At 74.5% G+C, this 57,671-nt stretch carries 47 protein-coding genes and 3 tRNA genes; 33 read left to right on the forward strand and 17 right to left on the reverse strand.

The genetic code is table 11. The features are described from left to right. Positions 1-456 precede the first annotated feature (456 nt). Positions 457-4,074, reverse strand: coding sequence for an ATP-binding protein (locus tag LV78_RS41190; RefSeq protein WP_308208782.1), 3,618 nt, complete (start codon positions 4,072-4,074; stop codon positions 457-459). A gap of 963 nt (positions 4,075-5,037) precedes the next feature. On the opposite strand from LV78_RS41190, the gene LV78_RS32365 reads away from it, so the two are divergent. From LV78_RS32365 to LV78_RS32380, 4 genes are all read left to right on the forward strand, one after another. Then, positions 5,038-5,472 (forward strand): universal stress protein, encoded by a 435-nt coding sequence (locus LV78_RS32365; protein WP_253849823.1) that lies wholly within the window; start codon positions 5,038-5,040, stop codon positions 5,470-5,472. Between the two features lie 245 nt (positions 5,473-5,717). Continuing rightward, positions 5,718-6,185 (forward strand): hypothetical protein, encoded by a 468-nt coding sequence (locus LV78_RS32370; RefSeq protein ID WP_253849824.1) that lies wholly within the window; start codon positions 5,718-5,720, stop codon positions 6,183-6,185. A gap of 59 nt (positions 6,186-6,244) precedes the next feature. Continuing rightward, positions 6,245-7,369 carry an NADH:flavin oxidoreductase gene (locus tag LV78_RS32375; protein WP_253849825.1) on the forward strand — a complete coding sequence of 375 codons (1,125 nt, stop codon included), beginning with the start codon at positions 6,245-6,247 and terminating at the stop codon, positions 7,367-7,369. 303 nt (positions 7,370-7,672) lie between these two features. Continuing rightward, positions 7,673-7,912 (forward strand): hypothetical protein, encoded by a 240-nt coding sequence (locus LV78_RS32380; protein WP_253849826.1) that lies wholly within the window; start codon positions 7,673-7,675, stop codon positions 7,910-7,912. Between the two features lie 358 nt (positions 7,913-8,270). On the opposite strand, the gene LV78_RS32385 is transcribed toward LV78_RS32380, so the two are convergent. Then, on the reverse strand, positions 8,271-8,675 hold the full coding sequence (locus tag LV78_RS32385; RefSeq protein ID WP_253849827.1) for a hypothetical protein: 405 nt from the start codon (positions 8,673-8,675) through the stop codon (positions 8,271-8,273). Positions 8,676-8,788: 113 nt separating this feature from the next. Beyond that, entirely contained in the window at positions 8,789-9,433 is a 645-nt protein-coding gene (locus tag LV78_RS32390) for a DUF6292 family protein (protein ID WP_253849828.1), read from the reverse strand. A 449-nt stretch (positions 9,434-9,882) separates the two neighbouring features. Here LV78_RS32390 and ligA point away from each other — a divergent pair, with 449 nt between their 5' ends. Continuing rightward, positions 9,883-11,883 carry an NAD-dependent DNA ligase LigA gene (gene ligA / locus LV78_RS32395; RefSeq protein ID WP_253849829.1) on the forward strand — a complete coding sequence of 667 codons (2,001 nt, stop codon included), beginning with the start codon at positions 9,883-9,885 and terminating at the stop codon, positions 11,881-11,883. 83 nt (positions 11,884-11,966) lie between these two features. On the opposite strand, the gene LV78_RS32400 is transcribed toward ligA, so the two are convergent. Next, positions 11,967-14,846, reverse strand: coding sequence for a S8 family serine peptidase (locus tag LV78_RS32400; RefSeq protein WP_253849830.1), 2,880 nt, complete (start codon positions 14,844-14,846; stop codon positions 11,967-11,969). Positions 14,847-15,201: 355 nt separating this feature from the next. On the opposite strand from LV78_RS32400, the gene LV78_RS41850 reads away from it, so the two are divergent. After that, positions 15,202-18,453 carry a DUF4132 domain-containing protein gene (locus tag LV78_RS41850; protein ID WP_308208783.1) on the forward strand — a complete coding sequence of 1,084 codons (3,252 nt, stop codon included), beginning with the start codon at positions 15,202-15,204 and terminating at the stop codon, positions 18,451-18,453. 358 nt (positions 18,454-18,811) lie between these two features. Here the strand turns inward: LV78_RS41850 and LV78_RS32410 are convergent, their stop codons facing one another. Next, on the reverse strand, positions 18,812-19,987 hold the full coding sequence (locus LV78_RS32410) for a MalY/PatB family protein (RefSeq protein WP_253849831.1): 1,176 nt from the start codon (positions 19,985-19,987) through the stop codon (positions 18,812-18,814). A 161-nt stretch (positions 19,988-20,148) separates the two neighbouring features. On the opposite strand from LV78_RS32410, the gene LV78_RS32415 reads away from it, so the two are divergent. From LV78_RS32415 to LV78_RS32445, 7 genes are all read left to right on the forward strand, one after another. Continuing rightward, positions 20,149-21,651, forward strand: a complete 1,503-nt coding sequence (locus LV78_RS32415; RefSeq protein ID WP_308208784.1) for an alpha/beta fold hydrolase — start codon at positions 20,149-20,151, stop codon at positions 21,649-21,651. 31 nt (positions 21,652-21,682) lie between these two features. Next, on the forward strand, positions 21,683-22,879 hold the full coding sequence (locus LV78_RS41855) for a sensor histidine kinase (RefSeq protein ID WP_253849832.1): 1,197 nt from the start codon (positions 21,683-21,685) through the stop codon (positions 22,877-22,879). Next, the gene (locus LV78_RS32425; RefSeq protein ID WP_253849833.1) at positions 22,876-23,547 is read left to right on the forward strand and encodes a response regulator; all 672 of its coding nucleotides are present in this window, start codon (positions 22,876-22,878) and stop codon (positions 23,545-23,547) included. The genes LV78_RS41855 and LV78_RS32425 overlap by 4 nt, the downstream gene beginning before the upstream one ends. A gap of 155 nt (positions 23,548-23,702) precedes the next feature. After that, positions 23,703-25,322 carry an alpha/beta hydrolase gene (locus LV78_RS32430; protein WP_253849834.1) on the forward strand — a complete coding sequence of 540 codons (1,620 nt, stop codon included), beginning with the start codon at positions 23,703-23,705 and terminating at the stop codon, positions 25,320-25,322. 151 nt (positions 25,323-25,473) lie between these two features. Beyond that, positions 25,474-26,331 carry a hypothetical protein gene (locus LV78_RS32435; RefSeq protein WP_253849835.1) on the forward strand — a complete coding sequence of 286 codons (858 nt, stop codon included), beginning with the start codon at positions 25,474-25,476 and terminating at the stop codon, positions 26,329-26,331. Positions 26,332-26,628: 297 nt separating this feature from the next. Next, the gene (locus LV78_RS32440) at positions 26,629-27,366 is read left to right on the forward strand and encodes a sugar phosphate isomerase/epimerase family protein (protein WP_253849836.1); all 738 of its coding nucleotides are present in this window, start codon (positions 26,629-26,631) and stop codon (positions 27,364-27,366) included. Next, on the forward strand, positions 27,363-28,463 hold the full coding sequence (locus LV78_RS32445) for a Gfo/Idh/MocA family protein (RefSeq protein ID WP_253849837.1): 1,101 nt from the start codon (positions 27,363-27,365) through the stop codon (positions 28,461-28,463). Before LV78_RS32440 ends, LV78_RS32445 begins: the two co-directional genes overlap by 4 nt. A gap of 53 nt (positions 28,464-28,516) precedes the next feature. Here LV78_RS32445 and LV78_RS32450 read toward each other — a convergent pair whose 3' ends face one another. The 5 genes from LV78_RS32450 to LV78_RS32470 all read right to left on the reverse strand — a co-directional run bounded on the left by LV78_RS32450 (position 28,517) and on the right by LV78_RS32470 (position 33,113). Further along, positions 28,517-29,116, reverse strand: coding sequence for a TetR/AcrR family transcriptional regulator (locus LV78_RS32450; protein WP_308208785.1), 600 nt, complete (start codon positions 29,114-29,116; stop codon positions 28,517-28,519). A gap of 140 nt (positions 29,117-29,256) precedes the next feature. Then, on the reverse strand, positions 29,257-29,694 hold the full coding sequence (locus LV78_RS32455; protein ID WP_253849839.1) for a hypothetical protein: 438 nt from the start codon (positions 29,692-29,694) through the stop codon (positions 29,257-29,259). Positions 29,695-29,807: 113 nt separating this feature from the next. Continuing rightward, a complete protein-coding gene (locus tag LV78_RS32460; protein WP_253849840.1) occupies positions 29,808-30,296 on the reverse strand; it encodes an NUDIX hydrolase in 489 nt (162 codons plus the stop codon). 400 nt (positions 30,297-30,696) lie between these two features. Next, positions 30,697-31,287, reverse strand: a complete 591-nt coding sequence (locus LV78_RS32465; RefSeq protein ID WP_253849841.1) for a TetR/AcrR family transcriptional regulator — start codon at positions 31,285-31,287, stop codon at positions 30,697-30,699. Then, positions 31,284-33,113: a glycoside hydrolase family 3 protein gene (locus LV78_RS32470; protein ID WP_253849842.1), complete on the reverse strand. Its 1,830-nt coding sequence runs from the start codon at positions 33,111-33,113 to the stop codon at positions 31,284-31,286. The genes LV78_RS32465 and LV78_RS32470 overlap by 4 nt, the downstream gene beginning before the upstream one ends. Positions 33,114-33,278: 165 nt before the next feature. Between LV78_RS32470 and LV78_RS32475 the strand changes: the two genes are divergently transcribed. The 4 genes from LV78_RS32475 (at position 33,279) to LV78_RS32490 (ending at position 37,024) form a co-directional block, all read left to right on the forward strand. Further along, complete coding sequence (locus tag LV78_RS32475) at positions 33,279-34,544, forward strand: MFS transporter (RefSeq protein WP_253849843.1); 1,266 nt, start codon at positions 33,279-33,281, stop codon at positions 34,542-34,544. A 126-nt stretch (positions 34,545-34,670) separates the two neighbouring features. Then, a complete protein-coding gene (locus LV78_RS32480) occupies positions 34,671-35,486 on the forward strand; it encodes a helix-turn-helix domain-containing protein (RefSeq protein ID WP_253849844.1) in 816 nt (271 codons plus the stop codon). Between the two features lie 88 nt (positions 35,487-35,574). After that, complete coding sequence (locus LV78_RS32485; RefSeq protein ID WP_253849845.1) at positions 35,575-36,360, forward strand: DUF1684 domain-containing protein; 786 nt, start codon at positions 35,575-35,577, stop codon at positions 36,358-36,360. 124 nt (positions 36,361-36,484) lie between these two features. Beyond that, positions 36,485-37,024 (forward strand): hypothetical protein, encoded by a 540-nt coding sequence (locus tag LV78_RS32490; protein ID WP_253849846.1) that lies wholly within the window; start codon positions 36,485-36,487, stop codon positions 37,022-37,024. A 37-nt stretch (positions 37,025-37,061) separates the two neighbouring features. On the opposite strand, the gene LV78_RS32495 is transcribed toward LV78_RS32490, so the two are convergent. Next, positions 37,062-37,364, reverse strand: a complete 303-nt coding sequence (locus LV78_RS32495) for a hypothetical protein (RefSeq protein WP_253849847.1) — start codon at positions 37,362-37,364, stop codon at positions 37,062-37,064. 225 nt (positions 37,365-37,589) lie between these two features. Between LV78_RS32495 and LV78_RS32500 the strand changes: the two genes are divergently transcribed. From LV78_RS32500 to yicI, 4 genes are read left to right on the forward strand one after another with little or no spacing between them, the layout of a single operon-like run. After that, complete coding sequence (locus LV78_RS32500) at positions 37,590-38,867, forward strand: ABC transporter substrate-binding protein (protein WP_253849848.1); 1,278 nt, start codon at positions 37,590-37,592, stop codon at positions 38,865-38,867. Between the two features lie 17 nt (positions 38,868-38,884). Further along, on the forward strand, positions 38,885-39,781 hold the full coding sequence (locus LV78_RS32505) for a carbohydrate ABC transporter permease (RefSeq protein ID WP_253849849.1): 897 nt from the start codon (positions 38,885-38,887) through the stop codon (positions 39,779-39,781). Continuing rightward, the gene (locus tag LV78_RS32510; protein WP_253849850.1) at positions 39,781-40,593 is read left to right on the forward strand and encodes a carbohydrate ABC transporter permease; all 813 of its coding nucleotides are present in this window, start codon (positions 39,781-39,783) and stop codon (positions 40,591-40,593) included. The genes LV78_RS32505 and LV78_RS32510 overlap by 1 nt, the downstream gene beginning before the upstream one ends. Further along, entirely contained in the window at positions 40,590-42,839 is a 2,250-nt protein-coding gene (yicI, locus tag LV78_RS32515) for an alpha-xylosidase (protein ID WP_253849851.1), read from the forward strand. Before LV78_RS32510 ends, yicI begins: the two co-directional genes overlap by 4 nt. A gap of 52 nt (positions 42,840-42,891) precedes the next feature. Here the strand turns inward: yicI and LV78_RS32520 are convergent, their stop codons facing one another. Beyond that, positions 42,892-43,863 carry an ArsR/SmtB family transcription factor gene (locus LV78_RS32520; protein WP_253849852.1) on the reverse strand — a complete coding sequence of 324 codons (972 nt, stop codon included), beginning with the start codon at positions 43,861-43,863 and terminating at the stop codon, positions 42,892-42,894. Positions 43,864-44,008: 145 nt separating this feature from the next. After that, positions 44,009-44,995, reverse strand: a complete 987-nt coding sequence (locus LV78_RS32525; RefSeq protein WP_253849853.1) for a LacI family DNA-binding transcriptional regulator — start codon at positions 44,993-44,995, stop codon at positions 44,009-44,011. A 188-nt stretch (positions 44,996-45,183) separates the two neighbouring features. Here LV78_RS32525 and LV78_RS32530 point away from each other — a divergent pair, with 188 nt between their 5' ends. The 10 genes from LV78_RS32530 (at position 45,184) to LV78_RS32575 (ending at position 52,753) form a co-directional block, all read left to right on the forward strand. After that, the gene (locus LV78_RS32530; protein WP_253849854.1) at positions 45,184-45,330 is read left to right on the forward strand and encodes a hypothetical protein; all 147 of its coding nucleotides are present in this window, start codon (positions 45,184-45,186) and stop codon (positions 45,328-45,330) included. Positions 45,331-45,787: 457 nt separating this feature from the next. Further along, positions 45,788-45,858: transfer RNA gene (locus LV78_RS32535), tRNA-Thr, on the forward strand. Positions 45,859-45,863: 5 nt separating this feature from the next. After that, a tRNA-Leu gene (locus LV78_RS32540) sits at positions 45,864-45,937 on the forward strand. 52 nt (positions 45,938-45,989) lie between these two features. Then, positions 45,990-46,062 (forward strand) — tRNA-Leu (locus LV78_RS32545). Positions 46,063-46,104: 42 nt separating this feature from the next. After that, complete coding sequence (locus tag LV78_RS32550) at positions 46,105-48,270, forward strand: TerD family protein (RefSeq protein WP_253849855.1); 2,166 nt, start codon at positions 46,105-46,107, stop codon at positions 48,268-48,270. A gap of 272 nt (positions 48,271-48,542) precedes the next feature. Further along, on the forward strand, positions 48,543-49,259 hold the full coding sequence (locus LV78_RS32555) for a DUF8548 family protein (RefSeq protein ID WP_253849856.1): 717 nt from the start codon (positions 48,543-48,545) through the stop codon (positions 49,257-49,259). 503 nt (positions 49,260-49,762) lie between these two features. Next, positions 49,763-50,329 (forward strand): helix-turn-helix domain-containing protein, encoded by a 567-nt coding sequence (locus LV78_RS32560; RefSeq protein ID WP_253849857.1) that lies wholly within the window; start codon positions 49,763-49,765, stop codon positions 50,327-50,329. Between the two features lie 113 nt (positions 50,330-50,442). Beyond that, complete coding sequence (locus LV78_RS32565) at positions 50,443-51,321, forward strand: class I SAM-dependent methyltransferase (RefSeq protein ID WP_253849858.1); 879 nt, start codon at positions 50,443-50,445, stop codon at positions 51,319-51,321. 58 nt (positions 51,322-51,379) lie between these two features. Then, on the forward strand, positions 51,380-52,093 hold the full coding sequence (locus tag LV78_RS32570) for a hypothetical protein (RefSeq protein ID WP_253849859.1): 714 nt from the start codon (positions 51,380-51,382) through the stop codon (positions 52,091-52,093). A 6-nt stretch (positions 52,094-52,099) separates the two neighbouring features. Continuing rightward, complete coding sequence (locus LV78_RS32575; protein WP_253849860.1) at positions 52,100-52,753, forward strand: hypothetical protein; 654 nt, start codon at positions 52,100-52,102, stop codon at positions 52,751-52,753. A 412-nt stretch (positions 52,754-53,165) separates the two neighbouring features. On the opposite strand, the gene LV78_RS32580 is transcribed toward LV78_RS32575, so the two are convergent. Genes LV78_RS32580 through LV78_RS32590 form a run of 3 tightly spaced genes read right to left on the reverse strand, consistent with a single transcriptional unit; the run spans position 53,166 to position 55,300 of the window. Further along, complete coding sequence (locus LV78_RS32580; protein WP_253849861.1) at positions 53,166-54,167, reverse strand: alpha/beta fold hydrolase; 1,002 nt, start codon at positions 54,165-54,167, stop codon at positions 53,166-53,168. Positions 54,168-54,198: 31 nt separating this feature from the next. Next, positions 54,199-54,666, reverse strand: coding sequence for a DinB family protein (locus tag LV78_RS32585; protein WP_253849862.1), 468 nt, complete (start codon positions 54,664-54,666; stop codon positions 54,199-54,201). A 22-nt stretch (positions 54,667-54,688) separates the two neighbouring features. Continuing rightward, positions 54,689-55,300 carry a class I SAM-dependent methyltransferase gene (locus tag LV78_RS32590; protein ID WP_253849863.1) on the reverse strand — a complete coding sequence of 204 codons (612 nt, stop codon included), beginning with the start codon at positions 55,298-55,300 and terminating at the stop codon, positions 54,689-54,691. Positions 55,301-55,386: 86 nt separating this feature from the next. Here LV78_RS32590 and LV78_RS32595 point away from each other — a divergent pair, with 86 nt between their 5' ends. Beyond that, positions 55,387-55,989, forward strand: a complete 603-nt coding sequence (locus LV78_RS32595; protein ID WP_253849864.1) for a helix-turn-helix domain-containing protein — start codon at positions 55,387-55,389, stop codon at positions 55,987-55,989. Positions 55,990-56,024: 35 nt separating this feature from the next. Here LV78_RS32595 and LV78_RS32600 read toward each other — a convergent pair whose 3' ends face one another. After that, positions 56,025-56,843 carry an SDR family oxidoreductase gene (locus LV78_RS32600; protein ID WP_253849865.1) on the reverse strand — a complete coding sequence of 273 codons (819 nt, stop codon included), beginning with the start codon at positions 56,841-56,843 and terminating at the stop codon, positions 56,025-56,027. A gap of 66 nt (positions 56,844-56,909) precedes the next feature. Between LV78_RS32600 and LV78_RS32605 the strand changes: the two genes are divergently transcribed. Next, complete coding sequence (locus tag LV78_RS32605; protein WP_253849866.1) at positions 56,910-57,533, forward strand: TetR/AcrR family transcriptional regulator; 624 nt, start codon at positions 56,910-56,912, stop codon at positions 57,531-57,533. Positions 57,534-57,671: the final 138 nt, after the last annotated feature.

Here is a 57,671-nt window from a genome sequence, read left to right on the forward strand (position 1 = left end):
GTTCCCGGCGAGGCCGCCTGTCCGCCGCGTCGGCCCGCTGCTCCGGCCGGACCTGTCCCGGTGTCCTGCCCAGCGCACCCGGTTGCAGCCTTGGCCGCTTCAGGCCTGCACGCCTGCCCGCCATGCCCAGCTGTTGCTCCGGCCGTTCCCGGCGAGGCCGCCTGTCCGCCGCACCCGAACGCCACCCCGCCCGGACCCGCCCCGGTGTCCCATCCGTCCCGCCCGGCCGCTCCCGACCGGGCCGTCCACCCAGCGCGCCGAGTCACCGCCCCTCCCGCGCCCGGCCCGCTCACCCGCCCGCCGCCCCCGACCACACCCACCTCGGGCCCGCCCGAGCACGCCCCGTCCCCGCCTAGCCCGCCAACCCCGCCACTCCGCCCGGCCGCACCCCGGCCGCACCCGGTCAACCCCGGAGCCACCACCCGGAAGACCCGCGCCCGCATCCACCCTCCAGCCTCATCGCGTTCCCCGCGCCAACCGCCCGAACCGCGCCCGAGCCCGCCGCGCGTCCGCCTCCGCGCCGAACCCCCGGTACACCTCGACCGCCTCCGCGAGCCGCACCTCGTCGCCGAGCAGGACCGCCGCGTCCTCCAGCGCCCCCGCAAGGTCAACGGTCCGACCCGCCGCCCGGTAACGCCCCGCCGCCACCAACACCTCGGACGGGTCAGCGCCCAGCAGCCCCCGGCAGTGCGCCGCCGCCACCTCCGCGCCCTCGTCCAGGCACACCCGCAGCGCCCGCTCCGCCACGTCCCGCGCCCCCTCCACCAGCGCCGACCGGGTCAGCAGCGGCATCCAGCGGTGCCGCGCCAGCAGCCCGCGCGGGCGCAGCAGCGGCACCAGCGCGGGAACCGGCGCGCTCCCGGCCAGCGCCCGCGCGACCGCCAGGAAGTCCGCCTGCTCGTAGTGCGCGGGCACCACCGGCGCAGGCGCCCCGTCCCACCGCACCGGCAACCCCCGCCGCACCCGCACCAGCGCCGCGATCCCCCGCCCCAGCAGCACCCGCCCCCGCTCGCGCGACCCGGACCGCGCCACCCCGTCCTCGGCCCGCTCCAGCGCCCGGTCCCACCGCCCCGTCCAGTAGTCCTGCTCGGCCGCCCGCACCAGCACCACGCCGCGCGCCAGCACCCCCGGCTCGTCGGCCCGACCGGCGCGCAGCGCGGCGTCCGCGTCGGCGAACCGGTCCAGCGCCCGCAGCGCCTCGGCCCGGTCCGCGACCAGCTCGTGCCACAGCCCGGCCAGCACCGCGTCGCCCGCCACCACCGCCGCGCCCTCCTCGGCGCGGGCGAGCGCCCCCGCGTGGTCGCGCCGCGCCATCGCCACCTGCCACAGCGCGCGCAGCGCCAACCCGTCCGCCATCCGGTCGCCGGGCGGCACGGCCAGCGCGTGCGCCTCGGCCGACACCACGTCGTCCAACCCCTCCCGGTGCACGAGCGCCAGCAGCGCCCGCATCCTGGCCCGCCACACCGGCGTGCCCGCCGGGTCCGCGATCGCCTCCGCGAGCATCCGGGACGCCTCGCCCGGCTCGCCGTCGTCGAGCTGCAACCGGGCCAGCAGCCAGCGCATCTCCCCGATCCGGTCGGCGTCCCTGGAGCGGGCCAGCACGTACCGGACCTCCGCGTCGGGCCGCTCGCCGAGCAGGAACAGCAGCCGCGCCAGCTCGGCCAGCAACCGCTCCCGGTGCGCGGGTTCCAGCGCGGGCTGCCGCGCCACCGACCGCAGCAGCTCCACGGCCGCCCCGGGCTCCGCCGCCGCCAGCGCGCCGGAGCGCGCCGTCAGCCAGTCCACCACCCAGTCGTCGGCCAGCTCGGGGGCCGCCGCGATCTGCCCGGCCACCACCGCGACCGCCGCGCCCGCCTCGGCCAGCGCCCGCGCGGCCTCCCGGTGCAGCGCCGACCGCACCGCCTCCGGCACCCCCAGGTACAGCACCTGCCGCACCAGCGGGTGCCGGAACGCCAGCAGCTCCCCGCCGTCCACCAGCACCCCGGACTCGGTGGCCTCGGACAGCGGCCCGAGCAGCCCGGACGCGGCGGTGCCCAGCGCGGTCGCCACGTCCGCCACCGCGAACCGGTCGCCGAGCAGCGCGGCCCTGCGCAGCACCTCGGTGGTGTCGTCGGACAGGAACGACAGCCGCCGGTTCAGCGCCGCCACCAGCGACGGCGACGCGGTCCGCCCGGCCCCGTCCACGTCGGCGGTCCCGTCGCGCCGCTCCAGCGCGCCTTCGCGCACCAGCGCGTCGGCCAGCTCGCGCACGTACAGCGGGTTGCCGCCCGCGCACCCGGCCAGCCGCAGCAGCTCCGGTCCCGGCGCGGCCCCGACCTGCTCGGCCAGCAGCCCGGCGACCTCGGGCTCGGACAGCGGCCCGAGCGCCAGCACCAGCCCGCCCCGGTCGGCGGCGGCCCGGCGTACCCGGTCGACGTCACCGCGCCGGGGCACCGGGCGGGCTGCGGCGACCAGCAGCAGCGGCAGCTCCCCGGTCAGCCCCAGCAGCCGCCGCCACACCGCGACGCTGGCCTCGTCGGCCCACTGCGCGTCGTCCACCACCAGCACCGCGGGCCCGGCCGCGCACAGCTCGGCGACGAACCCGGTGAGCCGCTCCGCGGCGGCGGCCACCGGGTCGCCCAGCCAGGAGGCCGGGTCGTCCAGGGCGGCGGCGAGCGCGACCCGGCGCGGATCGGCAGAGCAGGGCGACACGTCCAGGCAGTCCAGCACCACCCGCAGCGGGAACCGCCCGCCCAGCTCGTCCCCGCGCGCCCAGCCGAGCTGCACGTCGCGGCCGTCCAGGGCGACGTCGAGCAGGGCGGACTTGCCGATCCCCGGCTCACCCTCGACCCACACCGCCCCGCCCCGCCCGGCCACCACCTCGGCGACGGCGGCCCGCAGCGCGGCCAGCTCCCGCGCGCGCCCGGTGAAACCGGCGGGGGTGGGCGGGGGAGCGGACAGCGCGGGTCCGGACCGCCCGGTCACGTGCTCGCCGAGCCCGGTCACGTCCGCGTTCACCCGGCCGGGAGACCCGTCGCCCGCGTGCCCTGCGCCCGCGTGCCCTGCGCCGGGGCGCCCGTCGCCCACCTGCCGGTCACCGGTTCGCCCGACATCCGCCCGCCCACTCCCGGCCTGCGCGCTCCCGAACCGCCCACCTCCGGCCTGCCCGCTCCCGAACCGCCCGTACCCGCCGGTCCCGTCGTCGTCCCGGCCGCGCCCACCCCGCTCATCCCCACCCGGCGGCCCGGTTCCGGCGCCGTCCGGCCAGGGGCTGCCCCGAGGTGGCAGCAGATCGGCCCCCCGCGCCCAGGCCGTGTCGTCCCCGGCGCCGTCGTGGTCGCCGAGCACCTGGCTGTGCGCGTGCCGCAGCGCGGGCCCCGGCTCGATCCCGAGCTGCTCGACGAGCGCCTGCCTGGCGTCCCGGAAGACCTCCAGCGCCTCGGCCTGCCGCCCACCCCGGTGCAGCGCCTGCATCAGCAGCGCCCGCAGCCCCTCCCGCATCGGGTGCTCGGCGGTCAGCGCGGTCAGCTCGGCGACCACGTCGGCGTGCCGCCCGAGCCCCAGCGCCAGTTCGGCCCGCCGCTCCACGGCCGCCAACCGCAACTCCGCCAACCGCGACCGCTGGGCCTCGGCGAACGGCCCCGGCACCCCCGACAGCGCGTCTCCCCGCCACAGCCCGAGCGCCTCGTCCAGCTCGCGCAGCGCGGTGGCGGGGTCGGTGGCGGCGAGCTCCTGGGCGCGTTCCCGGTGCGCCTCGAAGCGGTTCACGTCCAGCCCGCCGGGTTCCAACCGCAGCGCGTACCCGGCCCCGACGGAGTCGATCACGCCGGTGGAGGCGCGGCGCGAGCGGTCGGGGTCGAACGCGCGGCGCAGCCCGGACACGTAGGTGTAGAGGCTCGCGCCCGCCGTGGCCGGGGGAGCGTCGCCCCAGACGCCGTCGACCAGCTCGTCCCTGGCCACGGTCTGCCCGCACCGGGCCGCCAGCATGGCGAACACGGCCCGCCGCTGAGCGGCCCCGACGTCCACCTCGACCTCGCCGAGCCAGGCCCGGACCGGTCCCAGCAGGGCGACGCGCAGCGGCGGACCACTAGGCACGGCGGCTCCTCCCCGATCGCCGGAGGCGAGCCCCGAGCGCGGCTTTGCGCGACTGGGCGGAATACCTGGTTTTCCCCGGCTGGTGGTTCATGGCACAACACTTACTCGTTCCCGGTAACGCGGCGGCGTGCGCGGCAATGCGGCCACCCGCGTTCCCGGAAACATATTCACTTTCCGTGCGCGTCCGTCGGCATTGCGGTGAACACGAATACTGCTCCGGATGGGGTAACTCACACCGGCGCACGTTGGAGTGCGAAGGAAAGACACTCGGAGTGGAAAAAGTCATGCGAGCCTCATCACAACGGGTTCTTCCTGTCGCTGCAAGTGCTTGAGGTGTGAAGAAGGTGCACACGCAGTGCGCCACCCGAAGGAATGGCCGAACACCAAGAACCGAACCGAATCCCCCCGACTGAGACACCCCGCCAACACCTCACCCGCTCGGTCCCCGCCCACAACCACCCACCCGTCCCACCCACGCCTGCCCTGCGCACGCCCATGCGCCCATGCGACCCGTCGCTCCTGCGAGGCCTCCGGTTGAACGGTCCGTTCAACCACGAACAACCGCCCGATCATCCCCACCCCCCGCTTGCTGGGCAGTTGCCCTGAGCCTTCGGTTGAACGGACCGTTCAACCGAAGGCGGTGCGCGCGTCCAGGACGCTCTCCCCGCCTCCCCTCCCCGCCCGTTTCCCGCGCAACGCCTCCGCCTCCGTGCACCCTCCGTGCACCCCTCCGCGCACCGCCTCCCCGCGCCCCGCCTCCGTGCCCGCCTCCCCGTCGCCCCTCCCACGCCCGTTTCCCGCCCGCCCTGCCCGACCGCACCCCCACCCCGGCCCGCTTCCCGCCCACCCCACCCTGCTTGTGCCCTCCCCAGGGGTGCTGGAAGTCCCACCCGTCCCAGCACCAACGACCCTGGGTCCACCCCCTCCCCACCGAGCAACATCAGTCATGTGGAGGTGGGTGTGATGACGGAGAAGCCGATCGTCGTGGGAGTGGACGGGACCACCGACGGTGAGCGCGCCCTGGTGTGGGCGCTGGACGAGGCCGCGACGCGGGGTTGCCCGCTGCACGTGGTCAGCGCCTGGGACTACGAGCCCCTCGCGGACTGGACCGAGCAGGCCGAGGTGCTGGCCCGCCGCAGGGCCGAGACGATCATGGACAACGCCCTGCGCCGCGCAGCCGACCGGCCCCAGCCGCCCGCCGTGGTGCGGCGCGCGGTGCGCGGGCCCGCGGCCGAGGTGCTGGAGTCGGAGGCCACCGGCGCGGCGATGCTGGTACTGGCCGCGCACGCGGGTCGTGGACTGCGCCGCTCGGCGTTCGGCCGGGCGCTGCTGGGCACGACCAGCACGCACTGCGTCCGCCGCGCCCCGGCCCCGGTCGTGGTGCTCCCCGCCCGCTGACCCCGGACCGGGCAGCGCCGCCCGCCAACCCGGAAAACCGCGATCCAGAACCGGGCGAAACCGCCCGGACGACACCACAGCCGCGCGGAGGACACCGATCCGGTGCTCCACCGCGCCTGCGGCGTTCACCCCGCCGACAATTCCCGGACCCGCGAACTCCTGTCCGGTCCACCACACCACCCGATATCGAGCGATTAGCTCAGTAGGGTGACCCGGTTGGTGGACCCGACCCCCAGGAGTGACGCGTGAACGACTGGCCGCGACTGACCCAGGACGAGCAGCGCGAACTCCTGGCCGTGATAGCCGTGACCCTGCTCGAATCCGCCCCGTCCGACTGGCAGCGGATAGTCCTGGAGCACCGCCAGCTCGGCGGTCACATCGAGATCAGCGTCGGCCTGATCAGCGAGGACGGCGCCCTGCGCGCCTGGACCCCGCCGCAGCTGGTCTGGCACCGGTTCCAGGACCTCCGCGCGGGCGTGCGCGAACCCGACCGGGGGACGTGGTTCACCGCCCGCTACACCCTGGAGCGCCCGGACCGCTTCGACGTCCACTACGACTGGACCGCCGAACCCGAGTTCCGCGAACCCCCCGACCTCCGCGACTACCGCGAGGACCTGGACGAGTTCCCCCGCACCCCCGCGCACACCCCGCCCTGGTTCGAGGCGCGGCTGCGGGAAGCCGTCGGCGATCCGGGTCACAAAGCTTGCCTCTGACGTCAATGTCAGGTTTTAGCGTGGACTCCAGAACCCGAACACCGGCGCTAGGAGCCCTCGTGTCCACCAGCAGCGCAGAGCGCGCGGCAACCCTGCTGTCCCGCCCCTTCACCGTCGGCTCGCTGACCGTGCCCGGCCGGGTGGCGATGGCCCCCATGACCCGCGCCTTCTCGCCGGGCGGCATTCCCGGCGCCGACGTGGCCTCCTACTACGCGCGCCGCGCGGCGGGCGGCGTCGGCCTGATCGTCACCGAGGGCACCTACGTCAACCACCGCTCGGCGGGCCTGAGCGACCGCATCCCGCGCTTCCACGGCGACGAGCAGCTCGCGGGCTGGGCGAACGTCGTCGAGCAGGTGCACGCGGCGGGCGGCACGATCGTCCCGCAGCTGTGGCACGTCGGCATGGCGCGCCCGGCGGGCTCCCAGCCGAACCCGTCCGCCCCGTCGATCGGCCCGTCCGGCGTCGGCATCGGCGGCACCGCCGACGGCGACACCATGACCCAGCAGGACATCGACGACGTCGTCGCCGCGTTCGCCACGGCCGCAGCCGACGCCGAGCGCATCGGCTTCGACGGCATCGAGCTGCACGGCGCCCACGGCTACCTGATCGACCAGTTCCTCTGGGCGGGCACCAACCGCCGCACCGACGCCTACGGCGGCGACCCGGTGGCCCGCACCCGCTTCGCGGTCGAGGTCGTCGCGGCCGTGCGCGCGGCCGTGTCCCCGGACTTCCCGCTGATCCTGCGCATGTCGCAGTGGAAGATGGGCGACTACGGCGCCCGCGTCGCCGACACCCCGCAGGAGCTGGAGGCGATCCTCGCCCCGCTGGCCGCCGCGGGCGTCGACGTCTTCCACGCCTCCACCCGCCGCTACTGGGAGCCCGAGTTCGAGGACGAGGGCGACCTGAACCTCGCGGGCTGGGTGAAGAAGCTGACCGGCAAGGCCACCATCAGCGTCGGCTCGGTCGGCCTCGACGCGGACGTGTCGAAGTTCTTCGGCGGCGACCCGGCAGCCGCGCGCACCGACGTCGACGCCCTGCTCGACCGCCTGGAGCGCGACGAGTTCGACCTGATCGCCGTGGGCCGCGCCCTGCTCGCCGACCCGGAGTGGGTGGCGAAGGTCGTGTCGGGCCGCGCCGACGAGATCACCCCGTTCACCAAGGACGCCGCGACCACCCTGGTCTGACGCGCCGAGCAGCACCGCTCAGGGCGGTGCGGGACCCCACGGGCCCCGCGCCGCCCCGAGCCGTCACCGGGCCGGGAGCCCCGTCCCGGAGGACCCCGGTCGGGTACAGTCGTCCTGGTCGGGGAACCAGTCGCGGCACCAGCCGCTGCGGTGCCCGGTCCATTCCGGCTCGGTGGTTACTCGGCCGGGGAGTCAGGAGACCGGCTTGCAGCCGGATCGCCAGCACGTCCCACCCGCACCACGTCTTCTCGGCGCCACGTCCGCGCCACCCGCGAGCACCCCGGCCCCCGGACGGGGGAACCGGTGAACTGGAACTCCAAGGTCTCCTCCGAGCGCAGCGTCGCCGCGACGCGGGAGGCCACCCGTGAAGCCGCGGACCTGGCGGAATCCGCCCACCAGCGCCGCGCGGCCCTGGTCGTCGCCGACCACGCGGTCGGCGTGCACGACTGCCGGGAACTGCTGACCATGCTGGGCCTGTCCGACTTCGGGGCAGGCTCCCGCCAGCCGGTCGCGCGCGTCCGGCAGGCCGAAGGAGCGGGGTGATGACCCGTTCGCGCACCGCTCCGCGATCCTGGCCCGCGACTTCCGGGGCGTCCAGGGGAACCGGCCGGTCGAGCACGGGGTCACCGGGCCCGAGAGCGTGCGGGATCGTCCCTGCTGCGTGACCGGCTGAGCCCGTGATCGGCTGAGCAGGGGACCGGGCTTCCCGCGAGCACGAGACCGGTGCGCGAGCACGTGCGCACCGGTCTCGTGCTCGCGGGCCTGCCCGAGGTCGGCGGGGCGACCGGAAGACCCACGTCCGCTGCCCGTGCCCGAGGAGCCGCGCCGCCACGGCGGACAGGCGCTGCTCGACCAGCCACGGGCGGAACGCCGGACCACCGCCGCCCGCGTCGAACCGGGCTCAGCCCGCGCGACCCCACCCGTTCGCACGCCCGCGCGACTGGTTGCGCGCCTGCCCGCGCCGGTCGCCGCCGCCGTGGCCGGAACCCCCGTGACCGGGGTGCCCGTCCCCTCCGGGGAGGTCGCCGCGCCCGTGCGAGCCGCCGCGACCGCGCTGGTCGCCCTGCCCGCGCCGGTCGTCCCGGCCCCGAGGGGCGCCGCGCCCGGCCGAGGGGCGCGCGGGCCGCCACGCCGGGGCCTGCTCCGCCCAGCCGTCCCCGAGCGGTGTCAGCGACGGCACGAAGCTGGGGGCGGCCACGGCGCCGCGCTGCTCGCGGGGAGCCGCCTCCGGGCTCTCGCCGTCGGGGTGGCTGAACAGGACGGGCTGCACGGCCTCCTGGGCGGGACCGCTCTGGGACTGGGTCATTCGCTCACCGGTGCTCTCGGTCGTCGGGTGGGTGGTCGCCCGCAGTGGGGGCGTCCGCTGGGTGGTCGTCCGCGACGGCGCGCGTCGCCGGGTGCTCGTGGCGTGCGCGCCGGTCACCGCGAACCCGCCCTGCGGCGCATCCGCTCGGCGAGCCCGGACCAGTCCGCGTCCCCGACCAGCAGCAGCGGCGTCCAGTCGTGGACGTCGCGCTCCGACACCGCGTCGGCGACCAGCGCGGCCACCGCCTCCGGCGGCGGGACCAGGTCGCCGGTCGAGCGGGACAGCACCACCGGCTCCTCGTCCGGGGAGGTCTCCACCGACACCACCCACCCGTGCGCCGCGCTCCAGACCAGCATCAGGTCCCGACCGGGGTGCGCCTCGGAGCGGCACCCCAGCGCGAGGTAGGCGGTGGCCGTGTCGGTGACCTCGGAGGAGGTGCCGTCCGGCGGGACCTCGACCGCCTCGGCCACCGCGCGCACGTAGTCGTCGAGCGCCTCCGCGAGCGCGTGCGCGCCGCCGTCGCGCGGCGAGGTCCCCTTGCGCGGGGAGGTGGGCCTGCGCGCCCCCGCGACGTCCTGGGGGTTTCCCGGCCGGGTCTGGCCGGGGAACGCGCGCGGCGCGGGCACGGCGCGCTTCTGCAGCGGTCGCTGCGGGGCCGTCCGCCCCGGCGCGGGGAGGTCCTCCCCGGTGGGCCGGTCGCGGCGCGCGGGCGCAGCCTTGATCAGGTCGGGTCGAGCGGGCGTCCTGCTTCGCCTCATGTGGCTCCAGTGTCGTGTGCTCCCACCGGTGCGCGCCCTTCGGGCCGCGCGGCGCGCGATCACCGCGTCGGACGGGGCGAACCGGCTCCACCCGCACGTCCGCGCCGATCACCCGCGTCGTGCGCGGGTCGCAGCGGTGGTAGCCCGCGTCAGCGCGGGGCGTGGAGGTGGTGGAGCGAGCGGGAGCCGCGGTGTCGCCGGCCCCCGTGCCCTGGCGAACGGCCAGGTGCGTGAGAAGCGCCCCTGCGGGACGCAGGCAGCGGGTTGTCCTGACCACTGTATCCCATCGGACCCCGATCCGGGGCGGTGAGCCGCCGGTGGATCGGGCGGTGGCGCGCGCCCACCGTCCTCGGACCGGTCCACAGCGGACTGCCCCGACCGGGCGAGACGTCGATCGCACGCACCCCGATCGGCCGGAAATGTCGGACCGCCTCGGTAGCGTCCTGCCCGTGAACGCCGAAGAGCGCATCCGGGATCTCGCCGACCGCGTCGTCAGCCTGCGCGACGCCTACTACCGGGGCTCGCCACTGGTCGCCGACGCGGAGTACGACGCGACCGAGGACGAGCTGCGGTCCCTGATCGCCGCCCACCCCGAGCTGACCCCCGACCCCAACCCGCTCGACCAGGTGGGCGCCCCCGCCGTGCTGCACGCCCCCGTGCGGCACGCGCGACCGATGCTGTCGCTGGAGAAGGCCACCCAGCCCGAGCAGGTCGCGGCGTTCCTCGACCGCTTCCCCGGCCAGCCGGTCGTCGTCATGCCGAAGCTCGACGGCCTGTCCCTCTCCCTGGTCTACGAGGGCGGCGCGCTGCTGCGCGCGGTCACCAGGGGCGACGGCACGACCGGCGACGACGTGACCCCGCTGGTGCGCGCGCTGGCCGACGGCGTGCCCACCCGCGTGCCCGCGCCCGGCCGGGTCGAGGTGCGCGGCGAGGCGGTCATGCTGCGCTCGACGTTCACCGCCTACAACGAGGCGCACCCGGACAAGCCGCTGATCAACCCGCGCAACGCGGCGGCGGGCACCCTGCGCGCCAAGGACCCGGCCACGGTCGCCGGGCGCAGGCTGCGGTTCCTGGCGTTCGAGCTGGACACCGACGCGGAGGCGGGCGCCGCGGTGGGCGCCGACCTGGAGCAGGGCCTGGGAGCGCTCGGCTTCACCCCGGCCGACATGCGCCACGCCGTCGACGCCGAGGCCGCCCAGCGGGTGATCACCGAGATCGAGACCGGCCGGGCCGCCCTGGACTACGACCTGGACGGGGCCGTGCTGCGGCTGTCCGACCGCCGCGCCTACGCCGCCGCCGGGACGCGCTCGAACTCGCCGCGCGGGGCGCTGGCGTTCAAGTTCGCCGCCGAGGAGAAGACCACCCTGCTGGTGGACGTGGTCTGGGACGTGGGCAAGACCGGCAAGGTCGTCCCGGTGGCGCACCTGGAGCCGGTGTTCGTCGGCGGCACCACGGTCACCAGGGCGACCCTGGCCAACCAGGAGGTCATCAAGGCGCGCGGCGTCATGGTCGGCGACACGGTGCTGGTGCGCCGCGCGGGCGACGTGATCCCGTTCGTGGCGGGCGTGCTCGACGCGGCGGGGCGCACCGGCCAGGAGCGCGAGATCGTGCCCCCGTCGACGTGCCCGTCGTGCGACCAGCCGCTCACCGAGCAGGGCAACAGCCGCGAGCTGTTCTGCACCAACGTCTCCTGCGCGGCGCAGACCGTCCGCAGGCTGATCCACTGGGCCTCGCGCGCCGCCGCCGACATCGACGCGATCGGTCCGGTGTGGATCGAGCGCTTCGCCGAGGCCGGGCTGCTGGAGCACCCGTCGGACTTCTACCTGCTCACCAAGGAGCAGCTGCTGGAGTTCGAGCGGGTCGGCGAGACCTCGGCCACCCGCATGATCGAGTCGATCGCCGCGAGCCGGGCCGTCGGCCTGCGCAGGGCGCTGATCGGCTTCGCCGTGCCGATGGCGTCCGAGGGCACCGCGACCCGCCTGTGCCGCGCGGGCTTCGGCTCGCTGGAGGAGGTCGCGGACGCGGGCGAGGAGCGGCTGGTGGAGGTCGAGGACATCGGCCCGAAGGTCGCGGCGTCGCTGACCGAGCACCTGGCCAGGCTGCGCCCCGAGCTGGTCCGTCTGCGCGCGCGGGGCGTGTCCCTGGACGTGCGCGACGAGGACCTGCCCCCGGTGGTCGCCTCGGACGCGCCGCTGGCGGGCAAGACGGTGGTGATCACCGGGGCGATCAGCGACCCGAGGTCGGGCGAGAAGGTGGCGAGGCCCGCGTTCCAGCGCCTGTGCGAGAAGGCGGGCGCGACCACGGCGTCGTCGGTGTCGGCGAACACGGACATGCTCATCACCGGGGCCGAGGTGGGCGCGGGCAAGACCGCGAAGGCGGAGAAGCTGGGCGTGGCCGTGGTGGACCAGGGGGAGATCTGGACGCAGCTGATCGCGGCCGGGGTCGCCTGACCGGGGGGCACTCCGCGGGAACGGGAAGCGGGCGGCTCGGGTTCGAGCCGCCCGCCCCGGTCACCGGCCCCGCTCGACCCGCGTCACGGCGTCGGCCAGCTCAGCGAGCGCTGCCCGCCCGCCGCGACCTCGACCTCGACCTCCTGGAACGAGTCCCAGTCGATCCCGAACCGCCAGCTCCCCGGCGTCGCGTAGTGCGTCCGGGCGCTGCTCTCCCGCACGTCCCAGGTGGTCGACGCGATCATCAACCACTCGTCGAACGCCCGCGCGTAGGACACGCCCTGCCCGGCGACCCCGGCCCCGTAGGCCAGCGACACCTCGGCGAGGTCGTCCACCGAGTGCTGCTCGCTGCTCCCGCCCAGCTCACCGCGCTGGGAGTGCGACAGCTGGAACAGCACGTCCGAGGCGTCCCGCGAGGTCAGCTCCGCGCTCGCCAGCGACCCGTCCCGCGCCCCGGCCAGCAGCCACTCCGCCCACGAGCCGAACACGCGCACCGTGGGCAGCGCGAACCCGCTCACGTCCCCGAACGTCCGGGCGGACATCGCCACCGCCGCGCCACCGGCGTCGCGCACCGCCTCGACCCGCGCCGCGATCTCCTCCGGGCTGAGCGCGGAGTCCGGCAGGTCCAGCACCACGAGCTTGCCCGCGACCCCGGTCAGCTCCTCGGGCCGCCCGCCGCCGCCGAACGCGACCGGGTAGTCGCGCGTGCCGCGCCAGTCGGCGGGTGTGTGCCAGTCCGCGCGCACCTCGCGCCCGTCGACCGCGAGCCCGAGCGCCTGGTCGGTCAGCCCGATCCCCGCGAGGTACCCGATCGAGTTCCCCTGGCCGTAGCTGTGCGCGTACACCCGGTCGTGCCGCGCGTCGCCACCGCCCCGGTACCAGACGGCCTCGCCGCCGTCCGTCCACGCGAGCACCGCGTCGTTCCAGTCGCCGCCCCGCGCCCTCGGGTCGTCCACGCCGACCTCGACGCGCTCGCCGTCGCGCGCGTCCAGCGACACGCCGGTGTGCCCGGACACCACGAGCTCCGGGACCGCCAGCACGGTGCTCTCGGTGACCCCGTCCCGCCACGTCCGCACGCCCGCGAGCACCGCGTACCGCCCCACGGGCAGCCGCGTCGCGCCGCCGATCTCCAGCGGGCTCACCACCCCGCTCGCCAGGTCGACCACGCTCATCATCGGGTAGCGCTCCAGGTGCAGCTGCGCGGGCAGGCCGTCGCGGTCCAGCAGCTGCGCGGTCACGTCGTACCGCTCGGCCTCCTGCCGCAGCAGCACCGGCGTGCGCAGCGCGACGCCGTCGGCCGAGGCCGTCAGCACCCCGCCGTGCGCGCCCGCCGCCACGGCCCTGGGCGTGCCCACGACCTCGACGGTGGCCGTGCCGCCCGCCGGGACCACCAGGGACGTCGCGGACAGCGCCGTGCCCGCCAGGTCCAGCGACAGCGCCAGCGTCACCGGCCGGTCGCCGTCGTTGCGGTAGCCCACCGGGACCCGCCGCTCGGTGGTGTCCTCCCAGCGGAAGTCGAAGTCCGCCGTCGAGGTGCTCGCGTGCACCGGCGAGGTCACCGCGCGTGCCACGTCCAGGCGACCGCCGCCGACCGCCAGCGCGTTCGCCTGCACGCCCGCCGAGGTGGACACCAGCGCGGGCTTGAGCAGCTCCGCCGTCCAGTCCGGGTGCCGCTGGGCGAGGATCGCCGCCGCGCCCGCCACGTGCGGCGCCGCCATCGACGTGCCGGACATGCTGCGGTAGCCACCGGTGCCCGCCTCGGCCGCGACGACCGACCCGCCGGGCGCGGTGATCTCGGGCTTGACCGCGTACCGGCCGGTGCGCGGTCCCCGGCTGGAGAACCCGGACAGCGAGTCGTCCTTCTCCACGCTGCCCACGGCCAGCGCCGAGTCGGCGGTCGCGGGCGAGCCGACGGACTCGTCGCGCCCGGAGTTGCCCGCCGCGATCACGAACAGCGCGCCGGTCTCGGCGGTGAGCGCGTCCACGGCCAGCGCCATCGGGTCGGCGCCGTCCGTCGGCCCGCTGCCGAGGCTCATGTTGATCACGTCGGCGTCGGCCTCGCGGGCGGCCCACTCCATGCCCGCGATGATCTCGGCGTCGTTGCCCCAGCCCCCGTCGTCGAGCACCTTGCCGACCAGCAGATCGGCCTCGGGGGCCACACCCCGGTACTTCCCGCCCGAGGCCGCCCCGCTGCCGCCGACGGTCGACGCGACGTGCGTGCCGTGCCCGTGCCCGTCGCTGGGTGAGCCCTTGGCGGTGAAGTCCCGCGCCCGCGACACCCGGCCCGCCAGGTCCGGGTGCGCCGGGTCGTAGCCGGTGTCCAGGACGGCGACGCGCACGCCCTCGCCGGTCAGCCCGGCGTCGTGCGCGGCGGGCGCGCCGATCTGCGGCACGGTCCGGTCCAGCGAGACCCTGGCCCTGCCGTTGAGCCACACCTCCGTCCCGCCCGCGTCGGCCACGCGCGGCGCGGACAGCTCGGCCCAGTAGGACCCGGTGCCGGACTTCGGCACCTCGGCCACCCGCGCGCCGATCGAGGAGAGCACCTGCCCGGCGTCGGCGATCGAGGACTCGGCGGCCGGACCGCGCACCAGCAGCGGCGTGGCGTCGAAGCCCGCGTCGTCGTAGCCCTGCCGGATCAGCCCGGTGACGTTGAACAGCTCGACGTCCACCTGGCCGGAGGCGACCCGCGCGGCGGCGTCGTCGGGCAGCACGTACCGGTCGCCGCCCCGCTCGTACTCGTGGAACCGCAGGTGCCCCCGGTCCGGGACCAGCGCGGTGGCCAGGCTCCAGGCGGAGCCGTGCCGGGTGGCGGTGACGACGTCGCCCGTGATGAGCGTGACGCGCCGGGTCTCGTCGGCGGTGGGAGGGGTGGCTCCGGAGGGCGCCGCGAGCGCGGCGGGGACGGGTGCGGCGGTCGCGGCGACGGTGATCGCGGCGACCGCTAGGCGGTGGAGTGGTCTCACGTCGCCTTGCACGGCTGCGCCCGATCCACGGCTGCACGACGTGCTCTGGCTAACAAAACCCTTGTCCGCCAACGGTTCACCGGCTCCGCGCACGCCCCTGGACCAACGGGTCGAGCCCGCTGCTGCAACGGGCCGAACCCGCGCAACCCCCGGTGCTCCGGTCGACCCGCCCGCTCTCGTGCCGCCGGTGGATTGACGGGTTCAGGCCACTGTGGACGGACGCCCGGCGCAACCCCCGAACCCCCGAAGCGCGGACCGCCGCGCGGCCTCACCCGGAAGTGGAAACCTGAACCCCCGCGTTCTTGTCGGACCTCCTCGCTAGCGTCTCCCGTCAGCACTCGACGAGGAGGAGCACGTGGCAGAACCGGGCAACCCGCCCCAGCAGGCGTTCACCGTTCCCAAGCCGTGGCGGAAGCACGTCCACCCGCGCCGGGGCGGCGGCGTGCCCAGCAAGGACGAGGTCACCGAGGCCAGTGCCGCCGAGGGCAGGGCGATGCTGGCGACCGCGCTGGGGCGCACCGAGGGCGCCTTCGCGCACCCCGTCAGCGACCCGGCGCTCGTGCGCGCCGCCCGCGAGCACCTCGGCGGCGCGTCGAACCCGGTCGGCGCGGCGGCGGTGGCCGCGCTGGCCGGTGCAGGCGTGCAGGCGCACGTGGTCGACGCCTGGGTCCTCGACCACGGGCTCGCGTTCGCGGCCTGCGCCGCGCTGGAGTCGGGCGACCTGGCCGCCGTGGCGCAGCGCTACGGCGACGAGTCGGCCGCGCTCGTCCGCCTCGGCGTCGACGACTCCGGCCACAGCGGCTCGCTGCACGACCGCGAACCGCTGCGGTGGCACGGCGAGGTGTTCCCCGAGCGCGTCCGCAGGCTGCTCGCCACCGCGTCGGACGCCGACCACGCGCTCGTCGAGGCCGCGCTGTCCGAGCGCCGCGCCACCGAGCGCGCCAAGGCGGCCTCCGCCTACCTCGTGCCCGCGCGGGCGGACTGGGTCGACGAGGCGATCACCGCGCTGGCCGGTCACCGGGGCAGCCAGTGGCACCGGGTCCTGCAGTCGGTCGGGTCCCTCGACCAGCTGCGCGCCGCGCTCGACGCGGGCGCGCCCCGCTTCCTCCTCCAGTACCCCTGGATCAGCGCCACCCTCGCCGACGCGATCGGCCCCGACTTCGCCCCGGAGATGGCCGAGCTGCTGGGCAAGGGGCCGGAGTCGTTCGTGTTCGACCGGGTCATCGAGGTCTTCCAGCACTTCACCACCCCGGCCGTGGTCGACGCGCTCCTGGAGCACCGGGGCGTCAAGAGGGTCGAGACCGCCCTGCTGGAGCTGGGCCGCAAGCACCCCGAGCTGCTGCTCGACCGGCTCGCCGCCTCCCCGCACGCCGACCTGCTGGAGGGGCACCTGCGGCGCCACCACGACCTCGCCGCCCGCGCCGATCTGCCGGAACCGGCGGCCCGGATCGCCGAGCGGGTGCTCGCCGAGCACGCCGCCGTGCCCGCTGCCGCCCCGGCCGACCTGCCGCCGCTCCTGGTCGACCCGCCCTGGCTGGCCGGGCGCGCCTCCGCCGCGCTCCCGGTGGTCGCGCTGCCCGAGCCGACCCACCGGGCCGTGCGGTGGCGCGACGGCGAGCGGGAGCGCTGGGGCGCGCCCACCCGCTTCCTGCCGAGCGGACCCCGCGACTGGCCGGTGGAGCTGAAGGCGTTCCTGGCCGGGGGGATGCCCGAGTACCGCAGGCAGGAGCTGTTCGCGGCCGGGCCGGTGGACGAGCTGCGCCCCCTGCTGCCTGACCTGGTGCTCGACCCGAAGCGGTGGGACACGGACGAGTTCGGCATGTTCCTGGTGGCCCGCTTCGGCGTCGACGCCGTCCCGCCCGTGCTGACGCTGGTGAACGCCGAGGCCAAGTACGCCGAGGCGCTGCTGCCGCTGGAGTCCGTCGAGGTGGCCCGGCTGGTCGCGGCCCGCCTGCACCGGCCAAGGAGCACCGCCGCCCGGTACGCGGCCTGGCTGCGCCGCCACCCCGAGCAGGCCGCGCGCCTGCTGCTGCCCGACGCGCTCGGCGCGCCCGGATCCCGCAGGGACGCCGCCGAGGAGGTGCTGCGCCGCCACCCCGACCACGCCCGCGCCGCCGCCGCCGAGCACACCCCCGAGGCCGTCGCCGCCGTGGAGGCGCTGCTCGCCGTCGACCCGCTGGACCTGGTGCCCGCGAAGCCGCCCGCGCCTGGCGCGTGGTGCGAGGTGACCGCCCTGCCCCGGCTGCTGCTGCGCGACGGCCGCGCGCTGCCCGACGAGTCGGTGCGGCACGTGACCACGATGCTCGCCATGACCGGCCCCGACACCCACTACGCCGGGCTGGACGCGCTGCGGGAGCTGTGCGACGAGACGTCCCTGGTGGAGTTCGCGTGGGCGGTGTTCGAGCTGTGGGTGCTCAACGCCATGCCCGCCAAGGACTCCTGGGCGCTGACCGCGCTGGGCGTGCTCGGCGACGACCGCGTGGTGCGCCGCCTCGAACCGCTGATCCGGGCGTGGCCGGGGCAGTCGCAGCACCACAACGCCGTGCGCGGGCTCGACGTGCTGGCCAGGATCGGCACCGACACCGCCCTGATCGCGCTCAACGGCGTCGCGCAGCGGGTGAAGTTCGCCGGTCTCAAGGGACGCGCCGAGGGCAAGGTCGCGGAGATCGCCGAGGACCTCGGGCTGACCGGCGAGCAGCTGGCCGACCGGCTCGTCCCCGCGTTCGGCCTGGACGAGGAGTCCGCGCTGGTCCTGGACTACGGGCCGCGCCGGTTCACGGTGGGCTTCGACGAGTCGCTGCGCCCTTACGTGCTGGACGAGGCGGGCAAGCGGCTCAAGTCGCTGCCCAAGCCCGGCGCGAAGGACGACCCGGAGCTGGCGCCCGCGGCGAGCAAGCGGTTCGGGCAGCTGAAGAAGGACGTGCGGACGGTGGCGTCGCTGCAGATCGCCCGCCTGGAGGCGGCGATGGTGGAGGGGAGGCGGTGGAGCGCGGCGGAGTTCCGCGACTTCCTGGTGGGGCACCCGCTGGTGGTGCACCTGGTGCGGCGGCTGGTGTGGGTGGTCGACGGCGGAGGGGCGTTCCGGGTCGCGGAGGACCGGGGGTTCGCGGACGCGCGCGACGAGGCCGTGGTCCTGCCCGACGACGCGCGGGTGGGCGTGGCGCACCCGGTGCACCTGGGCGACGAGGTCGCGCAGTGGCAAGGGCTGTTCGAGGACTACACCATCCTGCAACCGTTCTCCCAGCTGGACCGACCGGTGCGCGCGCTCGCCGAGGGCGAGGCCGGGTCGCGCTCGCTGGACCGCTTCGTCGGCGCGGTGATCACCACGACCCTGCCCGCCCTGCGCAAGCGCCGCTGGGAGCTGGGCCCACCCCTGGACGCCGGGATCATCTCGACCCTGCACCGCCCGCTGCCGGGCGGGGGAGTGGTGAACGTGCAGCTGGACCACGGCATGGGCACCGAGGAGTGGCACAACTGGCACGGCGAGGGGTTCCGGTCGGTGACGCTGCAGGGGGTGGCCGCGTTCGGCGAACTGGACCCGGTGACGGTGTCGGAGCTGCTGGACGAGCTGATCGTGATGACGGCGGAGCGGGAGGAGGGGGAGTAGGGGCGGAGGAGGCTGAGGCTGAGGCAAGGGAGGCGGCTGCTCGGGGCAGGACGACGCCTGGGGCTGGGTGAGGCCTGGAGCTGGGCAAGCCTGGGGCCGGGCAAGCCTGGGGCCGGGCAAGCTTGGGGTTGGACAAGCCTGGGGTTGGGTGAGGCCGGGCCGGGGCGGGGAGAGTGGGGCGGGGCGCGGGCGCGTCCGTGTCCCGGCTGGAACCTGCCCCGGCGATGAGACGTCTGCCCCTTGCCGGGCTTGCGGTGGTGATGAGGCGACCGCATTCCGGCCGGGATTCCGGTGGGGCGAGTTCAGGCGTCCGTGATCGCCACCGCCCGATTCACCCCACCCGCGCCACCGCCTCCCCTCACCCCACCCGCACCGCCGCCGCCATCCGCCGGACCGCTTCGCTGATCAACTCCGGTGACGTGGCCAGGTTCAGCCGCGCGTGCCCCGCGCCGCCCGTGCCGAACCCCGTCCCCGACGTCAGCGCCACCCGCCCGCGCTCCAGGAACCCCGCCGCCGGGTCGTCGCCCAACCCCGATTCCCGGCAGTCCAGCCACGCCAGATAAGTCCCCTCGCCCGGCGCGTACCGCACCCCCGGCAGCTCCTCCGCCACCAGCTCCCCGAGCAACCGCCGGTTCGCGTCCAGCCCCGCCAGCAGCGCGTCCAACCACGCCCCGCCCTCCCGCAGCGCGGCGGCGTGCGCGATCACCCCGAGGTGGCTGGGCCCCTCCTTCACCCACTCGGGGAACCGCCCCAGCTCCTCCTCCGCCCCCTCCCCGGCCACCACCACCGCCGCCTTCAACCCGGCCAGGTTCCACGCCTTCGACGCCGACAGCACCGCGAACCCCCGCTCCGCCCCCGGCACGCTCAGGTAGGGCGTGAACCGCGCCCCCGGCAGCACCAGCGGCGCGTGGATCTCGTCCGACACCACCCGCACCCCGAACCGCTCGGCCAGCGCCGCCACCTCGGCCAGCTCCTCGGCCCGGTGCACCGCCCCGGTCGGGTTGTGCGGGTTGCACAGCAGGAACACCGGCCGCGACCCGTGCGCGCCCGCCACCCGGAACGCCTCCTCCAGCGCCGCGAACCCGATCCGCCCGTCCACCCCCAGCGGCGCCTCCACCACCCGCCTGCCGGTGTGCGCGACGAACTGGAAGAAAGGCGGGTAGACCGGGCTGTTGACCACCACGGCGTCCGAGGCCGACGAGACCACGTCGAGCACCTCCAGCACCCCGCGCATCACGTCGGCGACCGGCGACACCCGCCCGGCCACGACCCCGGCCCACCCCCACCGCTCGCGGGCGAACCCGTCCAGCGCCTCGGCGTACGCCCCGCCCGCCGGGTACCCGGTGTCGCCGAGCGCGACGGCGTCGGCGATCGCCCGCACGACCGGCGCCGCGAGGTCGACGTCCATCTCCGCGACGAACACCGGCAGCACGTCGTCGGGGAAGGTGCGCCACTTCTCGCTCGTGCGCGCCCTGAGCCGCTCGGGGGAGAGCCCGGTCAACGGGTTCGGCACGTCCGCGTCATCGCTGCTCACCCCACCGAGGGTACGACCGGGGCCACCCCCGCCCACCCCCGAGGTCCACCGCGCGTCCCCCTCGGGAGGGACACGGGTTCGCGGTGCGGGGGGACGTTCCGGGGCTCCGCGATTCCTAACGTCACCGGTGTCGGATCAACCAGCCCACCACGGAGAACCACGTGCGCTCTCGCCTCCTCGCCGCCACCGTCACCGCACTGGCCGCGACCGCGCTGACCACCGCCTGCGACGACGCCCCCGAGGCCGTCCAGCTTCAACCGAGCACCCAACCGAGCACCCAGCCGAGCAGCACCCGGCCGCTCACCCTGGCGCCCTGCACCGACCTGCCGGACCTGCCCACCGCCGAGTGCGGCAGCATCACCGTCCCGCTCGACCGCGCCAACCCCGGCGCGGGCACCACCACCGTCGCGTTCGCCCGAGTGCCCCGCACCGACCAGTCCCAGCCGCCGCTCGGCACGATCGTCCCCAACCCCGGCGGTCCCGGAACCTCCACCATCGACTTCTCCGGCCCCCTCTACGCCCAGGGCCTCGCCCCCGTGCTCGACCGCCGCGACCTGCTCCTGATCGACCCGCGCGGCACCGGCCGCTCCACGCCCCTGACCTGCGACGCGCTCGCCGACCCCACCCTCGCCCTGGCCGGTCTGGACGAGCGCCGCACCGCCATCGGCGAGTGCGGCGAGCAGCTCGGCGACCGCTCCGCGCAGCACAGCACCACCGCCGTCGCCGCCGCCGACGACGACATCCGCGCCGGACTGGGCATCGAGGAGCTGGACCTGTTCGGCGACTCCTACGGCACGTTCCTGATGGCCACCTACGCCCAGCGCCACCCCGAGCGCACCGCGTCCGCCGTCCTGTCCGGCGCCTACTCGGTCACCGAGCGCACCGAGGGCGCGATGGGCGCCGCCGCCCTGCGCCGCGCGATCACCCTGGTCTGCGAGCGCACCCGGCAGTGCGACGGCCCCACCGCCCTCGCCGACCTCTCCGCGCTGGCCACCACCCTGCGCGCCACTCCGTCCACCGTGGACGTCGAGCTGGACGGCGCCACGCGCCAGGTCCCCCTCGACGAGTGGCAGCTCGCGGGCGCGGTCGGCAAGGCGTTCTCCAGCGCCCCCGACCCCGAGCTCCAGGTGGGCGTGGCCACCGCCGCGTCCGCCGCGCGCACCGGTGACCTGACCCCGATCCGGACCCTCGTCAGCCGCTACCTCGCCACCGAGGTCGCCACCGCCGCGGCCGGTGTCCAGGCCTACGCGGTCGCCGCCGACTGGGCGGTCAGCTGCCACGACTACCCGGAGGCCTTCCCCGGCGGCGGCGACGACCGCGAAGCCGCCTACGAGCGCGGACTGGCCGCGCTGGACGACGCCGACTTCGCCCCGTTCTCCGCGAGGGCCTGGAGCACCAGGGGCTCCTACGACTCCGGCGCCTGCCTGAAGTGGCCGCACGCCCCGAGCCAGGGCGCCCCGTTCACGGCCGGAGCGCCGATGCCGGACGTCCCCGTGCTCGTGCTCAGCGGCGACCTGGACGCCAACACCCCCGTCGAGGCCGGGAAGCAGGCCGCCGCGCAGTTCCCGAACGCCGAGGTGGTCGAGGTCCGGAACGCCGGGCACACGCCGTCGGTCAGCGAGGGCGGCATGGTCCGGATCCTGGAGTTCTACGCGGCGCGATGAGCGCCACAGGTTCGCCCTACCGTGTGCACCGGTGCAGTGGAGGAGGAGTGGCGCGGCGCGGAATTCCTGGCTGATCGCACTGGTCTGCGTGATCGGCGACGTCAGCGCCCTGCTGGTGTTCGACGAGCTCGCCGCCCGGTCCCCGAACGCCCTGCCCGCAGGCTTCTGGGCGGCGCTGGTGATCGTCGCACTGGCGGACCTCGCGCTCGCCCTGCCCGCCCGCTTCACCGGCGCCGTCACCCTGGTGCAGGCCGCCGCCCGCATCGGCACCGCGGCGCTGCTGGGCGGTCCGGACGTCGGCGTCGACGGCCGGGTCGGCAACGCCACCGGCCTGGTCGCCGCCGGTTACCTGGCAGGGGCGTGGCTGCGCGGCCGGTGGGCGTGGGTGGCGCTGGGCGCGCTGGTGCTGGCGGTGCTGGGCGCGCGGTGGACCGCCGTGCCCCCGGCGCTCGACACGGTCGCCGTGCTGGCCGTCGAGGCGCTGACCAACGCGCTGCTGCCCTGGCTCGCGGGCCGCTACACCTCCTCCAGGATCGCGTTCCTGGAGGAGGTCAAGCGCAAGCGGCGCGACGCCGAGGAGCAGGTGGCCCGCGCGCTCACCGAGGAGCGCGGCGCGCTGGCCCGCGACCTGCACGACACGATCTCGCACCACGTCAGCGCCATCGGCGTGCATGCCGGGGCGGCCAGGTTGCGGCTGGCCGGGCTGCGGTCGACCGGGCAGGGCGGCGACCCCAAGCTCGACGCCGCGCTCGGCCAGGTCGAGCGCTCCGGGCACGCGGCCCTGGCCGACCTGCGGCGGATGCTGGACGTGCTGCACGGCGCGACCCGCGACAGCACCCGCCAGCCGGGCCTGTCCGGGCTCGACGACCTGGTCGACGGGGTGCGGGCGACCGGCGTCCCGGTGGAGGTGCGCACCGACGCCCTGCGTCCGGACCGGCTGCCGGGCTCGCTGGACGTGGCCGCCTACCGGGTCGCGCAGGAGCTGCTCACCAACGCGCTGCGGCACGGCGACGGTGAGCGGGTCGAGCTGCGGATCACCCAGAGCGCCGCCGAGCTGGTCGTGTCCGTGGCCAACGGCGTGCGCCCCGGCCCGCCCGCGCACGGCAGCCGCCAGGGGCTGGACGGGGTGCGGCACCGCGCGGCGCTGTTCGGCGGCGGCGTGGTGTGCGGGCCCGACGGCGGCTCGTGGCGCGCCACCGCGACGTTCCCCCTGGAGGCGACCCCGTGACGATCAGCGTGCTGCTGGCCGACGACCACGCGTTCTTCCGCAGCGGCTTCCGGGCCGCCGTGGAGACGCAGGACGACCTGGTGTGCGTGGCCGACGTCGGCAACGGGCGGGACGCGGTGGACCGGGTGCTGGCGCTGGGGCCTGACGTGGCCGTGCTGGACGTGCGGATGCCCAAGCTGGACGGCCTCGAGGCCACGGCGGCGATCCTGGCGGCGGGCTCGCCCACCAAGGTGCTGCTGCTGACCACCTACGACGACGACGAGTACGTGCACCGCGCGCTGGAACTGGGGGCGAGCGGGTTCCTGCTCAAGAGCACCCCCGCGCACGAGCTGGTGGCCGCGATCCGGGTCGTGGCGCGCGGCGACGCGCTGATCGACCCGGCGGTCACCCGCCGCCTGGCGAGCCGGTTCGCGCAGGCGCTGCGGCCCGCCCCGAGCGCGCCGGGGCTGGAGCTGCTGACCGCGCGCGAGCGGGAGGTGCTGGTCCTGGTGGGGACGGGGGCGGCGAACTCGGAGATCGCGGCGCGGCTGCACGTGGGGGAGGAGACGGTGAAGACGCACGTGTCGCGGGTGCTGCGCAAGCTGGACCTGCGCGACCGCGTGCAGGCCGCCGTGTACGCCAACCGGCACGGGCTGGCGCCGCGCGGCGACGGTCGCCCGGCCTGGTGACGCTGCCCGGTGACACGGCTTGGTGACGCGGCTTGGTGACGCGGCTTGGTGATGCTGCTCGGTGACGCGCGCCCCGCAGCCACCGGGTGCGGCACCCCGAAACCCCGCGCCCGCACCCGGTGATCACCGGCGTCCGCGCGCCGTATGAACCAGTGGTGCGAACTTCACTGGGGGAATCACCGAACCGGAAGCCCGGCGCCTCGCCGGTCCGCCGACCGCGCCGGGTGGCGGGCCTTGCCCTGGCCGCGCTGCTCGCGCTGCCCGCCGTCACCGCCGTCACGGCCACCACCGCCGCCGCCGATCCCGGCAGCGGCGGCAGGCTCACCTGGAACGCCTGCCAGGACGGGTTCCAGTGCGCGACGCTGGAAGTCCCGATGGACTACACCGACGCCCTGGGCGCCACGGTCGACCTCGCGGTCATCAAGCTGCCCGCCACCGACAAGGCCCGGCGCGTGGGCACCCTGTTCGTGAACTTCGGCGGCCCCGGCGCGTCCGGCCTGCAGCGGATGCGCGAGCGCGGCCGGTGGCCGTGGCTGTTCTCGCCGGAGCTGCGGGCCAGGTTCGACGTGGTGTCCTGGGACCCGCGCGGCATCGGCGCGAGCACCGCCGTGCGCTGCTTCGACACCCTCGCCGAGCAGCAGGCGTACCTGGGGGCGATGCCCGAGCTGCCCGGCGACCCGAGCGGTGAGCCCGCGTTCTTCGCCGCCTCGCGCGACTTCGCCGAGCGCTGCGGCGAGGAGGCGGGCGACCTGCTGGAGCACGTGTCGTCCGCGAACACCGCCCGCGACCTGGACCAGCTCCGGCGCGCGCTGGGCGAGGACAAGCTGACGTACCACGGCATCTCGTACGGCACCCAGCTCGGCGCGATCTACGCGAACCTGTTCCCGGACCGGATCCGCGCGATGGTGTTCGACGGCTCGATGGACTTCGTCGGCAACATCACCGGTCACGGCGACCAGGGCACGACCGTCCCGCTGGACACCCGGCAGGGCGTGTCGGACGCGATCGCCGAGACGTTCGACGAGTTCCTGCGGCTGTGCGCCGAGGCCGGTCCCGCCTGCGCGTTCGGCGAGGGCGACCCGAGGGCCAAGTGGGAGGCGGTCATGGCCCGCGCCGAGCGCGGCCCCATCACCGTCCAGGGCGAGGACGGGCCGCAGACGTGGACCCGTTCGGCGATCTTCAACACGGCGGGCGACCTGTCGGCGCTCAGCGGCTGGCCGGACATCGCCGCGCTGCTCCAGAGCCTGCACGAGGCGGTGACGGCGGAACCGGCGGTGGCGGCGGAACCGGCCGCGCGCACCGCGCTCGCCCCGCGCGAGCTGTACACGTCGAACCGCACCGAGGCGTTCCACGCGATCCAGTGCGTCGACAGCGACTTCCCGACCGACGAGTCGGTGTACCGCGCGCACGCCGCCTCGGAGGACCGGCGGGTTCCGCACTTCGGCCGGATCGGCGTGCTGGACATGATGAGCTGCGCGTACTGGCCCGCGCGCGACGCGAACCGCTACACCGGCCCGTGGAACCGCTGGACGTCGGCCGAGATCCTGGTGATCAACAACCGCTACGACCCGGCGACCCCGCTCGCGGGCGCCCAGGCGGGCGCCTCCCAGCTGGCCCGCGCCCGCGTCTTCGTGACCGAGGGCCACGGCCACTCGACCATGCTGTCCCCCAGCACCTGCGCCGAGCGGGTGAAGCTGGACTACCTGGTCAGCGGAGCGTTCCCGGCGGCGGGCACCCGCTGCGGCAACGACGCCCCGAACCCGTTCACCTCCTGACCTGCCCCGAGGGCCGTCCCGCAGCACGTCGCGGGACGGCCCTCGGTCGCGTTCCGGTGCCCCGCCCAGGCGAGCCGAACCCGCCCCAGGCACCCTTGTCCCAGGACCCCGGCGGACCGACCGCCTCCGTGAGCACCCTGAGGACCCGCACGTGACGCTGCCCTACGGCCCGGACGACGACCAGGCCGCCTACCAGTACGTCAACGCCGCGCTGCGCAGCCGTGACGCCGAGGCGTGGCGGCTGCTGGCGCTGGAGACCAACGTCGAGCAGACCGACCGGGTGCTGCGGGCCATCCTGGACCGCATCGCGGTGGCGCGGGCGCACCGGTCGGCGTCGCGGGCGAAGACCAGGGCGAAGGCGCGCGACGGCGAGATCAGCCAGGAGGAGTACCAGCGCGAGACGGCCGAGGAGGCCGAGCGCGTGCAGAAGACGATCAACTTCGAGGCGCTCGTGCGCGAGCACCACCGGCTGATCGCCCCGGCGGCGCGCAGGCTGCGCGGCGACGACGTGCGCGACGAGCTGCTGAACCTGGTCCTGGCGCTGGGCGGGGCGGTGGCGGCGCACCGCGAGGCGGTCCTGGCGGATGGCCTCAAGCCCACGGCGGCCGACGAGGCCCTGTGGGACCGCCTGTCCGCGCTGGACGTGCCCAGCACGAAGGAGGGCGAGGGCCGCAGCACGGTGGAGGAGCTGGTCAAGCGGCACACCTCCGGCCAGGACGACCTGGGCCGGGTGCTCGCGGGGATCGTCCTGGACGTCGCGGGCGACGCCCCGTCGGTGCCGCGCGCGGCGCTGGTGGGACCGTGGAAGAAGGCCGTGTCGCCGATCCTGGGCACGGAGGAGAAGGGCGAGTTCGCGGCGAAGGGCAAGGGCTCGCTGGTCACGGAGAAGCTGCGCAAGACCCTGGGGCACCTGGAGCGCAAGGGCCTGGTGAAGCGCGGCGGAACGGGGCAGGACCAGCGCCTGGAGGTCCTGGACCGGGCGGGGCTCGAGGAGCTGGCGGACAGCTAGGCGGTCGGGCGCGCGCCTGGTCGGGTTCCCGGCCGGGCGCGCGGAGAGGACGGCGAGCGCGGCCGGAGGGGAGCGCCCCGGCTCGTCCGCCCCCCGGACGAGCCGACCGCTTCGGTCATCCGGAGCAACCGGGCGTCCGCGCGCCTCGTCCCGGTGGTTCCCCGCTGCGACATCCGGTCCCGGCCGGTCGGCCGCACGGGTTCGTCCGGCCAAACTACTGGCATCAATTCCGACCGCCTGGTAGAAAACGCTATGGGAGCGCTCCCATACGCCACTCCACAGGTCAGGAGCTCGAAGATGAGCACGCTTTCCGTCCAGCTCTACTCGGTGCGCGACGCCTTCGCCGAAGACCCGTCGGCCACCCTCGCCAAGCTCGCCGAGATCGGTTTCACCAACGTGGAGCCCTTCAAGCTGGTGGAGAACGCCGCCGCCCTGCGCGCCCTGCGCGAGCACGGACTTTCCGCCCCGACCACGCACGTCAGCCTCGTCGGCGCCGAGCTGAACCCGGTCTTCGACGCCGCCGCCGAGCTCGGCGTCACCACCCTCATCGACCCGTTCATCGCCGACGAGAAGTGGCGCACCGCCGAGGACATCGCGGCCACCGCCGACGCCCTCAACGCCGCGGCCGAGGCCGCCAAGGGCCACGGCCTCACCGTCGGCTACCACAACCACTGGTGGGAGCTGGCCAACCGCGTCGACGGCCGCGCCGCGCTGGAGGTCCTGACCGACCACCTGACCCCCGACGTGGTCCTGGAGGTCGACACCTACTGGGCCGCCGCCGGTGGCGAGGACGCCCCGGCCCTGCTGCGCCGCCTCGGCGAGCGCGTCGTCGCCCTGCACGTCAAGGACGGCGGCCTGGCCACCGACGCCACCGGCCAGGTCCCCGCCGGTCAGGGCAGCGTGCCCGTGGCCGACGTGCTCGCCTCCGCCCCGAACGCCCTGCGCGTGGTCGAGTTCGACGCCTACGGCGGCGACCTGTTCGAGGGCATCGCCGCCAGCCGCGCGTTCCTGCTCACCCTGGAGGACGCCAAGTGAGCACCGGACCCGTCGGCGTCGGCGTCATCGGCGCGGGCACCATCAGCGACACCTACCTGGAGAACCTGACCGCGTTCGCGGACACCCGCGTCGTCGCGGTCGCCGACCTCGACCCCGAGCGCGCCGCCGCCCAGGCCGCCAAGCACGGCGTCGAGCGCTCCGGCACCGTCGAGCAGCTGCTCGCCGACGGCGAGGTCGAGCTGGTGGTCAACCTGACCATCCCCGCCGCGCACGTCCCCGTCGGCATGGCCGCGCTGGACGCGGGCAAGCACGTCTGGTCCGAGAAGCCGCTGGGCCTCGACCGGGGCAGCGCCGAGCTGCTGCTGGCCAAGGCCCGCGACGCCGGGCTGCGGGTGGCCTGCGCGCCCGACACCGTCCTCGGCCCCGGCCTGCAGACCGCGCGCCGCGCCATCGACGCCGGTCGCATCGGCCAGCCGCGCTCCGCGCTCGCCCTGTTCCAGACGCCGGGCCCGGAGAGCTGGCACCCGGCGCCGGAGTTCCTGTTCCAGACCGGCGGCGGCCCGCTGCTGGACATGGGGCCGTACTACCTGACCTCGCTGGTCACCGTGTTCGGCCCGATCGACCACGTCACGGCGGCGGGCGGCCGGGCGCGCGAGACCCGCGTGATCGGCTCCGGCCCGAGGGCGGGCACCGAGTTCGAGGTGACCGTCCCGACGTCGGTGTCCGCGCTGGTGTCCTTCGAGGGCGGCGGCAGCGCGCAGCTCGTGCTCAGCTTCGACTCCGCGCTCGTGCGCACCGGGTTCGTCGAGGTCAGCGGCACGGCGGGCACCCTGGTGCTGCCCGATCCGAACCGGTTCGACGGCGTCACCGCGCTGCACGCTCCAGGTGCGGAGAAGGAGGATTTGGAACCGGTCGGCGCGCTGGCCGGCCGGGGGACGGGCGCGCTGGAGCTGGCGCGGGCCATCCGCGCGGGCGTGCCGGAGCGGGCGTCCGGCGAGCTGGCCGCGCACGTGCTGGACGCGATGCTCGCGATCGCCGAGTCGGTCGAGTCCGGGCGCGCGGTCGAGGTCGCCAGCACGTTCGCCGTGCCGCCTACCCTTCCCGAGGACTGGGACCCGTTCGCGGCGACGCTCTGAGGTCGGTTCTCGGAACCCGGTGGGACGCCTGGCGTTCCACCGGGTTCCGCGCGTCAGTCGAGGTCGAGCGGGTCGACCAGGACCGTGCGCAGGTGGGCGCGCAGCACGCCGACCAGGTCGACGTCCTCCGGTGAGGTGAGCCACTGCACCTGCAGGCCGTCCATCAGCGCGATGAACACCAGCGCGGCGCTCTTGGGCTCCACCCCGTCGCGCAGACCGCCGGACGCGGCCAGCGCCTCGAACGACTCCAGGACGCCCTCGCGCGCGCCCCGGTAGTGCTGGACGAAGTAGTCGTGCGCCGGGTGGTCCGGGGTGATCGCCTCCGCCGCGAGGCGCGAGTACAGGTCGACGATGCCGGGGTGCGCGGCGTTGTGCGCGGTCAGCGCGAGGTACTGGCGCAGCACGCGCGCGCCGGGCGGGCCGGAGGTGAGCTGCTCGCGCTCGACGTCCTCGGCGTCCCTGCGCTCCAGGACGGCGGCGAGCAGCGACTCCTTGGTGGGGAAGTGGTAGATCAGCCCCGCGTGCGAGATGCCCACCCGCTTCGCTATCTCCCGCAGCGAGGCGCCGTGGTAGCCGACCTCGCCGTACAGCTCCATGGCCGCCGTGATGATGTCCTCCCGGCGGATCCGGCCTTTGAGATAACCCCCGGTCACAGGACCGGGACGAGGTCGTGGTGGCGCATCCGGCCATCATGCCGCACCCCCGCGCGCGCACCACCGGCGGTCGGAAGGGCGGGGTCACGGGGCCGGGGGCACGGGGGCGGGGGCGCGGGGCTGGCGTCACGGGACCGGCGTCACGGGGCCGGGGTCAGCCCCAGCAGCTCGCACGGGGCCGACCGCCACGACCGCACCACGGCCCGGTCGCCGTCCACGCACACCGTGGGGGCGGGGCCGGAGGTGAACACGCCGTCGCAGGCCCGCGCCGCCCGTCCCCGCACGCCGCCGGGGCCCTTCGGGAGCGAGGCACGCACCGCGGCGCCGTCCTCGGGCTCGCAGGTCACGCGGACCACGGTGTTCCCGGTGAGCAGCTGGGTGGTCAGCATGACCCCGGCCGGCAGCAGCAGGGCGGCCAGCGCGGCGAGCAGGGGGAGCATCACGCGGTTGCGGGCGTTGGGCTTCCGGGCGGGCTGATCGTCCGAAGTGGACTCAGCTCGCCCTGGCCCGTGACCCTCCGCGTTCCCCTCGTCGTCCGCCTCCCAGGTCGTTCCGCGTTCCTGCTCGTCCAGCGTCACCGGGCACCCCGCTCCTGCTTGCGCGCTCCTCACTCCCTGCTACCGCGCACAGGGGTTCGGGGGTTGCACGCCGCCGGACAAGGGCGGATAACGACTTGGCCGGGCAGGGGCCGTCATGGCCGCACGACGCCGCCCTCGGTGAACCGGGCGCGCTCGTCGTCGGACCGCGCGGCGGCGATCCGGTCGATCATGGTGGGGCGGAGTTCGGGCAGCTCGTCCAGGCGGAACCAGCGGGCCTGGGTGTTCTCGCCGTCGGCGGGGTGGGGGTCGCCGGAGACCCAGCGCAGGCGGAACACCAGGTCGAGGTACTGCACCTGATCGCCGTTGTCGTACTGCTGGGGCGGGAGGACGTGCGCCTTGACCAGCCGCTCGGCGACGGCGACGATCCCGGACTCCTCCAGGACCTCGCGGACGGCGGCGTCGGCGGGCTCCTCGCCGGGGTCGATGATGCCGGTGACCGGGGTCCACTGGCCGGAGTCGGCGCGCTGCACCATCAGCACCTCGTCGTCACCGCGCAGCACGACGGCGGTCACGCCGGTGAGCCAGAGCGGGGCGGTGCCGATCTTCTCGCGGAGGGCGAGGATGAAGTCTGGGGTAGCCACCCGGACGATCGTAGTGCGGCTGTTCGGAGTGCGGTGGGTGTGCGGTCTGGGGGGTGCGGTTCAGGACGTCGCCTCGCCGGCGGGGCAGGCCTCCAAAAACGAGGGGGACGGGCTCTGCTGGCTGGTGGCTGTTCCGGGGGTGGTGCGGTTTACGGCGAAGGACTGCGGTGGTCCGGGTCCCTCGTCTCCGTTTGGCCTCCTTTCAGGCAAGCACACTCGTCAAGACGCCGTATGGCTCGGGTGGTCTGCCGTGGCGGTGCGGCGGCATCTTGACAAGCGTGCTTGGGCTGCGCCAGGCCAAACGGAGACGAGGGACGCGGGAGTGGGGCTGCTTGGGCTCGCTGCGCTCGCCCCGCAGCCCGCGAGTGCGGGGACGTTGGCTAGTGCGGGCGGCTTTTGGTCAGTCCCGCTCGGTGAACAACGACGCCAGCACCTCGGTCGGGTCGATCTCCGGCAGGTAGGACTGCTGCAACTGCAACCCGTCCAGCGCCGCGATCACCAGTGACGCCAGCACCTCCGGTGGCACGTCCGCCCGCATCCTCCCCGCCGCCTGCTCCGCCCGCACCGCCGCCACCGACACCGCGTGCTGCTCCCGGTACCGCCGCGTGAAGTAGTCGTGCGCGGGGTGGTCCTCGTTCGTCGCCTCCGCCGACAGGATCGTGAACACGGACGTCAGGCCCTGCTCCTGCCGGTTGTGCTCCGCTATCCCGGCGAGCGCCTCCCGCAGCGTGGTCGCCTCCCGCTCGGCCAGCGCCGCGTCCACCGAGGCGTCCCGCGCCCGCAGGACCTCGGTGAGCAGCTCCTCCTTGTCGGCGAAGTGGTGCAGCAGCCCGGCCTGGGTGAGGCCCACCCCGGTGGCGATCTCGCGCATCGACCCGCTGGTGTACCCCTTGGCGGCGAACACCTCCACCGCCGTCTCCACGATCCTCCGCCTGCGCTCGACGCCCTTGCGGTAGGGCCCGCGCCTGGTCCCGGCGGTTTCCTGCGTCATGCCCGGAGGCTACCTCCCAGCCCGTGACCGGCCGGGTACAGCGGGTTCGCGGTGTCGTCCGGGACGTCCTCGCGGGACGCCCGCACGGCCGCCATCGAGCGGGGGACCTCGAACGGCAGCCTGCCCTCCGGGGGCGCCACGCCGGTCAGGGCGTCCACCAGGGCCTCGTCGGACGTGCCGTAGTCCACGACCAGCGCGCTCGCCAGCCCGGCCAGCGGGGTGAGCACGGCGGGGCGGTCCAGGGCCACGTCGACCACCAGCGGGGTGGTGGCGGCGATGCGGGCCAGGCGGGACACCAGGCCGGGTGGGAAGTCCAGCGAGCCCTGGTGGAACCACGCCTCCAGGAACAGGTCGTCGCGGTGCTCGTAGGGGGCGTTCAGGCGCACCACGGCCAGGTCCGCCGACGCCGGGTCGGGCACGACCTCGCCCAACCTGGCCGCCGCCTCCGCGCTCAGGCCCTCCGCGTACACCCGTCGCCGCCCGGTCAGCGGCAGCAGGCCGCCCCGGTTCTCCAGCACGGTCACCGAGCGCGACTGCGCCTCGCGTCCGGCGCGCACGAACTCCGCCGACCCGACGATCTCCTCCGCCGCGTCCTCGTCCACGAACGGGTCGTCGAACAGACCCAGCCTGAACTTGACCAGCAGCAGCCTGCGCGCGGACACGTCGATCCGGGCCTCGCCGACCTCCCCGGACCGCACCAGGTCGAGCAGCAGGTCAACGCACTCCTCGCCGCCGAACTGGTCGCACCCGGCCGCCAGCACCTTCAGCATCCGCCCGCGCGGGTCCAGGTGCTCCACGCCCCACGCCCGCGCGGGCAGCACCAGATCGCCCACCACGTTGTCGTTGACCAGCTCCCAGTCGGTCACCACGACCCCGTCGTACCCGAGCTCGTCGCGCAGCAGGCCGGTCACGATCCGCTCGTTGTAGCCGAACCCGACCTCCTCCACCGGCTCGCCGCCGAGCTCCAGCCCGACTGGCATCCCGTAGTAGGGCATGATCGCCGCCGTCCCGCGCGCGATCGCCGCCCGGAACGGCGCCAGGTGCTCCTCGAACCGCCCGCCGGGGTAGACCTGCTCGCGCCCGTACGGGAAGTGCGCGTCCTCGCCGTCCTTCTGCGGGCCGCCGCCGGGGAAGTGCTTGGTGGTGCACGCCGCGCTGCCCGGCCCGAGCTCCGCGCCCTGGAACCCGTCCAGGTAGGCGCGCACGTAGCGGACCGCGCGCTCGGCCGAGCTGCCGAACGTCTGGGACTGCCTGCCCCAGCGCGGCTCGGTGGCCAGGTCGACCTGCGGGTGCAGCGCGGCCCGGATGCCCACGGCCAGGTACTCGCGGCGGGCGACGTCGGCGAACCGGCGCACCGCCTCGGGGTCGTCCAGCGCGGCCAGGCCCAGTGACTCCGGCCACTGGGAGAACGCGCCCGCCGTGAACGACACGCCCGAGTTCTCGGTGAACGCGTGCCGGGGGTCGGTGCTGATGGTCACCGGGACGCCGTGCGGGGTGGTGCGGGCCAGCCGCTGGATCGCGTTGTTCCACCGCGCGGCCTCGCGGGCGGTGCCGAGGGCGTGCACGTTGAAGTGCGTGAGGTGCTTCACGCCCACGACCTCGCGGGTGGGGCTCTTGCTGATCCGGCCGGGCGCTTCGAGCAGCTCGCCGCCGGGGCCGGGCTCGATGACGGTGTGGAACATCAGCCCGACCTTCTCGGCCAGGCTCAGCCGCCCCAGCAGGTCGTCGGCCCGCTCCTCGGGGGTGAGCCGGGGGTCCTCGTACGGGTCGAGCACGCCGTTGCCGTTGAGGTCGGTGAAGCCGGGGGTGGGGTCGCTGGAACCCATGGGGGACCTCGCAGTCGTCGCCGTCGAACACCGCTGGAACACCGCCCACCGGAAACCTGAGACGTGTGAGGTTTTCGGTGGCGGCAAAACCTTACACATGGTCAGTATTTGGTGTTAGCGTGCCGTATCCGCACCACCTGGCCTTGCAAAGACGCGAGGAGACACATGTCCCAGACCACCGCAGGCACACCGTCGCCCTCCGCGTCGGAGCCGTCCGGACCCCCGGTCCCCGCGCGTCTCGGCAAGCTCGGCCCCCTGCTCTTCCAGGCGCACTTCGGCTGGGTGGTCGCCCTCGGCGTCTCCACCACGCTCATCCCCGCGCTCATGGAGCAGGTCGACCCCGAGGCCAAGGTCGCCCTCTACGGCGTGCTCACCGCCGTCGGCGCGGCGGCCGGTCTGGTCGCGAACATCCTGTTCGGCTCGCTGTCCGACCGCACCCGCTCCCGGTTCGGCAAGCGCAACGGCTGGATCGCGGTGGGCGGCCTGGTCTCCGCCGCGTCCCTGAGCGCGATGTCCACCACCAGCTCGTTCGGGCTGCTGATCGTGCTGTACATCGGCTACCAGATCGGCCTGAACGCCCTGCTCGCCCCGCTCTACGCCGTGCTGCCCGACCGGGTGCCCACCGAGCGCCGGGGCCTGGCGTCGGCGATCATCGGCCTCGGGATGCTGCTCGCGCAGAGCGCGGGCGCGGTCATCGGCGCTGCCTTCCTGGACGAGATCCGCACCGGCATGGCGATCATGCCGTGGGCGATCGCGGTCACCGCGCTGGTCTTCGCCGTCTTCGCCAAGGACCGCCCCAACCTCGACGAGCCGCGCGAGGCGTTCTCCCTGGTCGAGCTGGCCCGCACCTTCAAGGTCCCGGCCGACCGCGACTACCTGCTCGCCCTGTTCGGCAGGCTCACCCTGCTGCTGGCCTACTTCTCCGCCACCCTCTACCAGCTGTTCATCCTGCAGGACTACATCAAGCTCGACGCGGCGGGCGTGGCGGGCACGGTCGCGCTCGCGGGCGTGATCATGGCCGTGGCCTCCGGGATCGGCACGCTGATCTCCGGCCCGCTCTCCGACCGCATCGGCAGGCGCAAGCCGCTGATCATCCTGGCCTCGCTGATCATCGCGGGCGCGTTCGTCCCGCTGGCGCTGGTGCCCACGCGCGGCATGTTCCTGACCTTCATCGCGCTCGGCGGCTTCGCGTACGGCATCTACATCGCGGTCGACCAGGCGCTGCTCAGCGACGTGCTGCCCAGCGACGCCAACCACGGCAAGGACATGGGCATCCTGAACGTGGCCAACACCGCGCCGCAGTTCCTCGCCCCCGGCGTCGCCGGGCTCGCCCTCGCCTCCGGCATCGGCTACAGCGGCCTGTTCCTCGTCTCCGCCGGGCTCGCGGTGTTCTCGGCGTTCCTGATCACGGGCATCAGGCGCGTGCGCTGACCGACCGTCCACAGCGGACAGTTCCTCCCCCGGCACGCCCTGGGCGGGGCGGGCTCCCGGACGGGGTCTGGTGAGCGGTGCTCGCGTACCGCACGGCCGGCCTCGTCCGGGTGGATACTCGTGACCATGACGACGGAGTTCGGGGCTTTGCTGCGGCAGCTGCGGGACCGCGTCACGCCCGGTGAGCTGGGCTCGCGCGAACCGGAGGAGCGCAAGGTCCCCGGTCTGCGCCGGGAGGAGCTCGCCGCCTACGCGGGGCTGTCGGTGGACTACGTGGTGCGCCTGGAGCAGGGGCGCTCGCGCAACCCCTCCCCGCAGGTGGTCGCCGCGCTCGGGCGGGCGCTGCGGCTGGTCGGCGTGGAGCTGGACCACTTCCACCGCGTCGCGGGGCAGCCGCCGCCGTCGTCCGGCGTGGTGCCCGGCCGGATCTCGGAGAGCGTGCGCAGACTGCTGCGGCGCATGGCCGACTTACCGGTCGGCGTGTACGACGCGGCGTGGAACCCGTTGACGCACAACGCTCCCAGGGCCGCGCTGCTCGGCGACCCGCCGGTCGGCAGGGACGGGAACCTGGCCTGGGCGCTGTTCGCGCAGGGCGACGCGCCCGCCGTGAAGCACGAGTGGGAGCGCCTGCCCTACGAGCGCGCCGTGGCCGCCGACCTGCGCGCCGCCACCGCCCGCTACCCGCAGGACTCCTCGCTGCGCAGGCTCGTCGCCGACCTGCGCGGCGCGAGCCCGGCGTTCGCCGAGCTGTGGACGAACCCCCAGCCCAGCCCGTTCATCGCGCGCCGCGAGGTCATCGCGCACCCCGAGGTGGGGGAGCTGGAGCTGGAGTGCGACGTGCTGGTGTCGCCGGAGAACGACCTGCGCGTGGTCTTCCACACCGCCGAACCGGACTCGGAGAGCGCCCGCAGGCTCGCGCGGCTGGTGGCGGCGACGCCCTGACGGTCCACCCCGTGGGAGCGGGAACAATGACCCGCGTCCGACCGCTGTCACCGGGGACGGGGTCGAGCGACGACGAGGGGTGCTTTCCGTGGGCGAGGGTTTCATCGAGCAGTGGCGGCGCTGGAAGGACGAGCGCGAGCGGACCCTGGCCGCGCCGCTCGGCTGGCTCGCGCTGGTGTCGCTGGACTGGCTGGACGACCGGCCGCGCGGCTACGCCGGGCTGCCGGGCGTGTGGTGGCAGGACGAGGACGCGGCCTACTTCGACCCGCAGGGGGCGCAGGCCTCGCAGAGCGGGTTCCCGGTGCTGGGGCAGAGCAGGTTCGAGCTGGTCGACAGCGGGGCGGGCGCGCGGATCGCGATCGGCGACGTCGAGGTGGAGGTGGCGCGGCGGGGCGGTTATCTGATCCGCGTGCACGACCCGAAGGCGGCGGCGCTGCTGGAGTTCGACGGCGTGCCGAGCTACCCGCCGGACCCGGACTGGCGCATCGAGGGCGTCTACGAGCCGTTCCCGGAACCGAGGCCGACGACGGTGGGCGCGGTCGTGGAGGGTCTGAGCCACGTCTACGCGGCGCCCGGCGTGGTCCGGTTCACCTTCGGCGGGCGGGAGCACGTCCTGACCGCGTTCAACGGCAGGCGGCGCGGGCTGAACGTGCTGTTCACCGACGCCACGAGCGGCGTGACGACGTACGCGGCGAACCGGTCCCTGGAGATCGCGGAACCGGGGGAGGCGGGGAGGGTGATCCTGGACTTCAACCGCGCGACCAACCTGCCGTGCGCGTTCACCGACTACGCGACCTGCCCGTTGCCGCCGGAGGGCAACACCCTGCCGTTCGCGGTGGAGGCGGGGGAGAAGACGCCGCACGGGCGGGGGTGACGCGGGGCGGCGGGCGGGCGGTTCCTGCCGTCCGCCGAGCGGAGGTTCCTCCGGGCAGCGTGGTGGTGCTGGACCGGACGGACCTCGACTGGACCCACCACCACAGCGCAACGATGAGGGCGGTGTGAGGCAAGACCTCGGTGCGGTCAAGCACATCTTCAAGCGCAAGGGGGAAGCTGCCTTCGGCAAGATCGACATGGTGGTCCTGTCCCTTGGCACGGTCTTCCTGCTGGTGAAACCGCCGGACAACGCCGGTTGCGGCACCGTCGTGCTGTGGACCACGATCTGCACCGCCTTCATCTGGATCGCCTGGCTGAGCACCGTGCGCCCCGTGGTGGAGTTGCGGGAACGCGGCGCCGTGGTGGTGAACTGGTTCTTCCGCAGTGAGATCCCCTGGAACGCCGTCGTGTCCGTGGAGGTGGCCTCCGAGGTCGGCAGCGGGGTCGCTCTGCTGCTGCGCGTCGAACTGGCAGCCGTCTCGCCGTCGGGTGCGAACGCGATGATGGGCTTCGGCCTCCAGAACCGCGTTCGCCTGCTCATCGAGCAGATGCCGAAAGAGGGCAGCGAGGGCTTGGTCGTGCGCTCGAAGTTCGACGTGGACCCGATCCCGTTCCTGTTCGCGATGGTCGTGCTCATCGCGCTCGGCTGGTTCATGCTGCCGTGAGGACGTGGGCCCGGCGGGGAACCGCCGGGCCCGCCCGTCACACCCCCAGCTCCGCCACCCCCGCCTCCCACCGCTCCCGCCGCTCCGCCTCGCTCTGCTCCCACCACGGCGTCCCCCGCTCGCCCAGCGCCTGCTTCGCCACCCCCACCCGCGCCCGAGCCGCCCGCTCACGCTCCGCGTCCCCCGCCCGCAGCGCCGCCCCCACCTCCCGCCGCGCGGCCATCAGCGCCCGCCGCAACCGCCCCGCCACCTCCTCCGGCAAGCCGGGGTCCTCGGCCCGCCACCGCCGCCCGTTGACCACCACGTATCGCCCGTCCGGGGTCCGCTCCACCTCGCCCACCGCCCCACCCTCGCACCCACCCCACCCCGGGAGCGGTTCCAAAACAGCCCCTCCACCCTGTTGTGCAGCGCATGATCACCCGTCTACGCTGCGCAGTCGAAGCGCTTCGACAACGCGGTCGACCGGACCACGGGCACCCCAGCCCCACTCCGCGAGCACCGTCCCACCACCGCGCCCCGACGCAGGGGAGCGGTGGGTTCCGCACACCCTCACCGTGGAGGAACAGTGACGTCCAAGCGCCTCACGGCCGTCGTCCTGGCCGCCTCGCTCGCCGCCGCCGGGTGCGGGGGCAGCGCGGGAGACGACGACAACACCTTCAGGATCTGGCACTACGAGTCGCCGGACAGCGCGATGGCCGTCGCCTGGAACAAGGCCGTCGACCAGCTCAAGCAGCGCCACCCCGATCTGAACGTCGTGGTGGAGGAGAAGGGCTTCGAGCAGATCCGCAAGACCGCGTCCATGGTCCTCGGCTCCAACGAGGCCCCGGACGTCCTGGAGTACAACAAGGGCAACGCCAGCACCGGCCTGCTCGCCAAGCAGGGCCTGCTGGTCGACCTGACCGACGAGGTCAAGGCCAAGGGCTGGGACGCCAAGGTCGGCGCCGTCGACACCGCCGCCCGCTACGACGAGTCCGGCGTCATGGGCGGCGACAAGTGGTACGGCGTGCCCAACTACGCCGAGTACGTCCTCGTCTACTACAACAAGGACATGTTCGACCAGCAAGGCCTGCAACCGCCGACCACGCTGGACGAGCTGACCGCCGCCATGGACAAGTTCAAGTCCGCGGGCATCACCCCGCTGGCCACCGGCGGCGGCGAGTACCCGGCGCACCAGGTGCTCTACCAGCTCGCCCTCACCGAGGCCGACCGCGACTGGGTCGACCGCTACCAGCGCTACACCGGTGACGTGGACTTCCACGACGAGGCCTGGACCAAGGGCGCCACCACCTTCGCCGACTGGGTCGCCAAGGGCTACGTCAACAAGGACGACGCGGGCCTGAAGGCCGAGGACATGGGCCTGTCGTTCATGCAGGGCAAGCAGCCCGTCATGATCACCGGGAGCTGGTGGTTCGGCCGCGTCAAGGCCACCATCAAGGACTTCCAGTGGGGCACCGCCGCGTGGCCCGGCAAGATGACCTCCGGCGGCAGCGGCAACCTGTGGGTGGTGCCCAAGGGCTCCAAGAAGCAGGACATCGCCAAGGAGTTCATCGACATCACGCTCTCCCAGGAGATCCAGGACGTCCTGCGCGACTCCGGCGGCGTCGCGCTCGCGGCCGGTGACGGGCAGGCGGCGGACCCGCAGACCCAGCGCCTCAACGAGGACTTCGCCGCGGTGGCGGCGGCGGACGGGTTCGGCTTCTACCCTGACTGGCCCGCCCCCGGCTTCTACGACGTGCACGTCTCCGCCGTGCAGAAGCTCATGACCGGCGGCGCCACCCCGGACCAGGCCCTCGACGAGCTGGTCGGCCCGTACCGGGAGAACCTCGCGGACATCGGCAAATGACGTCCGCCGCACCACGCGTGCGGCGGAGGAAGGGGAGCAGCGGGACCTACCCGCTGTTCCTCCTCCCCGGCGCGCTGCTCCTGCTCGCCGTGATCCTGGTGCCGTTCGGCATGAACATCGGCACCAGCTTCACCTCCTGGTCCGGCGTCGGCGACCCCACCTGGATCGGCCTGGACAACTACGAGAAGCTGCTCGGCGACAGCACCTTCTGGCAGTCGTTCCGCAACAACGCCGCCCTCGTCGTCGCCATGGCGATCGTGCCCACCGCGCTCGGCCTGATGATCGCGGCGGGCCTGCACGACCACGTCGGCCGCAACTTCGGACCGCGCCCCGCCGCGATCCTGCGCGCCTGCATCTACTTGCCTCAGGTCCTGCCGATCGCCGTCGCGGGCATCGTCTGGGGCTGGCTGCTGGCACCGCAGGACGGCGCCGTCAACGAGCTGCTCGGCGCGCTCGGCGCGGAGTCGTTGGCGCGCAACTGGCTCGGCGACCCCGACCTCGCGCTGTGGTCGGTGATGGCCGTGCTGCTGTGGGTGCAGATCGGCTACCCCGTCGTGGTGTTCATGGCGGGCATGGGCCGCGTCGACCCGTCGCTGCACGAGGCCGCCCAGCTCGACGGCGCCTCGTGGTGGGGCCGCTTCTGGCACGTCACCGTGCCGCAGCTGCGCCCCGAGGTGTTCGTGGTCCTGCTGACCTGCACCATCGCCTCGCTCAAGGTGTTCGCCCCCGTCTACGTGCTCACCAGGGGCGGCCCCGGCGGCGCGACGAACGTCCCGGCCTACTACTCGTTCCAGAACTTCTTCGAGAAGGCCAAGGTCGGCTACGGCTCCGCCATCGCCACCGTGCTCACCCTGCTGATCGTCGTGCTCACCGCGCTGTTCCTGCGCGCGCAGAACAAGGGGGAGGACAGCTGATGCGCCGCCACGCCGTCCTCTGGTCGTTCGTCGCGCTCGCGCTGGTGGTGCTCGCGCCGTTCGGCGTGGTGCTGGTCAACGGGTTCAAGTCGCCCGAGCAGTACAGCACCGACGGCCCGATCAGCCTGCCCGACAGCGTCTCGCTCGACGGCATCACCGCCGTGTGGGAGCGCGTCGACTACGGCGAGAAGCTGCTCAACAGCCTGCTGATCAGCTCCACCGTCGCCGTGCTCGCCGTGGCGCTGGCCGTGCTCAACGCCTACGCGCTCGGCATCGGCCGGATCAAGGGCCGCACCTGGGTGCTGGTGCTGTTCCTGGCCGCCAACACCCTCCCGCAGGAAGCGCTGGCCTACCCGCTGTACTTCCTGGCCAACGAGACCGGCCTGTACGACACCAGGCTCAGCGTCATCATCGTGTTCACCGCCATCCAGTCCGCCTTCGGCACCTACCTGCTGGCCTCCACCTTCAGCGGCTTCCCGCGCGAGCTGCTCGACGCCGCCGTCGTCGACGGCGCGGGCAAGTGGCAGACGCTGCTGCGCGTGGTCGTCCCGGTCAGCAGGCCCACCCTGGGCGTGCTCTTCGTGTTCTTCTTCATCTGGACCTGGAACGAGTTCTTCCTCCCGATGGTCCTGCTGATCTCCAACGGGAACCAGACGGTCCCCGTCTCCCTGGGCGTGCTCCAGGGCCAGCAGATGATGGACGCCACCGCCTCCAGCGCCTCGGCGCTGCTCGGCGTCGTCCCGGCCATCGCCTTCTTCCTTCTCTTCCAACGCGCACTGGCGCGCGGCATCACGGCAGGGGCGATCAAGTGAAGTTCACCGACGGGTACTGGCTTCTCCGACCGGGCGTCACCGCCCACTTCCCCCAGCACGTGCACGATCTGGAGACCGGCGACGGGACCCTGACCGCGCACGCCCCCACCCACCGCGTCCGGCACCGGGGCGACCTGCTCAAGGGCCCGGTCGCCACGATCGGCCTGTCCTCCCCGATGCCCGACGTGGTGCGGGTGTCGGTCACCCACTTCTCCGGCGGGCACGACGAAACCGGATTCGAGCTGTCCACGGAGGACGGTCACCGGCCGAAGATCGAGCTGGGCGAGGAGTTCGCCACCCTCACCTCCGGCTCCCTCACCGCGCGGATCCACCGGGGCGAGAACTGGCGCCTGGAGTTCACCGCCGACGGCCGCACCCTGACCTCCAGCGACGCCAAGGCCATGGGCTTCATGACCCTGGACGGCGAGCACCACGTCCGCGAGCAGCTCGCGCTCGGCGTCGGCGAGGTCGTCTACGGCATGGGCGAGCGCTTCGGCCCGCTGGCGCGCAACGGCCAGGTCGTCGACATCTGGAACGCCGACGGCGGCACCAGCAGCGAGCAGGCCTACAAGAACGCCCCGTTCTACCTCACCAGCGCCGGGTACGGCGTGTTCGTCGACCACCCCGGCAAGGTCTCCTTCGAGGTCGGCTCCGAGGCCGTGTCCAGGGTCGGCTTCAGCGTGCCCGGACAGCGGATGGACTACCTGGTCATCCACGGCCCCACGCCGAAGGAGGTGCTGCGCAAGTACACCGCCCTCACCGGCCGCCCCGCGCTTCCCCCGGACTGGTCGTTCGGCCTGTGGCTGTCCACCTCCTTCACCACCTCCTACGACGAGGAGACCGTCACCGGCTTCATCGAGGGCATGGCCGAGCGCGACCTGCCGCTCAGCGTCTTCCACTTCGACTGCTTCTGGATGCGCGGCCTGCACTGGTGCGACTTCGAGTGGGACCCCGAGGTCTTCCCGGACCCCGAGGGGATGCTGGCCCGCCTCAAGGAGCGCGGCCTGGCCATCTCCGTCTGGATCAACCCGTACATCGCCCAGCGCTCCCCGCTGTTCGAGGAGGGCAGGAAGGCGGGCTACCTCCTGCTCCGCCCCACCGGCGAGGTGTGGCAGTGGGACCTGTGGCAGCCGGGCATGGCACTGGTCGACTTCACCAACCCCGAGGCCCGCGACTGGTACGCCGGGAAGTTGGAACGCCTGCTGGACCAGGGCGTCGACTGCTTCAAGACCGACTTCGGCGAGCGCGTCCCCACCGACGTCGTCTACCACGACGGCTCCGACCCCGAGCGGATGCACAACCTCTACGCCCACCTGTACAACAAGACCGTCTTCGACCTCCTCCTGCGCCGCAAGGGCGAGAACGAGGCCGTCGTCTTCGCCCGCTCCGCCACCGCGGGCACCCAGCAGTTCCCGGTGCACTGGGGCGGCGACAGCGAGTCCACCTACGCGGCCATGGCGGAGAGCCTGCGCGGCGGCCTGTCCCTCGGCCTGACCGGGTTCGGCTTCTGGAGCCACGACATCGGCGGCTTCGAGGGCACCCCGGACCCGGACCTGTTCAAGCGCTGGACGGCCTTCGGCCTCCTCTCCTCGCACAGCAGGCTGCACGGCAGCTCCTCCTACCGCGTCCCGTGGGCGTTCGACGAGGAGGCGGTCGACGTCCTGCGCCGCTTCACCAAGCTCAAGCTCAGCCTCATGCCGTACCTGAAGAACGCGGCGAGGCAAGCCGCCGAGCACGGCACCCCGGTGATGCGCGCGATGGCCCTGGAGTTCCCGGACGACCCGGCCTGCGCCCACCTGGACCGCCAGTACATGCTGGGCGACGACCTCCTGGTGGCGCCGGTCTTCACCGCGACCGGCGAGGTGGACTTCTACGTCCCGGAGGGCACCTGGACCAACCACCTGACCGGCGAACGCCTGACCGGCCCCCGCTGGCACCGCCAAACCCACGACCACCTCTCGATCCCCCTGCTGGTCCGCCCCGGCGCGGTGCTCCCGGTGGGCGCGGTGGACGACCGCCCGGACTACGACCACGCCGAGGGCGTCTCCCTGCGCTGCCACGAACTGGCTGACGGCAGCACCACCGAGGTCCGGGTGGCCGACACCCGCTTCACCGTCCGCCGCACCGGCGACACCGTCCGCGCGACCGCCGAGAACCCGCCCGAGCACTGGCGCCTGGTCCTGCCCGGCGACCGCGCCGTCGACGCGGAGAACGGCGTGGCGGAAGCTCAGAACGTGACCTGGTGAGCGTTTCCCGCCCCGGTGCGCGCCGAGCGCGCCGGGGCGGCCCCGCCTCCCCTCAGGCCAGGACCGCCATCCCCAACGCCGTGACCCGGTGCACCGACGAGTTCCCGCACCGCTCCGTGGACACCAACCCCGCGTCCCGCAGCACCCCCGTGTGATGGCTCACCGTCGCGGGCGACACCCCCAACCGCCGCGCCAACCCGCCCGTGGTCGGCCCGCCCACCGCGGCCCGCAGCACCGCCGCCCGCGTGGCTCCCAGCAACGCCGACACGTGGTCCCCGCCCGCCCGCTCCACCCCCAGCAACCGCGACGAGTTCCGGATCGGGAACACCAGCACCGGCGGCAACGCCGGATCGGCCAGCGCCACCGGGTGGAAGACGCAGAAGTACGACGGGATCAGCACCAACCCCCGCCCGCCCAAGCGGAGATCCCGGTCGACCGGGTAGTCCACCACCAGCACCGGCGGCTCCCACCGCGCCCCCGGCAACCACCGCAACAACGCCTCCGGCCCACCCCGCAGGTAGTGGTGGCTCCCCGCGACGCACTCGGCCCGCAACGCGCTGTCCACCACCGGCAAGCGCGGCGCCAGCAGCACGTCGTGGAACACCCGCAGCGCCCGCTCCAGGCACCGGTAGGCCTCGACCCGCCCACCGGCCAACCCGCCCAACCACCGCGCAGCCCCCGCCCCGCCCACCCGGATCGACGCGACCTCGGCCCGAACCCGCTCCACCGGCGTGGCCAGCACCGCCTCCACCCCGGCCCCGATCCCGGACTGGTCCTGCGCGGGCGTCAGGAAGTCCGGGAAGTACGCCGCGTGGGGCGCCACCGCCACCAGCGCCCGAACCGCCGCCCGCACCCGTGGGTCGCGCCGGACCCGCTCCCGCACCGCCCGCCGCCACGGGTCGAAGAACACCCGCCCCTCCGAGTGCTGCAACACCTGCACGCTGCTCACGACCTCCCACATGAGGTCGCGCTCCAGCTTCAGGCGGGTCCTGACCAGATCGGCGTCGGTGAAGTGGATGCGCATGCGCGGCACGGTCTGCCCCCCGAGTACGACGAACGCGGAATCGATCCCCCGACGCGGTTCCCGTCCGCGAGGGTCGCGCCGCGAACCGTTCGCGCGCAAGCGAAATCCGGCATTCCACCACGCCAAGGACCCCGCGCCCGGCCGACTACCCCCGAACGCGCGCCGTGGTAGCCCGCTCGGTCAGCACCGGTTCCACCAACCGCACCCCGGACCGCGCCGCCCCCAGCGCCAGGTCCACCGCCAACGACCCGAGCTCCGCGCCGGGCAGGTCCACCGAGCTGATCGGCACGACCTGCGTCTCGGCCATGTCGCGCGGGCACACCGCCAGCACCGACACGTCCCCCGGCACCTCCCGCCCCCGCCGGGCCAGCTCCGCCAGCACCGCCCCCAGCACCGCCTCGTTGTGCACCACCAGCCCCGTCACCGAGTCCGGCACCGCGTCGAGGCACCCGCGCACCCCGTCGTAGTTCGGCGGGCACCGCAACGCGCGCACCCGCACGCCCCGCACCCGCGCCGCGCCCGTGAACCCGGCCAGGAACCGCTGGGCGTAACTGGTCCCGCGCTCGTACACCGACGGCGCGGGCCCGATCAGCGCGACCTCCCGGTGCCCCAGGTCGGCCAACCGCTCCACGCACAACGCGCCCGCCGCGCCGAAGTCCAGGTCCACGCAGGTCAACCCCGCCGCGTCGTCCGGAACCCCGATCAGCACCGAGGGCAGCGGCAGCGCCCGCAGCACCGGCACCCTGGGCTCGCTCGCCTCCACGTCCATCACGATGATCGCGTCGGCCAGCGCGGAGCTCGCCACCCGCCGCAACCCGTCCGCGCCCTCGTCCTCGGTCAGCAGCAGCAGGTCGTGCCCGTGCGCGCGGGCCCGCTCCAGCGCGCCGCCGACGAACTGCATCACCACCGGCACGTTCAGGTCCTTGCGCAGCGGCGCGACCAGCGCGAGCACGCTGGTCCGACTGCTCGCCAACGCCCGCGCGCCCGCGTTGGGGTGGTACCCCAGCTCGCGGATGCTCCGCTCGACCCGCAGCCGCGTGCCCTCCGAGATGGTCCGCTTGCCCGACAGCACGTACGACACGGTGCTCGGCGAGACCCCGGCGGCTCGGGCGACGTCGGCGATGGTGGCCATTGGGCGATCATAGGGGCGCGCCGCCGCCGAGCCCCCCGTCCGCGCGACGACGGCAGGTCGCGCCCATTCCGAACCGCCCACCGCCACATCCGGAATTCCCACCGCCCGGCCTGGGAAAAACCATTGCGCCCCCGGAACGCGCTCGGGCATACTCGTTCCCGTCAGCGCAACGGGAAAGGCGGAGGGTCATGGTCGTGGTGAAGCGGGTGACGGTGGACGCGAACCTCCTGCGGTGCCAGCGCCTGTCAGGCCGCGAGATCACCCGCGTCCTGCCCGGAGCCCCCCTGTCCTGGCCGCTGCCCCCGCTGCTGGGCGGAGCCCACCCCGAGCCGTGACCACGCGCTGGTCACACCGCGCGGGAGCCGCCCACCTGGGACGACAGGTCGGGTGGCTCTTCTCGTCACCCGGCGGTTCCCGGCCTTCGGGACGCGCCGCGCGCACCGGGGAGCGATGGCCCGCGCAGACGCGCAGGCCCCCGATCCGGGTGCCGGGGGAGAGGTCCACCAGCTCTTCCCCTCCCGCCCGGTGACATTTCCCGAACCGGTGGTCCCACGTCTTTTCGACGACCGTGGAATCACTCGTGCCATTCTTCCGCCGAACACCCAGGGGAGTGCTCGGCAGATTCACCGCGCCCGGAGGAATTCGGGCGCGACCGGTCCGGCGTGGCGCCGCGCCGACCGCTCCCCGCGCTTTCCGGCAGCGCCCACCGACGCGCGCCGCCACCCCCCTCCGCCCCGTGCGGGGGGAGGCGTCGCGGACGTCCCGCTCCACACGGGCCGCCGCGCCGCCGCCGCCTCTTCGGCTCCTGGGAGGAGCGCCCGCCTTGTACGCGGGAGGGCCGGGTTCGAACCCCGGATGAGGTCGGCGCACCCCCATGGCCCAATCGGCAGAGGCAGCGCGTTCAGGACGCGTCCGGTCCGGGTTCGAATCCCGGTGGGGGTACTCCGGGTCCGCTCGCAGCGGACCTGCGGGCCGCTCAGGCGGTCCGAGCCGCACCCCTGTGGCCCAATGGCAGAGGCAACGCGTTGAGGGCGCGTCCGGTCCGGGTTCGAATCCCGGCAGGGGTACTCCAGGCGCGACCGCGCCGACGCACCAGAGGGGCCGCCCAGATGCTGACCGAAGCGCTCATCCGCCGAACGCTGCGCGTCCCGCGCGCCGCCCCGGCGCCCGACGGCGTCGAGGACGCGGGTGGCGCGGCGGTGGCCCACCAGTTCGACGTGGTCCTGCTGAGCGCCGGTTTCCGGGCCACCCGCGACCTCCTCGCCCACCTCTCCGCGCTCCCCGCACCGGCTGCGCTGGACCTCGCGTCCACCGCCGTGCGCGCCCTGCGCGAGCTGGTCGCCGACCACGTCCGGCACACCCCGTACTTCCGGGACTTCCCCGAGAACGTCCCGGACACCGTGGAGTTCTGGCTCGAGCGCCTGGCCGAGCTGGTCACCACCCACGGCCCGCCCCCGGCCGGTCCGCTGAACCTCCTCGCGCTCCCCGGCTACGGCGTCCCGCAGCACACCCACGCGGACGTCCTGGCCGCGCACGACGAGCTCATCCCCTCCGCGAAGGACCGCCTCACCACCATCCACCTGGGACGGTCGGAGCCCGAAGAGCTCGCCGCCCTCTACCTGACCCTGGCCACCAGTCCCACCCCGCTCACCGCAGGCGACCTTGACCTGCTGGGCCACCTGGCCGAGTCCCACCTCGACGGCCCGCACCCCGAGCACGTCCCGGTGCGCGAGAACCGCGCCGTGCTCAACGCCGCACGCCTCGGCGCGGGCCTGCTCCCCGACGTCGACACCACGAAGGACGTCCTGCGCCTGGCCTGCCGGGCCAGCGGCGGGGACGCGACCCTGGTCAGGCCCACCAGGTTCCGCTCGTTCCGCCGCGCCGAACGCCGCCTCCTGCTGACCGCGCTGGACCGCGTGGCCGCCGACCCGCTGAAGCTGACCGACGTCGCCGCGCACGCCGAACCGTGGAAGCGCCTGGCCGAACGCCTGCACCCGCACGAGTACCCGACCCTGCCGCACGCGGCCGAGGTCTTCGCCGTGGCGCGCGGCGACCGCGCGGCCCCCGGCCTGGCGTCCCGCGTCGAACGGGCGCTGGCCACCGGGAGCCCGGCCCGCGCTGCCGCGCTCCTGTCCTCGTCCCCCGGCGCGCTGGCCCGCTCCCTGGACCGCTTGCTGCGCCTCGCGGTCCCCGTCGAGTCCGAAGTGGACTCGATCGTCGCCGCGCTGCGCGACCACGTCGGCGACGTCTCCGGCCGAGTCCTCTGCTCGCTCCGCGAGCACCTGGCCAACCGGTCGACCCCCGCCCCGGCCCGCCTGTTCGCCACCCGCCGCCGCACCGCCTGGTTCACCCCCGACACCCGCCCGCCCCTGCCGGAGCCCCTGCTGGCCGAGGTGACCGCCCTGCTCGACGAGGAGATCACCCGCCGCCTGCCCGACCACCCCGTGGTGCTGTTCGACCCGGACGTCCTGGACGTCGCCCTGCCCCTGTCGGGGAAGGCCGCCCAGGACGGGTTCGCCGTGCTGCCCAGGGGTTCGCGCACCAGGCTCGACCTCGCGGACGGCGAGGTGCTGCGCCTGTTCGCGCACTGGCGGCAGGAGCGGCTCGTCACCGACTACGACCTGTCGGCGCTGCTGCTGGACGAGGACTACGCCTACCGGGGCCACGTGTCGTGGACGAACTACCGGGACGAGGGCGGCGCGGTGTACTCCGGCGACGTGACGAACGCGCCGGAGGGCGCCACCGAGTTCATCGACCTGCCCCTCGCCGGTCTGGACGCGCACTGCGTGGTGCCCCAGGTGCACCGCTACTCCGGCGAGAGCTTCGACCAGGCGGCGGAAGCCCTGTTCGGCTGGATGCAGCGCGACCGCGTCCAGTCCGGGGCCCCGTTCGAACCCCGCACCGTCCGCACCCGCTCGGACCTGCGCGACCCGATGCCGACCGCCGTGCCCGCCGTGTTCGTGCGCGACGGCGACGGCTGGACGGCGGTGTGGACGCACCTCCACCTGAACGGCAGCTCGCCCTTCCACAGCGTGGAGACCACCGGCGACATCGCCAGGAAGGTGGCCAAGGCCCTGGTGGAACGCCGCAGCCTGACGATCTCCTACCTGCTGGACCTGCTGCGCGCCAAGGGTTCCCTGGTCCTCCCGTGGACCGGCGAGGCGCCGGGGTCGGACACCCCGCCGCTGTACGTGGGCCTCGACCGCCCCGAGAACCTGCCGGAGACCGCGCCGACCATCACCAGGGAGAACCTCAACCGCTTGCTGCCGGAGTGAGCCGGGCATAGGCTGAGCTCGGCGAGGCCATGGGAGGGCTTCCTTCTCATTCCCTGACAAGGAAACCTTGAACTAGTCCCCCCGCTCTCCTCGCCCCTTCTCACCGCAGGGCCCGCGCTCCGAGCGCGGGCCCTGCGGCCGTTCCGAACCTGCCCCGTTCCGCCCCGTCCGCTCGCACCTTCGGAGCCATCCACCGCCCACCCGGCGAGTCGCGTTGGCCCCCGCCCGCGCGTCCCGTACTACTGGTACGCCTGCGCGCTGACCTGGAGGCGATGGTGGACAACGAGCTCTCCGTCCTGGAAGCGGCCACGGCCGAACTCACCGTCGAGCCCAGGGGCGAGCGCTGGACGCACCTGCCGCTGTGCGTGCTGGACGCCGTTTTCTCCATCAACCTCCGCTACCGGGGCGTCATCCGGGTGTGCAACGCCTACGCCGACCACACCGGCCTGCCCGACCGGCTCCTGCCCGCCGACCGCGCGCACGAGGTCATCGGCACCGCCCGCGAGCACCCCGTCGACACCCTCGCCGAGGTCGGCCGGTCGATCGGCGCCGACGACCTCGCCCACCGCGTCCTGCGCAACCGCGGCCGGACCAGCACGCGCGGCGGCGTCCGCAAGGCCGAGGCGGCGCTGCGCTACGCGGAGACCCTGGCCGCTGAGGGCGTGCACCGCTTCGCCGACGTGTCCGCCCTGCTCGCCGACCCCGTCCGCCTGGCGCAGGTCGAGGCCAAGCTCCAACTCGTCCCCGGCCACGGCGCGGGCGTGCGCCTGTCGTACCTGTGGATGCTCACCGGCGCCGACGACCGCGTGAAGCCGGACCGCATGGTGCTGCGCTGGCTGGCCCGCCACCTGGACCGCGCGGTCAGCACCACCGAGGCGACGGCCCTCCTGGTCGCGCTGGGCGAGCGCACCGACCACACCGCCTGGGAACTCGACCACGCGGTGTGGCAGCACGAGTCGAGCAAGCGCCACCGCACGTCGAACCGGTAGTCCGCCCACCGCGCCACGACCTCGAACCCGAGCCGCCGGTCCGGTCGGGGGCGGGTTGTCCGGGTCGACCTCAGGCACCACACCCGCCAGCCCGGCCGAGGCAGGGCACGTCCGAGCCGCGCGCCCGCCACCCCCGCGCCCCTGGTGGGCAGACCGGACCCTCGGCCGCGAGATCCACCCCTCCCGCCCGTGAACCTCGGCGTGCGGGTGCCCGGCGACCTCGGCACCGTGCACCCCCTCGAATGCCCCGTTGTGCGCGGTAGGCTCCTCGGCCGCCGGCGCGGCGTCCAGCGCCGCGCCGATGCCCGACCCCCGCCGCGCGAGCGCCCCCGCCCCCGCGAGCCGACCACCCCGTTCCCCGCCCGCTCCACCGAGAACCACCCGACCAGCCCGCCCTCCACCTCACCCTCCCGGCCACCCGACCCGCACCGCACCGAACCCACCGCCGACCGTCCCGCCGCGAACCCCACCACCCCGTGCTCGCCCCGCATACACTTTTGCCCATGACGCAAGACGAGGGCGAGCTCGACAGCCTGGTGCGCAAGCGCGTGCGCGCCCTGCGCCTGGCCCAGGGCTGGTCCCTGGACGACCTGGCCACCCGCGCCAAGCTCAGCCCGTCCACGCTCAGCCGCATCGAGAACGGTCAGCGCAGGCTCGCCCTCGACCAGCTCGTCACGCTCGCCCGCGCCCTCGACACCTCGCTCGACCAGCTCGTCGAGACCGCAGCCGAGGACGTCGTCATCAGCCCCGCGCACGACCCGTCCCACCAGGCGATGCGCTGGGCGGTCCGCGCCGATCCCGGCATGGTCGTCATCCGCCAGCGCCTGGTCGACCCGCCGCCGGACAACCCGTCGCGGCTGCGCGCGCACCCCGGTCGGGAGTGGCTGGTCGTGCTGTCCGGCACCGCCGTCCTGCTGCTCGGCAACCGCACCTACCGCATCGAGACCAACCAGGCCGCCGAGTTCCCGACCATGCTCCCGCACGCCCTCGGCGCGCTCGGCGGCCCGGCCGACATCCTCGGCATCTTCGACCGCGACGCCCGCCGCAGCCACCAGTCGAGCCAGGACTGAATCACCCGTCCCGGTGAACGGCGCTTGCGCGTCGAGCACCCCGGCGAACCACCTCCTTGCCAAATTGGCAACTGGTCGTGCGTCAGGCGCATGAAGCTCCTACCGTGGACCGCATGACCCACGCCGCTCACCAGCACTCCGCCGCAGGCCACGGACACGGCCACGGCCACGGACACGGACACGACGCCGCCACCACCCAAATCGAGATCCTGGACCTGGACGGCGAGGTCCTGGCCGACCAGATCGCGTCCATCACCGACTGGCTGCCCGTCCCCACGCCCCCGACCGCCATCGTCGACCTCGGCGCGGGCACCGGCGTCGGCACGCTCGCCCTGCTCCGCCGCTTCCCGGACGCCCAGGTCACCGCCGTCGACACCGCACCCGCCCACCTGCGCCGCCTCGTCGACAAAGCGGAAGCCGCAGGCGTTGTCGATCGAGTCCACCCGGTCGAGGCAGACCTCAACGCGCAGTGGCCACCCCTCGGCACCCCGGAGCTGGTCTGGGCCTCGGCGTCCCTGCACCACGTGGACGACCCGTCCCGAGTCCTGCGCCTGGTCCACGACCTGCTCGCCCCCGGAGGCCTGTTCGCCCTGGTCGAGCTGGCCGAGTTCCCCCGATTCCTCCCGCAGGACGCCCCCGCCGAGCGTCCCGGCCTCGAAGACCGCTGCCACGCCGCGACGCCCAAGCACGAGGGTCACGCCGACCACCGGGGCACCGACTGGACTCCTCACCTGATCGAGGCAGGGTTCACGATCGAGGCTCACCGCACCGTCACCATCAACCTCGCCCCACCCCTCCCCGACGCGGTCGGCCGCTACGCTCTGAACGCCCTGCGAGGCCTGCGCCGCCAGGCCGCCGACGCGCTGGCGCCCGAGGACCTGACCGCCCTCGACCGCCTGATCGACCCCGACGACCCGCGCAGCGTCCTGCGCAGGCCGGACCTGACCGTGCGCACCGAACGCGTCGTCTGGGCGGCCCGCAAGCAGCGCTGAGCCCCCGGTTCTCGCTGAGCCCCCGGTTCTGTCGTACCCCCGTGCTTGGCTGTGCCCCGTGACCGACGACACCGACTGGTCGACCCTGGAGCACGCCTTCGGCAGGGCCGACGACATCCCGCCGATGCTGGAGAAGCTGGCCACCGACCCGGACGCCGACACCTGGTCGGAGCTGTGGGGCTCGATCTACCACCAGGGCAGCACGTACACCGCCAGCGTCGCCGCCCTCCCGCACCTCGCGCGGATCGCCGAGCGGCGCCCGGACGCGGCGCTGGACGCCGTCGTGCTCGCGGGCCGGATCAGCGCCGCCGAGTGGCCCGACGTCGAGGACGAGCACCCGCGCGCCCTGGAGTCCCTGCGCGCCACCGCCACCGCCCAGCTCGCCGCCGAGGGCCCGGACGACGACTTCGCGGTGGCCCTCCAGGCCCTGCTCGGCCTCGGCCGCGCCCCGGAGTGGGGCGAGGACGCGTTCGACGGCGTCATCGGGGGCGGCTGCTGCGTGGCGTGCCCGTCCTGCGAGGTCGACCTGGACGTCCGCTTCCCGTCCAGCACCGGCACCGGCTGGACGGGCGTGGACACCGTCCCCGAGCCCGCCACCGAGTTCGAGGGCGTCGCCGCCTGGCTGCACGGCGAGGCGGTGCGGGCGGGAAGACCGGGGGTGGCCGCGACGCTCGCCGAGCTGTTCGGCACGATTGCCTGCGACGAGTGCGGTGAGCGCTTCGCCCTGGCAGCGGCGCTGACCGGGCTGGAGGGCGACGAGGAAGAGGACTGACGCGGGATGAGCGACGCGGTGCCGGTGCTGCTGGAGCGGCTGGAGACCGACCCCGACCCGGAGACCTGGGCGAGCCTGTGGGACGAGCTGTACCACGGCGCGGCCGACCCGGCGGCGGGCGTCGGAGCGCTGCCGCGCCTGCTGCGCGTGGCCGAGTTCCAGCCGACGGAGGCGATCGACGCGGTCGTCCTGGCGGGCAGGCTGAGCGCGGCCGGGTGGCCCGCCCCGCAGGAGTCCCAGGCCGAGGTGCTGGAGGCCCTGCGCGACCACGCGAAGGCCCAGCTCGCCGAGGCGGACACCGACATCGACACCGCCTACCTGATCGCGGCCCTGCTGGGTCTCGGCCAGGCCCCGGAGTGGGGCGAGCTGTTCGACGGCGTCGAACTCGGCGGCTACGACCTGACCTGCCCCGGCTGCGCCCGCCACCTGACCGTCCGCCTGCCGTCCACCGGCAAGGAGGACTGGCTGTCGGCCGACACCACCGCCGAGCCCGCGCTGGAGGAGGACCTCACCGGCACGGCGGAGTGGGCGTACCGCACGGCGGTCGAGTCGGGCAGCGCGGCCGTGGCGGGCGCGGTGCGCGAGCTGTTCGGCGAGGCGACCTGCCCGCACTGCGCGGCGGTGTTCGTCCCGGCGGAGCGCGTGCTCGCCCAGGGCTGACCCGAGGCTCCGGGGCCGCTCATCGGAGCGACCCCGGAGCGCGACCGCCCGCGTTCCCGTTCGGATCGGAGCGGGACGGGTGGTGGAACCACCTGACCATCCGGGCCACGCTGGCGGGCGGGTGGACCAGGAGCACGCCGTCGTGACCCGTCGCGGCCAGGAGCACCGGTCTGCCCCCGTCTTCCGCGCACCACCGCACCTCGGGCTCCGGCAGGGTGACGCGTTGCGCCCGTCCACCGGCAGGTCGCCCGACTCGGCCCGGCGCAGCACCAGGAATCCCCGTCCGCGCACGACCGCCTGCCTGGTGCGGTGGCGCTGGCGGGCAGGTGCACCCGGTACGGCAAGGTCGCCGACGCCGTCCGCTGATCTTCGCGGTGTTCGGCGCCGCGCCCTGCCGAATGCCCGGAACGGGTCAAGGCTTCAGGAACGCCAGCAGTTCCGCCGTCACGAACTCCGGGTTCTCCTCCACCAGCCAGTGCCCCGCGCCCGGCACGTCCGCCGACCGCACCACGTTCGTCAGCCTCGGCGCGACCGTCGCCCGGATCGCGTCGGACTGCCCCTGCGCGGCCAGCACCAGGGTCGGCACGTCGGTCGGCGCGGCGGCCTCGGCGGCCCGCACGTCCGCGCCGAGCGACCGGTACAGCTCGAACCCGCCCGACAGCGCCTCCGGGGCCCGGTAGGTGCGCGCGTACTCGTCGATCTCGGCCTCGCTGAACGGGGACGCGGTCGCGGTGCCGCCGAAAGCCGTGCCGTTGAAGGAGACCTGCGGGTAGAACAGCGACAGGTACTCGCGCACGTCGTCGCCCACCACCGCCTCCGGCACCCTCGGCTGCGAGTGGAACGCGATGTGCCAGCTCAGCGAGCGGTACGCCGCCTCGTCGACCGCCGGGCCGGGCAGCGGCAGGTCCAGGTAGCCCAGCCGCGCGGTGTCCTGCGGGAACTGGGCGGCGTACTGGAACGCCACCGCCGCGCCGAGGTCGTGACCGATCACGGCGGCGTCGCGGACGCCGAGGCGATCGGCGACCAGGGTGTGCGCGTAGCGGGCGAGGGTGGCTTTGTCGTAGCCGGACGGGGTTCCGGTGCTGTCGCCCAGGCCTGGCAGGTCGATCGCGTAGACGGTGTGGTGCTCGGCCAGCTCGGGCATGATCTCCCACCAGCCGTACCAGGTCTGCGGCCAACCGTGCAGCAGCACCACGGGCGACCCGCTGCCACCGGTCACGTAGTGCATCCGCACGCCGTCCACGTCGGCGAACTCGTGGCGGAACCTCCCGGCGAACTCGGGGTCGTCGCGGGTGATCGCCTCGTGCGCCGGGACCTCGTGCGCCGGGACCTCGGGTTCGGGCGCCGAACAGGCCGCGGCGCCCAGCGCGAGCAGGGCGGCCAGCGCGGTCACCAGGCGGTGTCGGGTTCTCATCTGAGCGTGTTCTCCTTGTGCCTCTTCGGTGTCAGCGCCCGGTGGCGCCGTCGATCAGCTCGCGCAGGATGTCCGCGTGACCCGCGTGGCGACCGGTCTCCTCGATCAGGTGGACCAGCGCCCAGCGGACCGAGGGCGCGTCGGGGTGGGGGAGCGGGTCGCCCAGGTCCGCGACCCCGTCGAGCACGGCGTTCGCCCGCGCGACCGCGTCCCGGTAGCGGGCCAGGACGTCGGCGACGGTGTCGGTCGGCGCGGCCAGGAAGGTCGACGGCCAGTGGATCCCCTTCTCCCCCAGGAAGGTCGCGCGCTCCACGTGCGCCAGGTGGTTGACCAGGCCGAGCAGGTTCGTGCCGGACGGGACGCCCGCGGTGCGCACCTGCGGTTCGGGGGCGCCGTCGAGCTTGGCGGCGGCGCAAGACCGCAAGTAGTCGAGGAATCCGCGCAGCACCTGGACTTCCGAGTTCCCGGTCCGGGGCGGCGGGGTGTCGTGACGGGGCATTCTCTGTCCTTTTCAGACGGTGTCAGCGGGTGCGGCGGATCAGCAGGACGTGGTCGACCACCTCGGCGCGCTGCCCGCCAGGGCCGGTCGCGACCCTGGTCGGCGACTCGCACCGCTCCACCGCCCACCCGTCCGCGTCCAGCGCCAACTCCTCGGCGACCTCGTGCGGCGGCGGGTTGTGGTCGTCCTGCCCCCACGACCAGGGCGCGGCCGATCCGTGGTCCACGACCAGCAGGCGGCCACCGGGCCGCAGCGACCGCGCGGCGGCGCGCAGGACCGACGAGCGGTCCAGGGCGAACGGGGTGTGCAGGTAGTGGGCGCAGACCAGGTCGAACCGGCCGCTCGGGAACGAGTCGGCCAGGTCGTGCCGCTCGGCGGTGACCCGGTCGGCCACGCCGTGCTCCCGCGCCAGCGCGGTCACCCGCTCGACGGCGGTGGCCGAGATGTCCGTGGCGCGCACCCGCCATCCCGCGCCCGCCAACCACAATGCGTCGCCACCGCCGCCGCACCCCAGGTCCAGCGCGTCACCGGGTTCCCACGCCCCGGCGACCTCTGTAAGACGCGCGTTCGGCGCGGGCGTGGCCGGTGGGCGGTTCGCGTGGACGTTCTCCCAGAACTCGGTCGCGCTGCTCATGAGTGCTCCTCTCCCTCGGTGCGGCCAGTCTCACCGGGAGCACCCTGAACTGGCACGGAAACTTGCCGTTTTGGCAAGATGGTGGGGTGGACCGGGAACTGGACGGGGTGCTCGACGCGGTGGGCCCCAGGCTGCGGGCGCTGCGGCGCGATCGGGGCGTCACGCTGGCGGAGCTGTCGCTGAGGACCGGCGTGTCCGAGAGCACGCTGTCCCGGCTGGAGAGCGGGCAGCGGCGGGCGACGCTGGAGTTCCTGCTGCTGCTGGCGCGCGCCCACGACGTGCCGCTGGACGACCTGGTCGGCGCGCCGCGCACCGGCGATCCGCGCATCCACCTCAAACCGATCACCCGGTTCGGCATGACGTTCGTGCCGCTGTCCCGTCGACCGGGCGGGGCGCACGCGTTCAAGATGGTCATCCCCGCCGAACCCGAACCCCTGGAACCCGCGCCGAAGACGCACGAGGGCCTGGAGTGGCTGTACGTGCTCAGCGGCCGGTTGCGGCTCGTGGTCGGGGACCGGGACCTGGTGCTGCCACCGGGGGAGGCGGCCGAGTTCGACACGTCGCTGCCGCACTGGTTGGGCAGCGCGGACGGGGGCGCGGTGGAGCTGCTGATCCTGTTCGGGCTGCACGGGGTCCGCTCGCACGTGCGACCCGACGCGAACCGGACCGGGAACGACGAGGAGCCCTGACCCCACGACGGGACCAGGGCTCCGGCGACCGGCGGTCAGCCCCGCCCGGCGCGCACGGCGGCCACGACACCGCCGTCCACCAGCAGGTCCGCGCCGGTGACGAACGAGGAACCGGGCCCGAGCAGGAACGCGGCGGCCTCGGCGATGTCGCTCGCCGTGCCGACCCGCCCGGTGCCGGACGCGGCCACCATCGCCCGCATCCGCTCGCCGCTCGCGCTCGCGAGCTCCTGCTGCCCCATGGGGGTGGCGATCACGCCGGGGCTGATCGAGTTGACCCGCGCGCCGCGCTCGCCCCACGCGCGTGAGGCGGCCTGGACCTGGAAGTGGTTGGCGCGCTTGGCGATCCCGTACGCGCCACCGGGGTTCAGCGCCGCCGGGTCCAGCTCGGGCGAGGCGATCAGCTCGGCCGCGGTCCTGGTCGCCAGCAACCGCTCCAGCTCCGGGGTGATCGGGGTCAGGTACCCGCCCATGCTGGCGATCACCACACCCGCCCCGCCCGGCGCGACGACCCGGCCGAACTCCGCCAGCACCAGTTCCACGCCGAGCAGGTCGACGGCGAGGATCGCCCGCACCGGGGCCTGCGCGGGGGAGAGCCCGGCGGTGTGCGCGACCTGCGCGACCCGCCCCAGCGCGGCGGCGGCGTCGGCCAGCGCGCGCACGGACCCCGCGTCCGACACGTCGACCCGCTGGGCGGTCACCACGTGCCCCTCGCCGCGCAGCGCGTCGGCGGCGGACGTCAGCGCGGCCTCGTCGAAGTCCGCGAGCAGCACGTGCCTGCCCGCGCCCTGGCGGTGGGCGATGGCCCGCCCCATGCCACCCATCCCGATGACCACGACCACCTCGGTGTCGCGCATGACGCCTCCCGTTCCCCGCTTCACGAGACGATTCGTCTCGTCTGGGTGCGAAGGTACCCTCCGCGAGTGGTCCAGTCGCACCCCCGCCGTCGCAGCGCGGCAGCGCACCGCGCCATCCTGGAGGCGGTGCGGGACCTGCTGCAGGAGTCCGGCTACGAGCGGCTGTCCATGGACGGCATCGCGGCGCGCGCGGGCGTGGGCAAGCAGACCCTCTACCGCTGGTGGCCGTCCAAGGCGGCGGTGGTGGCCGAGGCGACCGTCGCCGGGCTGGTGTGGAACGGCGGTGGCGAGGTCCCCGAGACCGGCGACGTGGCCGTCGACCTGCGCGCCTGGCTGACCGTCCTGGTGGAGTCCACGGCGGAGCGGGCGTCACTGGTCCGAGCCCTCATCTCGGCCTCCGCGGACGACCGGGGCGAGGCCCGCCGCCTCTACCTGCGCTTCACCGGCCCCCACCGCGACGCCGTCCTCGCCCGCCTGCGCCGCGGCGTGGACTCCGGCCAGGTGCGCCCCGACGCGGACCTGGACGCGGTCGCCGACGCCTGCGTGGGCACCCTGCTCTTCCAGGTCCTCACCGACAACGAGAACCACTCGGCGTCCCGACTGGACGGCCTCCTGCGCCTGCTCCTACCGGGCCTCCTGGTCCACCCCCAGGCCACTGGCGCCCCCGAACCACCCGGCGACCACGACTGACCTGGGCCGTCCCGCTCTGCCCCGCTGCTCACCTGGGCCGTCCCGCTCCGCCCCGCCCCGCTGCTCACCTGGGCCGTTCCGCCCCACCCCGCCGCTCACCTGGGCCGCTTCGCCCCGCCCCGTCCCGTCCCGCCGCTG

The sequence above is a fragment of the Actinosynnema pretiosum genome (assembly GCF_024171695.1).
GTDB classification, from domain to species: domain Bacteria; phylum Actinomycetota; class Actinomycetes; order Mycobacteriales; family Pseudonocardiaceae; genus Actinosynnema; species Actinosynnema pretiosum.

Bases quoted from the DNA above. Each gene is read 5' to 3' on its own strand.
- LV78_RS32580 (WP_253849861.1), bottom strand. From the start codon at position 54,167: ATGAGAACCCGACACCGCCTGGTGACCGCGCTGGCCGCCCTGCTCGCG.
- LV78_RS32530 (WP_253849854.1), top strand. From the start codon at position 45,184: ATGGTCGTGGTGAAGCGGGTGACGGTGGACGCGAACCTCCTGCGGTGC.
- LV78_RS32480 (WP_253849844.1), top strand. From the start codon at position 34,671: ATGACGACGGAGTTCGGGGCTTTGCTGCGGCAGCTGCGGGACCGCGTC.
- LV78_RS32555 (WP_253849856.1), top strand. From the start codon at position 48,543: ATGGTGGACAACGAGCTCTCCGTCCTGGAAGCGGCCACGGCCGAACTC.
- LV78_RS32385 (WP_253849827.1), bottom strand. From the start codon at position 8,675: ATGACCCAGTCCCAGAGCGGTCCCGCCCAGGAGGCCGTGCAGCCCGTC.
- LV78_RS32510 (WP_253849850.1), top strand. From the start codon at position 39,781: ATGCGCCGCCACGCCGTCCTCTGGTCGTTCGTCGCGCTCGCGCTGGTG.
- LV78_RS32475 (WP_253849843.1), top strand. From the start codon at position 33,279: ATGTCCCAGACCACCGCAGGCACACCGTCGCCCTCCGCGTCGGAGCCG.
- LV78_RS32550 (WP_253849855.1), top strand. From the start codon at position 46,105: ATGCTGACCGAAGCGCTCATCCGCCGAACGCTGCGCGTCCCGCGCGCC.
- LV78_RS32585 (WP_253849862.1), bottom strand. From the start codon at position 54,666: ATGCCCCGTCACGACACCCCGCCGCCCCGGACCGGGAACTCGGAAGTC.
- LV78_RS32470 (WP_253849842.1), bottom strand. From the start codon at position 33,113: ATGGGTTCCAGCGACCCCACCCCCGGCTTCACCGACCTCAACGGCAAC.
- LV78_RS32465 (WP_253849841.1), bottom strand. From the start codon at position 31,287: ATGACGCAGGAAACCGCCGGGACCAGGCGCGGGCCCTACCGCAAGGGC.
- LV78_RS32575 (WP_253849860.1), top strand. From the start codon at position 52,100: ATGAGCGACGCGGTGCCGGTGCTGCTGGAGCGGCTGGAGACCGACCCC.
- LV78_RS32390 (WP_253849828.1), bottom strand. From the start codon at position 9,433: ATGAGGCGAAGCAGGACGCCCGCTCGACCCGACCTGATCAAGGCTGCG.
- LV78_RS32590 (WP_253849863.1), bottom strand. From the start codon at position 55,300: ATGAGCAGCGCGACCGAGTTCTGGGAGAACGTCCACGCGAACCGCCCA.
- LV78_RS32560 (WP_253849857.1), top strand. From the start codon at position 49,763: ATGACGCAAGACGAGGGCGAGCTCGACAGCCTGGTGCGCAAGCGCGTG.
- LV78_RS32440 (WP_253849836.1), top strand. From the start codon at position 26,629: ATGAGCACGCTTTCCGTCCAGCTCTACTCGGTGCGCGACGCCTTCGCC.
- LV78_RS32565 (WP_253849858.1), top strand. From the start codon at position 50,443: ATGACCCACGCCGCTCACCAGCACTCCGCCGCAGGCCACGGACACGGC.
- LV78_RS32600 (WP_253849865.1), bottom strand. From the start codon at position 56,843: ATGCGCGACACCGAGGTGGTCGTGGTCATCGGGATGGGTGGCATGGGG.
- LV78_RS32520 (WP_253849852.1), bottom strand. From the start codon at position 43,863: ATGCGCATCCACTTCACCGACGCCGATCTGGTCAGGACCCGCCTGAAG.
- LV78_RS32365 (WP_253849823.1), top strand. From the start codon at position 5,038: ATGACGGAGAAGCCGATCGTCGTGGGAGTGGACGGGACCACCGACGGT.
- LV78_RS32525 (WP_253849853.1), bottom strand. From the start codon at position 44,995: ATGGCCACCATCGCCGACGTCGCCCGAGCCGCCGGGGTCTCGCCGAGC.